Origin of the sequence: Priestia sp. Y58 (assembly GCF_029522095.1) — a bacterium.
GTDB lineage: Bacteria > Bacillota > Bacilli > Bacillales > Bacillaceae_H > Priestia > Priestia megaterium_E.
Genome location: NZ_JAKWFL010000013.1, coordinates 57,672 through 109,796, shown reverse-complemented (window position 1 = coordinate 109,796; position 52,125 = coordinate 57,672). Strand labels below are relative to the sequence as shown.

Genomic DNA, 52,125 nt, shown 5'->3' with positions numbered 1-52,125 from the left:
CTCGTTACCAAGAATGCCGTTTCGGATGGAGATCATCTTTGCGTCTAGATGAGTAGCATTAGCTACACTGTAAGAAAGCGACTTCTTGTCGCACCATAAGTTTGATTATAGGAAGTAGACTTTTCAATCCATCACTAATCGTTCGTAAAACTAAATGTATTTTAAAGAACGTTTGTAAATTGTTTTTTAATTTAAACGAACGTAAAAATCGATAAATTTTTTATACATACTCAAAGTCCGTAAAGGTATACTTTATTGAACCCTTTTTCGATTGATAGCTTTATTCTTTTGTATAATTTACATAATAGCTAAAGGAGTGGTTATTTGAGAAAAAAAACACACGAACAATTTGTTAAAGAAGTTTACGAGAAAATGGGTAGTGATTATCTAGTCAAAGGTAAGTATGTAGATTCAAAGACTAAACTGGAAGTAAAGCATCTTAAATGTGGTCATGAATACATGGTTCAACCTTCAAAAATTGTTAACGTAGGTCGAGGCTGTCCAAAGTGTAATTATGGTGGAAGTGCCAAGATGACACAGGAAGAGTTTGAGGGAAAGGTTTTTAATTTAGTTGGAAATGAATATAAGGTTTTAGGTGAGTATAAAGGTTCTTCTGTGCATATTAGAATGAGACATAATAAATGCGAAAATGAATATGTCGTAGCACCAACCAAATTCCTATGCGGAAAAAGGTGTCCTAAGTGTAAAGGTGGAGTAAGGTCCAATATAGACGAATTTGTTAATAGAGTCTATGGCCTAGTTAAAGATGAATATGAAGTTTTGGGTGAATATATAAATGCACGTACTAAAATTGAGATTAAACATAATGAATGCGGGCAGAATTTCTCTATGACGCCAGAATGCTTCATAAGGGGACAAAGATGTTCAGCTTGTAATATAAATTCCTTGAAAACTAACGAAGAATTTCTAGAAGATGTTTATAATTTGGTTAAAAAAGAATATAGCGTTATGGGAACGTATAAAGGTATTTACACGAAAATTAAAATGAGACATAACAAGTGTGGTCATAATTATCTAGTTTCCCCTAGCGATTTTCAACGGGGAAGAAGATGCCCAAATTGTTTTCAGAACAAAAAAAAGACTAGTGACTTATTTAAGAAGCAAGTTTTTGATTTGGTTGAAAATGAATATGAAGTAATTGAGGAGTATATTTCTACTAATAGTAAAATAAAAATGAAGCATAATAAATGTGGTTTTGAGTATAAAGTTAAACCTGCACATTTCTTATATAGTGGTAGTAGATGCCCAAGGTGTATTTTCTCTAAAGGGGAACGCACCATAGAAAATTGGTTAGAAACCAATAATATTGAATATGAGACCCAGTATAAATTTGATGATTGTAAGCATAAATTGAAATTACCTTTTGATTTTGCGATTTTTAGACATAATGAATTAATAATGCTTGTTGAGTACGATGGTAAACAGCACTACAAGCCCATAAAGCGCTTTGGTGGTGAGGAAGGATTTAAATTGGTACAAGAGAGAGATAATGTGAAAAATAAATACTGCTTACAAAATAACATTCCACTTCTTAGAATACCATATTGGGAATTTGATAATATTAATAAATTATTAAGAAAGGCAATTCAATCTTACTGTTCTATGCAAGCAAATGGGACAAAGTAAAAGGAGCTAATTAGCTCCTTTTACTTTGTCTTAGATTGAATTTAATGCACCATTATTACTTGTTTTGAGTACATTCTCAGTGGGCTGTGGTTTTGGTTACGGCTCTTTATTATGTAATCTAGCTACAGAGTCAAAAATTAATGAAGCTTGATGTATTTTTCTCTATATGATTCCCTTATCGTTTCCCTTGATTAATATATTCCTCTGGAGACATATTCAAAGTTTTACTTCTTATCATACCCCACTACACCCTCTACTTCCCTTTTAAGAAATTATGGGATTCACGATAATTCAACAAAATATCCATAAATATCTAACGTCAATATGTTTTCAATAAGATAATCAAATATAAAAAAACAAAATCAACGCATTATATATAAAGTAGTAAATATATAAACTAACTAATAAAAATAATTGTTTTATCATTTACTCTACATGACGACAAATACGCAGTTTTTCTACAAAGTGTGTAATAGATAAAACAATTTTTAATAAAATACGGTGACTATTACTTTTATTAATAACATTAATTTGATTCTATACAGGAAGTGTTGTGCTTATAAGAAATATAAAAACGACCAATACGATTATTGGTCGTTTTTTATTTTTCATTCTCAACATCATAACATTTTTGTTATATGCATTATAAAAAATACGCATTTTATTTATAAAAAAACCTAATGTACCATAGAAGAGAATTAAGTTTCAAGAAATTAACCGGAGGTAATTAGTATGGTCAATCGTAATAAATTGTTTCTATTTGCACTTATACTAGCTGCATTTAACCTTAGGCCAGGTCTAACTTCAGTTAGCCCGGTCTTGCATGGAATAACGAAGGATCTAGGTATGAGTTCTACTTTAGCTAGTTTGCTCACTTCCATTCCTTTGTTATGTTTTGGTTTTTGTTCGTTATTTTCTGGTCGTTTAGCAAATCGCTATCAACCAGAAAAGATCATTACTTTCGCTATAACTTGCATAGGTATTGCAACGTTTCTAAGGGCCTTTACAAATTCCTCAACTTACCTGTTAATAACAGCTTTATTAATTGGTGCAGGAATTGGTGTTGTAAGCCCCTTGCTTTCTGGTTTCATTAAAAGTCATTTTCCAGACAAGGCAGCATCGATGATAGGCATATACTCTACTTCAATGGTAGTGGGCGCATCTATTTCTATTGGGCTAACGACACCACTTCAACACTGGTTCAATAATTCATGGAAAAATGGATTAGCATTTTGGAGTATTCTTGCTCTACTCGCTATTCCACTTTGGCTTATGGTAATAAAACAATCCCGTATTCCTGTAAGTAATTTTTCACAAAAGACGAAGGCTTCTTTACCATTAAAAAACAAAAAAGCCTGGCTATTAACTTCTTTTGTAGGGATTGTAACTCTTCTATTTTATTGTTTTGCAGCATGGCTACCAGCCATTGTAGAGGAAAAAGGGTGGACACCAGCATTTGGTGGTCTTGTAGGTACAATTGCTATGATTTCACAGCTACCAGCTACTCTTTTATTACCTAGTCTTTTAAAAGTGCTACCGAGCAGAAGGTTTTGGATTACAACCTTTACCTTAAGTATAATAATTGGTTTATCCCTTTTATGTTTTACAAACGTAACACCTATTGTTTCAAGTATATGTTTAGGAGTTGGTGCCGGTGGTCTTGTGTCGCTAACTTTGTTGTTACCATTAGATATGGCATCTTCCCCTCTAGAAGCAAGTACTTGGTCAGCAATGACTCAAGCAATTGGATATATGATTGGTGCAGTCGGCCCATTTATAATTGGATTTCTGCATGATTATCTAGGAAGTTTCGTTCCGACATTATATCTTCTTATAATTATAGGATTCATTGCCATCTTATTAGGGTGGAAAATCACCAAACCAGCTAAAGGTAAAGCAGAGGGCTTACCTGTGAAATAAAAACCACGAAGTAAATCGTGGTTTTTATTTTAGCTTTTAAAAAAGCTAAACAACTTTCAAAGTATAGAATGATATTACTGTGTGCAGGAGAAGGTTTAGCCACATGAATACATTTGGTCAGATAAATAGTAGCGATTATATAGAATCACACATGGGTACCGCCTACTAATAAAGACTTATATTACTCGATTATTAGCTTAAAACATATTTTTCACATTTCTGAGGTGACGTTATGGATTTACATGATTTAACAGGACATCTTATTCATCGAACAGATGTAAGAGCAATGAATTATTTCAAGAAAAAGCTCAAACCTTATGGCATGACTCCAGTACGATGGAGCATCATTAGTGTTCTAGATTCTCAAAAAGGGATCACCCAAACAGAACTAGCAGAAGCAATTGATAAGAAACAAACAACTATTGTAGAAATGATTTATGCGATGGAGGAAAAAGGACTCTTAAAAAGAATATACAGTAAACGAGATCGTCGCTTACACTATCTATTTCTTACAGAAAAGGGGGAAGAGTTAAAGAAAATTCTTTCACCTTTAGTTGAAGACGCTCACCTCTTCATCACGCGTCAATTAAGTAATGAAGAAAATACTCAACTAAAGACATTGTTAAACAAGGTATATAACGGTATACAATAAGCCGTGTTACTGAATATTCCTTATAAAGAGAAACCTTTTTTATAAGCATTCAATAAATACTCTTCCTAGCCACTACCATTCATAAATAGTAGAAATAAAAAAGACGGCCACTTTTTGAATCAAACAGCTGTCTTTTTTATATGCACTAAATAGCAACACATGTTTATTTAAGTACTATTTAAGCATCTTCTTGAGCAAAAAGGGTACGAGCTGTTTGGATAAAAGCATCTGTCGCTTTGGATATATCTTTCATATCTAGCACTGCTATATTGATATCTCTATATGTATCTGGTTTTAACTCACGAACAACAACTTGGTCTGGCAACCACCAAATATTTTGTTTTGTTGTAATGGTAATTCCTAACCCTTCTTGTATCATACTTAATCCTGTCTCTATATAATCCATCTCAAACCGTACTTTAGGAGTCAAGTTATACTCGTTGAATAGAGCATGAATCTGTACCTCATAACCGCATTTTCCAATTAGTATATCTTCATCTTGTAGGTCAGGAATACTTATTGTTTCTTTCTGAGATAAAGGATGGCTTGAGTGCATAAGTACAATCAGTTGATCTTTAATTAAAGGTAAGGTATCAAAATCTTTATCAGGAGGAATGATAATTCCTACATCAATGCATCTGGAACGTAACCACTCTTTTACTTGATCTACACTACCTTCCGAAAGCTTGATTTCTATACCAGGATACTGACTTTCCATTGCACGTATGATCTTAGGAATAAACCTAGTACAAGCAGTTCGGTAAGCGCCAATGTGTACCTTTCCAATTTCTAACCCCTGTTCAGCCACAATTAATTCATCTACTTTTTGTAATTCACTCAGGATTGTTCTAAAAGTAATTAATATTCTCTCTCCTACATCTGTAAAAGATATTCCATTCTTCTTATCTCTTTTAATTAACTTCGTTCCTAATTCCGATTCAATTGTTGCAACGGTACGACTTACCGCAGGTTGTGTCATATGTAGCTCTTCACCGGCTTTTGTAAAACTTCCTGTTTCTGATATCCGGACAATAAGTTCAATTTGTGATTTGTTCATATCAATTTTGTTATCTCCTATATAATTAATATGCATTTCATTTGTATTAGAATCCAATGTATCATGAAAGAGAATTAAACTTCAAGAAATTAACCGAAGATAATTAGGATTAGCGATTGTAATAAATTATTTTCATTTGTGCTTATAGTACTGTTTTGAGGATTTTATTTTTAAAGTGCAGTTGGCTTTAGCAATACTATATAATCATCCATCAGGAAAATGAGATCTCTATAGTATACTTGCAACTATAATTTTAGCTTGTACTCATATGGGGTATCTAATTCATTCAGAAAAAGGGGTACTAACAATGGAGGATAACTCGAAGTTACAGCAGGCGACAAAAATATATAAAGCACTCGGTGAACCGACCCGATTAAAGATTGCTCGTTTGCTTGCTAATGAAGCAAATTTATGTTGTTCGGATATTGGGACAAAACTTGAATCAATTGCTGGATCAACTTTATCCCATCATTTAAAACAATTAACTGATTGCGGACTTCTGAGTACTTATAAAGAAGGCACATATATATACTACAGCCTAGACCGTGAGTTAATTGGAAAGTATGCTCCATATGTAATGGAGTAATTTCTCTTAGTTCTATATTTCTATACTTAAGGAAATATAGAACTAAGAGGTATGATTTTTCTTGTCTGGATTATGGCTAAATTGCTTGATAGGTATCCTCATCTAAATTCTGAGTATATCCATTACTAGTACTTTAGATAAAAAGGCTAAAGCAAATCATCTATCGTTATTATAAGCGCGTTAAATTCATGTTGTGTCACCTTTATAAAACATTTCTGAAGAAATTGTAAAGGTCCCTTTGTCTACGTGCAAAAATCAGCTCTTTACAGCTAATTTTTCAAACGCTCGGTTAATGTATGAACTTAAATCTATATTTCTAGAAATATCAAAATATAAAACAAAAGGAGAATGAATAATGGCAATTAAGCCTGTTGATTTAAAGAAAGCATACCGTTTATTACAAGTAGGTCCAACAACCATGATTTCTGCTAAACACGATGGGATAGAAAATGTAATGGCAGCCGCTTGGGTCGGTCTGGTGGGAAATAATAAAGTGATGGCGTTTATCGGCAAACAAGCTTTCACACGTGAACTCGTTGAAAAGAGTGGTTATTTTGTAGTACATGTTCCAACTGTTAAACAAATGGAAACTGTCTTGTATGTTGGTGAGCACAGCTCTAAAGAAATAGACAATAAACTTGATAAGATCTCACTATTTTACCAAGAAGAGTTTGATTTACCACTAGTTGAAGGTTCCGCTGGCTGGCTAGTATGCAAGGTTCTTCCAAATTCTGAAAATGAACAAGAACATGATCTTTTCATGGGTGAAATTGTTGGTGCTTGGAGTGATGATCGAGTATTCAACAACGGACATTGGATTTTTGATGATGCTCCTGATGAATTGCGTACAATACACTATGTTGCTGGGGGTCAATTCTATGCTATTGGAAAAGGTACTAAATTTAATCACGGACCTGGTACAGACTAAATAAATCGGTAAAGAAAACTCTCACAGTCTCATTTTGGTTAGATGAAATGGCCAAAGAGGAAATGCTTTTGAGGATGGACTGAGTCTTAAGAACAAGTAAAAATCAGCCTTACAAAAAAAGTGGCCTTTCTCTAACGAGAAAGGCCGCCCATATTGTTTACTTATTTTGTTCGAGAGTTACATTTTCAACTACCACAGCTTTTTCAGAACCTGTAACTGAATTGGAACTTGTTCCTGTCTCCATTGTAAAGGCCAGTATAACAACGGCTGTCAAAGCAAGTCCTCCAACAGCATAAGCAGCGTAACGCTTTAAGCTCTTTACAGTTAATTTTTCAAACGCTCGGTTAATTTGCAAGATGTCAGTAGAGTATAAAAAGTCAGCTTCTTAATTCATGGTTAATGCCTGCATCATAGAAAAATTGTTAATACTGCTTTTTGATTAATTTTCTTTTAAATGATACCCTTTGAACTCGTAACCGTACACGCTCGTCAACTCTACAAAGCTCTTATAGGAATAAGTGATAGCAACCGGTGTGCCTACTTGGACTTTATCATAAAGCTTTTCGATGTCTGCATTATGCATTCTTACGCACCCTTGACTCACATATTTTCCAATGCTACTTTCATTGTTATTGCCGTGAATACCGTATGTATCACCATACGTACCGTTTGCATTTAATCCTAACCACCTTTTTCCTATATGTCCTGTATAGTAAGGACGGTTTTTAATTTTGTTTACCACTTTAAAGAAGCCAACAGGTGTTTTATCCCATGTTTTTCCCGTTGCTACTGGATCAAACATTTCAATATAGCCATTGTGAAAATAGGCAAGCTTGTTGTAGTACTTGTTAATAATATCAAATCTTGATTCGTAGGCTTGCTTGCTGCTTCTGTTTTCACCTGATTTACTCCACATAATGCGACCATTAATAAGGTAAGAACGGTCATTGATTTCATAAAAATATTCTTCATAAAAACTCTCCTCTTTTTTATATTTTTATAAGAAACAAAAAAGCACCTTTCAATTAGAAAGATGCTTTCTCGTCACCATCATTTATAAATAAAACCCTAGTTAATCGATTATTTTTTAAGTGAGGCTTTTCTTCTATTATGATTTTTGGTTATTTAAGCTTGAAAATAGTCCGTTTAGTTCTAACGATTGTAGGAGAAAATGTGTTAAAATATTCCGAAAAAAGGAGTGGTGAACCATGGAAAAAGTAGTAAAAGCGATTCAAGACGAGTATCCGGATGATTTTGCATGGTGTTACGGCTGCGGCCGATTAAATCAAGAAGGCTATCATTTTCGGACAGGGTGGTTAGAAGAAAAAACCATTACCCTTTATACACCTAAGCCTGAACATACAGCCATACCAGGATTTGTTTATGGCGGACTTCTTGCATCACTGATTGACTGCCATGGAACAGGCTCTGCATCTCTTGCTCTATATCGTAAAAATGGCTACGAAATAGGAGATTCAGCAGAGCCGCCGCGATTTGTTACCGGTTCTCTCCACGTAGATTTTAAAAAACCAACGCCGCAGGGTGAAGTACTAAAAGCAATAGGAACGGTTGAAGAAATTCACCCGAAGAAATGGAGAGTTAAAACAGAAGTATACGCGAGTGACATCATTGTTGCGACCGGAGAAGTTGTGGCAGTTGTTATGCCAAGTACGTTTAAACGCAAAGAAGACTAAAAAATGCAAAACAGTTACATAAAAAGGGAGGAAAAGGTATGGGTAAATGTAATTTAGACCACTCGGTAGAAGATGTACAGCAGAAGTTTAACTCGCAGTCACAATGGCTGCCAGAAGATATTCGCTCGTTATTTCATGAGTTTCTCGTACGAAATCCTTCGCAAACAACATTAAACGAGATGTTTCACTTGCTGAAGAAATATGATTTGGTTGATGAACAAGAAAGAAAAGAGCGAGATCGAAAAATCAAATGGCTGATATTAAATAAAGAAGATACGAAGGTTTAATTTTTTAAGTGACATAGATTTAGCCAGGTGAAGTTATTTGAAACATGTACAAAAAGAGGATGGAACACGAATGTTTTAGTTAAAGGAAGGTCCGAACAATGTATCATTCGGATCTTTCCATTGTTTTAGTTATGTCTCAATCTCTTTTTATAGATTAGAAATAATCTAGGATAATGATAAAACTACCACCACTTAAACCCGTCGTCTTCTAATAAATGATTTGAAGCTGCTGGTCCCATCGTACCCGCAGGATAAAAATGAAGAGGAAAGCGTTCATCATTAAAAACTTCTAAAATAGGTTGCACCCATTTCCAAGATAATTCAACTTCTTCCCAATGAGCAAAAAATGTGGATTCTCCCTGTAAAGCATCAAATAACAGCAGTTCATAAGCCTCGGGTACTTCTTTTTGATTTGTTGAGAAATTGATAAAAATAGGTTCGATTTTATTATCATTCAAAGGGTTTTTGCTGTTTAATTGCAGTGATATACCTTCATTTGGGCTGATTTCGACAACCAAAAGGTTGGGAATAACTTCTTCGTCTGTATGAACATTTTTTAAAGGATGTTTAAATTCAATGACGATACGCGTGCATTTTTTACTCATTCTTTTTCCTGTGCGAAGATAGAAAGGAACTCCTTTCCAAAGCTCATGATCAATCCATACCCGGACTGCTATAAATGTATCATTAACGGAAGCTGCATTGATGCCGGGCTCATCTTTATATCCTATAACGGAACGATTTTGGATTTTTCCCGCTTCGTATTGACCTCTTATGACGTTCGAATGGATAAACTCTTTTTGTAGAGGGCGAAGGCTTTTCATAATTTTTATCTTTTGTTGGCGAGTTTTTGCAATGTTAAGTGTCTTTGGCAGCTGCATGGCAGTCATCATCAGCATTTGAAGCATATGGTTTTGGAACATATCCCTAATTGCACCGGACTGATCATAGTAATGCGCTCTTTCTTCTACACCAACTGTTTCACTAGCTGTAATTTGAACATTTGCAACGTAGTGATGATTCCATAGTGCTTGTAAAATAGGGTTTGCAGATGCTAGAGCCTCCAAATTTTGAATCATTGGTTTTCCCAGATAGTGGTCGATACGATAAATCTCTTCTTCATTGAACGTTTCAGTAAGCTTTTGATTTAACACTTGAGCAGATTGTAAATCGTGTCCGAAAGGCTTTTCGATGATAAGGCGTTTCCAGCCTTTTGTAGATCCCAATCCGCCGCTATTTATATTTGAAGCAATAACGTCTACAAATGCAGGAGCCACTGATAAATAGAAAAGACGATTTTCAGGAATATTTAATTCTGCTTCGCCTTCTTGAATAGCATGCAGCAACTGGTCATATCCATCACTATTGGTAACATCCATTTTATGATAGCGAACTGTCTTAAGAAATTCTTTTATCTTGGATTCACCTTGTCTAAAGCGCCTTGAAAAAGTCTTTACTGATTCTTCTACATATATTTGAAAGGCATCATCAGACCAGTTGCTTCTATCCGTACCAACAATAGAAAAGGAAGAAGGAAGCTTTTTATCTAAAAATAAATTATATAACGCAGGAAAAATTTTTCTTTTAGCTAAATCTCCTGTTGCTCCAAATAAGATAAAGGTCATGGAATCCACTTCTAACGCTTGTGGTGAATGAGACTTGAGACAATTATCACGTGAACGAGCTACACTGCCCAATTGATCTCCTCCTTTATTTTAACGGTCTATTGCAGTGAATATAGTCTGTTACCACCTTTACAGATTACAGTATAGCAGGTACAATTTTCCTTTATAAGTAGACACTTTATTTTCATATAGTGTCTAAAACTATACTATTACGCATAAAAAGGGAGGAAAAAGGATTGAGCAGACTTTTTAGCAAAACGTTTAACTGTGAAAAGGAATTAACGTTAACGATTATTGGAGGCAAGTGGAAAATGCTGATTATGTGGCACCTAGGAAAAGAAGGGACGAAACGATTTGGGGAGTTAAAGTCCATGATGCCGGGAATTACTCAGCGAATGTTAGTAAGTCAGCTGCGAGAATTGGAAGAAGATCAAATCGTTCACCGAAAAGTCTATCCGGTTGTCCCTCCAAAAGTTGAATATTCCTTGACTGAACATGGGAGAAGCTTAATGCCCATCCTTGAGAGCATGGATGAGTGGGGAAAAAATTATATGGAAACCGTTATAGAGCCTGAAATGAATAATTCCAGCCATATGGGTTAAAATCTTTTGGTAAGAAGGATAAAACCACTCTTATTATTCAGAATTTTCTAAAATAAATACAAATGATACGCTGCATTGAAGCGTCCATAGTATATTTTTAGTGACTATATGTTTTAAAAGTGCCTACTTTTTTTTTGAAAGTAACGGTTTTACAATGAATTCATGCTAGACAACCCCATTTAATGAAGGAGTGAAGTAAGTATGGAACTTCAATTAGCATTGGATCTTGTAAATATTTCAGAGGCAAAAGAAGTAGTGCAGGAGGTTCAAGAGTATATCGATATTGTAGAAATTGGAACTCCAGTTGTAATTAACGAAGGGCTAAAAGCAGTCAAAGAAATCAAGGAAGCCTTTCCGTCTTTAAAGGTATTAGCTGATTTGAAAATTATGGATGCAGGTGCTTACGAAGTAATGAAAGCTTCTGAAGCGGGTGCTAGTATTATTACGATTCTTGGCGCTACTGATGATTCGACTATAAAAGGCGCTGTAGAAGAGGCCAAAAAACAAGGAACACAAATTCTTGTTGATATGATTAATGTAAAAAACCTTGAGCAACGTGCACAAGAAGTCGATGCACTCGGTGTTGACTATATTTGTGTACACACAGGGTATGATCTTCAAGCTGAAGGAGAAACCCCGTTCGAGCAGCTTCAAACGATTAAACGAGTTGTGAAAAATGCAAAAACAGCGGTGGCAGGAGGCATTAAACTGAATACACTTCCTGAAGTCGTGCAGTCACAGCCGGATCTTGTGATTGTAGGCGGGGGGATTACAAGTGAAAAAGACAAAAGAAACGTTGCAGAAGAAATGAAAAAAGTAGTCAAACAAGCAACTTTGGTCTAAAAATAAGCAAAAGTATTTAAGCCTTCAAAATTAATTAATCGGTAAATGGTTTAAAAAGAAGATAGCTAAGTTATTTTAGCTATCTTCTTTCCGTCATTTTTAGTATAACCATTCATTGATAAGTGTCATTTTGACAGATAGATAGTTTCTTTAAAATTCGTTATTCGAAAGAAAAAGACGGCAGTTTTTCTGGTATTTTAAAGTTAAGAAAGCGTTATCCGAACATTAGCGGAAGAAAGTCTAAAAAAATCTATGTCACATCTTTTAACAAAATACTTTGAAAATTATGAATATTAAAAATATAATTAACTATCGACAATATTTAACATCTTCAAACCAAAAAAGGAGGGAGATATAAAGTGATGGAACATAAGAGGATAGTAGTGATAGGAGCTGGAATTGTCGGGTGCAGCATTGCCTACTATTTAAGTAAAATGGGGCAAAGAAACATAACAGTGATTGAGCAAGGCCCTTTGTTCGAAACGGGAGGATCTACTTCTCACGCTCCGGGGCTTGTATTTCAGCTTAGCTTTTCAAAAATCCTGACAACACTAGCTTCTCAAACAGTCGAGACCTTTAAAGAGTTGAGTACAGATGAACAGCGCTCGTTTTATCCTGTTGGCAGTTTAGAAGTTGCCCGTACACCAGAGCGATTAGAAGACCTAAAGAGAAAGGCTGGTGTTGCCAGCTCATGGGGAATCGAAGTTTTTCTTCTTTCACCGCAGGAATGCGCGGAAAAAAATTCGTTGATTTGTCCTGATCGTATTTGCGGAGGTCTCTATGTTCCTTCAGACGGTATTGCCAAACCTTTGCATGCCGTTGATAAAATGACTCGTTTTTCTAAAGAGTGCGGAGTAGAATTTTACGGTCATACAGAAGTGACGAATATCGAAGTGACAAATGGTCAAGTAAAAGCAGTATACACGAGCGCTGGAAAATTTGAAGCAGATGTAATCGTGTGCTGTGCCGGATTTTGGGGACCTCGCATCGGAGAAATGGTCGGTGTAACGATTCCTCTTCAGCCGATGGCTCATCAATATGTGTTTACAAATGATTTACTTGAATTAAACGGAGAAACGGAAGAAGTCGCGACTCCTCTTATTCGAGATCAGGATAACGCAATTTATTTTCGTCAGGTAGACAAAGGGCTTGGGATTGGATCATATCAGCATGAGCCGTTTCCAGTCGAACTCAGTGACATTACAAAATACGGAGAAACAAAAGAAATGCCTTCTGTTAAACCTTTTACACCAAAAGATTTTGAAAAACCGTGGGAAGATGCATTGGAATTAATTCCGGCATTAAAACAGCCAGGAATAAAAAAAGGAATGAACGGCATTTTTTCCTTTACACCTGATGGAATGCCGCTGCTTGGCGAATCACAAGCAGTAGGGGGATTTTGGGTAGCCGAAGCCATATGGGTAACGCACTCTGCAGGTGTCGCTAGGCAAATGGCTGAATGGATGATGAATGGTGCACCGACTGTGGACTTGGAGCTATGCGATATTAATCGTTTCGATACGTATGCATGCAGCCCTGTTTATTACAAACAGCGGTCTATTGAAGAATATGAAGAGGTTTATAGCATTCATCATCCATTTATGCAGCGAAAAGTATCGCGAAACATGCGCGTAAGTCCATTTTATATGCGTCAGCAAGAACTAAAAGCGTATTTTAACGAAAAAGCAGGTTGGGAGCAGCCGCAGTGGTATGAAGCTAACTATCCGCTTATATCCACATATGAAAAGAGGATGGTAATAAGAAAGGGGTGGTCGGCTGAATATTGGTCACCGATTATCGAAGCTGAACAGTTGCATACTCGTCAGTACGCGGCGATTTACGATACAACGGCAACAAAGAAAAGGTTGGAAATTAAAGGGGAAGGAGCTCTCCAGTTTTTACAGAAGCTAACGACAGGAAATATAGACATTACAGTAGGTCAAAGCATACGTACGTGTATGTTGCATGAGCGAGGCGGCATAAAAGATCAAATAACGGTTATTCGCAAAAATATATCCACTTTCTTGATTGTTTGTACGGGAGCTGTAGAAGCAAGCTGGATTCAAAAACACGTGCCTCAAAACGGTCAAGTTGTTTTTCAAGATGTAACGTCAGGGACATGCAGTATAGCATTAATTGGTCCTAAAGCTACAGGAGTAATGAAGTCCGTGGTTCAACGCTCAGAACTTAGCAGCACTTGGATTCAAGGGCAAGCGAAAACCCTGTTTATTGAAAAGAGTTCAGTTCTTGCTCTGCGTGATTCCTACGGGGGAATGGAGAGCTGGGAGTTGATTACAACTTCTGATCAAGGCCTGAATTTATGGGATTTATTAATTGAACAAGGACAGCCTTATCAGCTGATTGCCGCGGGAGACCGAGCTCTTGAAAACCTTCGAATTGAATCTTTTTCGTTAAAAAGCGGGAAAGACTTTTGGAGCCAGCATCATCCATATGAAGTTAACCTTCATGAAATGGTTGATTTAACAAAACCAGTTTTTATTGGAAAAGAGGCATTGCTTGATCGTCAGCGAAAAGATTCTGAAACAGTATTAGCGACGCTCATATTAGATGATCCTTCAGCGATAGTAATGGGATATGAACCGGTCTTTTATGGAGAAACAGCCCTCGGATTTGTGACAAGTGCTGGCTATTCATACAGCTTAGGAAAAGGAATTGTACACACTTTATTATCTCAAGCTGTACATGAAGAAATGGTTTTAGAAGTTGAATACTTTGGTCAGCGTTATAAAGCAACAATGATGACACACTCCCCAGCGGTAGTTTAATTGATCAATCGAAAGACAGGAGGAATGCAGATGTCAACACATTATGATGTCATTATTATCGGATTAGGAGCTATGGGGAGTACGGCTGCTTATCAGCTCGCCAAAAAAGGTCAGCGGGTATTGGGGTTAGAACAGTTCGGTCCCGCTCATGACCTAGGATCGAGTCACGGAGGTTCTAGAATCATTCGACAGTCGTATTTTGAAGACCCTGCTTACGTTCCATTATTGCTTCGCGCCTACGAATTATGGAATGAAATTGAAAGAGAAAGCGGTCAAGAAATTCTTACGGTTACCGGTGGACTTATGATGGGACCTCCTGATAGCTTGACGGTTTCTGGAAGCATCGAAAGCTCTAAACAGTGGAATCTTGCGTATGAGATTCTAGAAGCAAAGGATATTTACAAACGGTTTCCGGCGTTTACACCTTCACTTGCTACGGTTGCTCTATATGAAGAAAGAGCTGGATTCGTTAGGCCGGAAGCGAGCGTATATACTCACCTTCTTCAAGCAGAAAAGTACGGAGCTGAGCTTCATTTTTTTGAGGAAGTGGTGTCGTGGGAAGCTCATCCTTCTGGTGAAGGCGTGCGCGTTGTAACAGCTAATGGAATATATGAAGCTGGAAAAATCATTATTTCTGCAGGCGCTTGGGCACCTGATTTATTACGGGATTTGGGTGTTAGCTTACAAGTAGAGCGTCATGTGCAAATGTTTTTTGAACCAACACAAGGAATAGATATTTTTTCAGTGGGAAAACAGCCGATTTATATTTGGGAAGCAGATGATTATGTACAGTTGTATGGTTTCCCTTCTTTTGGATTAAAGGCTGAAGGAGCAAAAGTGGCGTTTTTTCGAAAAGGAACAGCTTGTACGCCGGAAACGATTGATCGAAATATATATGAAGACGAAGTGAACATGATGCGGCACTATCTAGCTCAAGGTATTCCACAGCTTAACGGTCGATTTTTACAAGGGAAAACGTGCATGTATACCAATACACCAGACGAACATTTTGTCATTTCACTGCATCCTGAATATCCTCAAGTAACGATTGCAGCTGGATTTTCTGGACATGGTTTTAAGTTTGCAAGCGTAGTAGGAGAGATTTTAGCAGATTTAGTGATAGAGGGAAAAACTAATCACCCAATTGATTTGTTTACTCCGCAGCGATTTGCGGCGAATAAAATAGTATAAATCGTCGTCAGCTCTTGCGAATGGTTCTATTTAAATGTTTCTAAAGAAGCGAAGGAGGAATAGTAGATGGTTATGGAACATGGTTTAGTGAATGATAATGGGAGACTTGAGCCCACGTTGAAAGGAGAGCTGTATACATCTTCGGACATTTTTAAGTTAGAAAAAGATCATATATTTTCTAAATCATGGAGTTTAGTTGCATTTGAATACGAAATAGCAGAGCCGGGACAATATATTACGACGAGAGTTGAGGGCGAAAATATTTTAATTACTAGAGGAAAAGATCACGTGCTGCGTGGATTCTTGAACGTATGTCGGCATCGAGGAGCTAAGCTGTGCAGCCAAGCATCCGGTAAAGTAGGTGTTATTCGCTGTCCATATCATTCGTGGAGCTATAGCTTAGATGGTGATTTAGTAGGTGTTCCTAACACAAGCCACTGTCGAGAAGAACTCGTGCATAATGAAAATTACGGACTAACATCCGTTCACATTGAAGTGTGGCACGGTATGGTTTGGGTTAATTTATCTGACAATCCTATGTCTGTTGAATATCAGCTAGACGCACAAATTTTTGATCGTTTTGGAGAACTTTATACGTTTGCTAGATATGAAATTCAAAACTTGAAATCCGCTCATCGTGAAGAATATGAAGTCGAGGCAAACTGGAAGCTTATTGTAGAAAACTTTCAAGAGTGTTATCACTGTTCCTCTATTCATCCTGAACTTACGGCAACGCTGCCTGAATTTCGTTCGGGAGTCGGTACTCAAAGTTCCGTGGGGGGCGGGGCTAAGTTTGGGAATGAATTAGAAGCTTTTTCAATCAGCGGGAAAGGAAGCCGTCCTATGCTAAAAGGATTGCTTCCTGAAGATGACCGCACGTATTTTGGCATTACCGTTCTGCCGCTTGTATTTATCAATTTAACACCGGATCACGTTATTATTCATCGTATTATTCCAATTAGTGCGGAAAAGTCTAAAGTGATTTGTGAATGGTTATTCGACCCGGAAGAAATGGCTAAGCCTGATTTTGACCCAAAAGATGCCGTGGAATTATTTCACCGCGTTAATTTACAAGACTTTGAAGCGTGTGAGTGGTGTCAAGAAAATATGAGCTCAAAATCTTATAAAGAAGGAGGTATTTTAGTACCTATCGAACAGCACGTTTCTCATTTTTACAATTATGTATTGGAAGCAATCGGTATGAAGGTCGAATAGTAAGTAGAAGTGGTCTGATACGTTACCTTAAGGTGTCAGACCACCTCTAACAATCTACTTTAAAATAAGGGGGAAATAAATTGAGTACAAGCTCTAAACTAACAGAACCCATTATCCGCGTTACCGATGTTTCAAAAGTATTTGGTCGCCAAAAAGAACAGGCTCTTAAGCTGAGAGAGTCTGGACAAAGTAAATATGAAGTCGAACAAGCTACGAAGACAACTGTTGCTATTTACAATGCTCATTTCGAAGTAAAAAAGGGAGAAACCTTTGTGTTAATTGGATTATCAGGAAGCGGGAAATCTACTTTACTTCGATGCTTGAACGGACTTGTAGAACCGACAGAAGGGGCGGTATATCTAGAAAACACAGATATTTCTCATATGTCAAAAAGACAGCTTCAAGAAGTCCGGAGAAATAAAATTGGGATGGTCTTTCAAAATGTGGGCCTCCTTCCAAACCGCACCGTGATTGACAACATTACGTTCGGTCTAGAGATACAAGGTGTATCAGCAAGCGAAAGGGAAAAGCGAGGGAAAGAGGCGCTTGAAATGGTGGGATTAAATGGACAAGCTTATAAAAGAATTTATGAATTATCAGGAGGTATGCAGCAGAGGGTTGGATTAGCGAGAGCTCTTGCTTCTGAACAGGAGATTTTGCTAATGGATGAGCCTTTTTCGGCGTTAGACCCTCTTATTCGAAGAGATATGCAAAAGCTATTTCTTGATATTCAAGGAGAAGTACAAAAAACAGTTATCTTTGTAACGCATGATTTAGATGAAGCATTAACTTTAGGGCACCGAGCTGCCGTAATGAAAGACGGAGAGATTGTACAGCTTGGAACCGCTGAAGATATTTTAAGTCAACCGGCAACCGATTATGTAAAACTGCTTGTTCAAGACGTTAATTACGGCAAAATTCGCCTTGCTAAAGACGCGGTGGTTCCGGTAGAAACGGCTGCCTATGAGTATGAATCACCGCAAGTCGTATTAAGAAGAATGAGAACCAATCATTTATCTACTATTTTTGTTCTTGATAGTGCTGACCGCTTGTTGGGCTTAATGAGCATTTATACGGTGATGGAGCTGATAGAAGCTCATAAGCATGATTTAAAAGGAAAAGAAATGACACAGCCGCATTGTGTTAATCCGGATATGTCTTTACAAGAAATGATTCCTTTATTTACAGACAGTCATTCGCCTGTAGTCATTGTTGATAATCATCATCGCCTACAAGGTATGATTTCCCCAAGCACCCTTATTGCAAATCTCACTGAACGTACTGCAGTAACCGAGCAACAAGAAGTTAAGTCATATCAAATGGAGGTCCGATAAATATGATGGTAAATTCCGCGACGATTCCTCGTATCCCTTTAGATAAATGGGCAAATTCATTTGTTGATTACATGATTGATAGTTTTTCAGGTGTATTTACTGGAATCAACCAGGTAATGACCAGCTTAATAAGCAGTCTCGAATGGGTACTGACCGCTTCTCCTCCTCTAGTAACGGTCGTTGTTTTTGTTCTATTAGCGCTATGGTTAACAGATTGGAAGATAGCTGTATTTACGTGTTTTGGTTTACTTCTTATTATTAGCTTGAATTTATGGGAAGCATCGATGCTGACCTTATCTCTCGTTTTAGCTTCTACTATTATCTCACTTTTATTCGGCGTTCCTTTAGGTATATTATCGCACCGCTTTAACAAAGTTGGAGCAGTGATAAAGCCGATTCTTGATATTATGCAAACAATGCCTGCTTTTGTTTATTTAATTCCGTCCGTACTTTTATTTGGATTAGGGAATGTTACAGCTCTTATTGCTACTTTTATTTTCGCAATGCCGCCTGCCGTTCGCCTGACGCTCCTTGGACTTCAGCAAGTTCCTCAAACCACTTTAGAAGCGGCAGAAGCTTTTGGAGCGACGGAATGGCAAAAATTAATTAAAGTCCAGCTGCCGCTCGCTTTGCCTATGATTATGTCGGGTGTAAACCAGGTTATTATGCTATCTCTTTCGATGGTTGTTATTTCTTCAATGGTCGGTGCAGGGGGCTTGGGTGCTGAGGTATTAAGAAGCATCAGTATGTTGGATGTAGGCTTAGGGTTTATCGGTGGGATTGCGGTTGTCATTATTGCCGTTATTTTAGATCGTCTGACGCACCTTTCTACTCAAAAAAGAGAAGGTATTCAATCAAGCAAATAAAATGAATAAAGGTGGGAGTATATGAAACAATCAAAAAAAGTTCTTTTTATTATGCTAACAATCATCATTATGCTGCTTGTCTCCGCATGTGGCAATAGCAATACGGCAAGCAGCACCACGACTAAAAAAGAAATTACAATTGGATACATACCATGGGACGAAGCCGTAGCTGTTACGTTTCTATGGAAGGAATTATTAGAGGAAAAAGGTTATAAAGTTAAAGCAGTTCAAAGCGACGTAGCTCCGCTTTTCTCAGGAGTTGCTCAAGGAAACATTGATTTATTTTTGGATGTATGGATGCCGACCACCCATAGTTCTTATATGAAAAGATTTGGAAAACAAGTTGATGTGCTCGGTACTTGGTATGATCAAGCAGATAGCGGATTGGCCGTTCCCGACTACGTAGACGCGCAGTCACTAGCTGATTTAAAAAATAAGAAAGATAAGTTTAACGGAAAGATTATTAGTATTGAACCAGGATCTGGAATAAACGGTCTTACTAAAGATCATGCGATGCCAAGCTATGGGTTAACAGACTGGAATTTAATAGAAAGCAGCACAGCCGCCATGTTATCGGAATTAGATAAAGCCATTGCTAATAAAGAACCCATTGTTGTTACGTTATGGCGCCCGCACTGGGCTTTTGAAAAGTATAATCTCAGATACTTAAAAGATCCCAAAAATACGATGAATCCAACTGGACCTGAAAAAATACAGTCGATTAGCAAAAAGGCATTTAAAGAAGATTATCCAGAAGCAGCAAAGTGGCTGAAAGATTTTTCTATTAGTGCCGATCAACTAGCATCTTTAGAATCAGAAATTAACAGTGCAAAAGACGAAACAAAAGGTGTAAAAAACTGGATTTCTAAAAATAAAAAAGTGACGGAAAGCTGGGTGAAATAATAGAAGGAAAAGAAAAGGCTGTCTCATAAGTGAAGCTATTGACTTAGAGACGGTTTTTTTGTGGGAGAACTTTTTATCTGCAGCTTTTCTAACGGATTAAGGTCGGTAAAAGCTCAATAAATGAAAGTTTTTTAACCTGATATGTAAATTAAAAAAATATATTTAAATTAAAAAAAGTGGCATTGCTTTCTATTATCCAAGTACAATTTAAATAATGAATGCTTTATGTTTCGCATGTAAGTATTTATTTATACCTATGTTGTCATAATTTATGTGATTCCCTAAAGCATAAATTACTTTTCATTACCTTATTGTGTACAAAAATATTGTAAGATAGGCTCATGCTTTCAACAGCATGGGCCTATTTTTATAGACAGCTTGAAAATAGATATTTGTAAACTGGAAAATTAATCTTTCCCTCTTGTACAATAAATATTCTTCTGTACAAAAATAGAGTGTATAATAGGAATGTTAAATTGATAGGAAAAAGAGAGAAGCCCTATTAAGTAAAGGAAGATGGAGTGGAGAGTGTGTACTGAAAGTAAAATTGTCCAGCGGCAAAAATAAACATGTTTTTCGAATGCTTCTAGAAGAATATCTAGAATGAAAGTAGGAACATTATGGAAAAGAAAATGAGGTTTGGCATCAAATCCAAAATTATTATTGGATATTTAATTGTTATTGTCTGTTTATTTATTGCATTTATTGTTTTAAACAGTCAAATTTCATCTTTGCAAAAAGAACGAAATTTTATCATTGATCATGATATCGAAGTGCATGATCTGACCAATCGAATTGAAAAACACCTGCTCGATATGGAAACCGGACAAAGAGGCTATATTATTACAGGAGAAGCGAGTTACTTAGAACCTTATAACAGCGCAGCATCAAGTTGGGAAAAAGATTATAATGCACTGTATCAGCTTCTAAATAATAATCCAAATCAGCAGGAGAAACTGGAGAAGATTAAAGGAAGCATTCAAGACTGGATTGAAGCTGCTGGTGAACCGACCATTGCATTAAAAAAAGAAAATAATACAAAAGAGCTTCAGCAGTTTTTTGAGAAAGATCCTGGGCGCCAGTATATGGATGATATACGCAGCCAGTTTACTTCTTTTAGAAATGTAGAGAAAAAATCGACTGAAACAAGAGCAGCAGAGTTAGACGGGAAAAATCAAAAAATAAAAATTGGACTTTACGGTTTGCTGTTATTTGTTACGCTTATTTCACTTGCTATCGCTATTGTTTTGTCCAATTCCATTGTGAATACGATTAAAGAAGTTACGCAAACGATCAAACGAATTACGGCTTCAAAAGGCGAGTTAAAAGGAAGAATTAAAGTTCGATCTAATGATGAAATTAAAGATTTAGGGATAGCCACGAACGCGTTGTTAGAAAATATTGAAGAGCGAAACTGGCTTCAAACGAACATTGCTCATGCTGTAACGATGTACCAAGGCATAGCATCCGTAGACAAGCTTGCGGAAAAATTTCTCTTTACGGTTTCAGAAATGACAGGAGCTTCTTTCGGAGCATTTTATGTTCGAGAGGAAAATGATAAAGGAGATCTATTCGTCAAACAAGCTGCTTTTGCAGATAGAAAAGGCGACGCGGGAAGAGAGAGCTTTTTGATAGGCGAAGGGCTCATTGGACAAGCTGCTTTAGAAAAAAGAACCCTTGTCATAAACGATGTACCTGACACGTACCGGCTCATTGCTTCAGGATTAGGAGACGTAAAACCTAAGAGTATTTTTATTGTACCCGTCTTGTTTGAAGATGAAGTAATTGCAGTTATTGAGCTGGCATCGCTGCACGAATTTACAGTTTTAGAGCAAGAACTTATTAGTCAAGTGATTGAAACGTTTGGTCTCACTATCAATGGTGTAATCAGACGTATGGAAATTGCTCGTCTATTAAAAGAATCTCAGGCGATGACAGAAGAGCTCCAGGCTCAGTCTGAAGAACTCCAAACACAATCAGAAGAACTGCAAATGCAGTCTGAAGAGCTGCGTATGATTAATGAACAGCTAGAAGAAAGAACAAAAGATGCAGAAGAAAAATCGTTTGAATTAGAGGCTGCAAAAGAAGATTTAGAAGAAAAAGCGCATCAGCTGGAATTGAATTCTCAATACAAATCCGAATTCCTTGCTAATATGTCGCACGAGCTTCGAACACCGCTTAACAGCATTCTTATTCTGTCTGAAATGCTTGAAGAAAACGCGGCTAAAACGCTATCTGAAGATGAAGAAGAATATGCTCGTATCATTCATTCTTCAGGAAAAGACTTGTTGGCATTAATCAACGACATCTTGGATTTATCAAAAGTAGAGTCTGGAAAATTAGATGTTTTGCTTGCCGAGATGAATATGAGTGAGCTTCCAGATCAAATTGAACGTAATTTCAGCCACGTTGCTGAACAGAAAAAAGTACAATTGAAAATTAATAAAGCACAAGATGTACCGGACATCATTCACACAGATGAAAAGAGATTCCAGCAAATTGTGAAAAACCTTTTATCAAATGCATTTAAATTTACGGAATCGGGATCTGTCACAGTATCCATTCAACGAGTGGCTGACCATCGTCTTACAACACCTATGCGTACAGTGGATACGGATTGCTGGCTAGAAATAGCTGTAGCCGATACAGGGATTGGTATACCAAAAGAAAAGCATCAGCTTATCTTTGAAGCGTTTCAGCAGGCGGATGGAGCTACGGTTCGCAAGTACGGAGGAACCGGACTTGGCTTATCTATTTGCAGTGAGTTTGCAAAACTATTGGGCGGCTGGATTTCCCTAAGCAGTGAAGTAGGAAAAGGAAGTACGTTTACACTCTATCTTCCTAGTCTCTCTAACGGCCTTGTTGACTATGAAAAAGTGAATTTTGCATATGAAGAAGTAGCAGTATCTGTAGAAGAAGCTGAACCTAAAACAGAAATAACTGAAATTGACCATCCTGTACAACCAGTTGAACCTTCATTGCAAGATGATGAAAATGTGTTTCAGGATAAGCGAGTGATCATCGTGGATGATGACCAGCGCAACATTTTTGCCTTAAAAACTGCGCTAGCTAAACAAGGTATGACCATTATGACAGCTCGTAACGGAATAGAGTGTCTTGAAATGATGAAGAATGGTGAACCATTTGATCTCATTTTAATGGATATTATGATGCCGCAAATGGACGGATATGAAGCGATGCAGAAAATTAGAGGAGAGCTAAAGCTTGTTGATTTACCTATTATTGCACTAACTGCTAAAGCGATGAAAAATGATCGTGAAAAATGCTTGGAAGCTGGAGCATCAGATTATATCAGCAAACCTTTAGATTTAAATCAGTTGTTCTCCGTTATGCGTGTATGGCTAGTAAATTAAGCGGGGTATGAAACATAAATGGATATGAAGCACCTAGATTTAAGTGAAGACTTAGTTATGAATAAAAAAACAGATTTGGAGATTGATTTACTGCTGACGGCTATTTATCGATTAACAGGATTTGATTTCAGACAGTACGCTAAATCTTCTATCTGTCGCCGAGTCTATAATCGAATGAAAATTGAACGTATTCCAACCGTGTCTCGATTGTTAGAAAAAGCGATTCACGAAGAAGAGTTTATGAATCAGCTTTTAAATGATTTTTCGATAAATGTAACAGAGATGTTTCGCGATCCAAGCTTTTTTAAAGCATTTCGCACAAAAGTGATTCCGGTATTAAAGGATTATCCGGAAATTCGCATTTGGCACGCTGGCTGTGCAACGGGCGAAGAGGTATTTTCTATGGCGATTCTTTTAGAAGAAGAAGGGTTAATGGATAAAACGGTCATTTACGCAACCGATATGAACGAAGATGTATTAGAAAAAGCAAAACAAGGTGCCTTTTCTTTACGTAAAATGAAGTCATATACAAAAAATTATATTCAAGCCGGTGGAAAGAACGCCTTCTCGGAATATTATCAGACGGATCATCACTATGCATATTTTCATCCGTCGCTGTTAAAAAATATTATCTTTGCTCAGCATAATTTAGTCACGGATCAGTCATTTAATGAATTTCACGTCATCATTTGCCGAAACGTCCTTATTTATTTTACAGCTCAGCTGCAAAATCAAGTGTATAATTTATTTTCAGAAAGCCTGTGTGCAAAAGGATTTCTTGGGCTTGGTGATAAAGAAACGCTTCGCTTTGCTGAAGGAGCAGCTTCTTATATCGAGTTTGCAGGGAACGAGCGCATCTATCAAAAGCAATAAAAAAAGACCTCATTTGTGAGGTCTTTTTTTATTGCGCCTGTGCTTGAATCATAAGCACGCACATGTCATCAGGCTGATTTAACTTTTGTTCTTCTGAAAAAATTTCATTCATAAATACCTGCGGATTTGTCCATTTTTGTTCAGTAAGTTTTTGAAGACGAAGAGCAGATTCATTTTCGCAAGGACCCATTGATTCAAGAGCTCCGTCTGTAAATAGCAAAATTTGCACATCGTTTTCAAAGCTGACAACAGATTTCTGAACGTCCATTTCTTCAAAAAACCCTACAGGACAGCTTCCTCGTTGAAGAGGAACGAGCGTATGTTCATCCACTAACATATAACCTTCTGGATGCCCGGCGTTCACATATTCTACTGTCTTAGCTTCCGTATCAATGACTAAATAAATAGCAGTGAAATAGTAAGGGATTTCATCTTTTTCGCTGTGCAATAATTCCATGTAGCGATTTAACTCTGTAATAACTTTCTCAGGGTCTACGAGGGACTTGATAGCTTCTCTGAGCACAGACGAAATAAACATACAAACAAGGGAGGCAGAGATGCCGTGCCCCATCATATCAAAAAGAATGATTCCGTATCGGTGCTCGTCAATTTTGTGCCAATAGTACATATCACCCGCTAATTTAAAAGAAGGATAATATGAAACTTCCATTTGAATATCTTTCTCTCGTAGAGGGGGACTGAGTAAGTTTTGCTGTACGTGTGTAGCTAAATCTAACTCATTTTGAATTTTCTTTTCATGTTCCGTGTGCCAGTCAATTTCTGCTTTAAGGCGTAAAGCTACCCGCATACGAGCCAGCAGTTCCACTTTATTGATCGGCTTTGTGATGTAATCTGTTCCGCCCGCGTCTAGAGCTTCTACTAATTTGCTGCTGTCTTCTAGAGCTGTGACAAAGATAATTGGAATATGTTTTAAGCGTTCTACCTGTTGAATTCGCCTGCAGGCTTCAATTCCATCAATTTCGGGCATCATAATATCAAGTAAAATCAAATCGACCGAATTCGTTTTTGAGTTCTCATCGTCCAGGTTAAGATAGTCGAAAAGGGCATGGGCAGACGTAAGAGACACACAGTTATCGTAGCCAGCGCCTTTTAAAATTTTTTCAATCACAAATAGATTGACTTGATTGTCATCTACTAGAAGAATGGTCATGCTTTATTTCCCCTTATTATGTTTGAAGACTAATGATTGAGTATGTAGTTTTCAAGCATTTTTATACTTTTTCTGTTTTTCTATTTATCTATTATACAGAAAAGACAGCGTTTAGGGTATTTTTTAAGATTATTCTTTTCTATTAAACAAGTAAATCGCTCCCATAAAAGGAGACAAATTACTTTTTATAGCAATTTGTATAACGCAAATATCCCGAAAGTCAGTACAACCGCTCCCGAAATACGATTTACCCAGATTAAGCTGTTATTCGTAAACTTCGACCGGGCAAGACTAATAGCAAAGCTGAGTGAAAGCCACCAGCAGGCCGATCCTAAAAATACGCCTGCAACCATTGTCAAAGCAGAAGTAGCATCAAATGCTGATTTACTAATGCCTACACCAGAAAATACGCCAATAAAAAATAAGATCGTCATTGGATTCGTAACGGTTAAAAAAAGAACGGATGTATAAGAACGAAGCACCCCCCCTCCTTTAGCAGCAGCAGCGTGCTCTGCAGGTCGAGAACGGAATGTTTGAACACCTAAATAACATAAAAATAATCCCCCAATCAGCTGAAGCCAAATCTTTTGGGTTAGTAAAAAGGTTGTAATGAACGTTAGGCCAAACGCAGCGATGCATCCATAAAGAGCATCTGCTGTAGCTGCTCCCAGCCCGGATACAAATCCGTGTAATCTCCCTTTAGATAACGTGCGATTGATGCATAAAATACCAATGGGACCGACGGGAGCAGCAACGGAAAAACCGATCACTAACCCCTTTAGAAAATAAAATAAGCTCATCTTTTACGTTGCTCCTATGAAGTTTTTCTTTAGTATAGTACAAAAGCAATCGTGAATGAAGCCAAATTTGAGAAAGTTGTTAACACATACTTTTAGTCTGTTCGGGTACATCATAATGGTGTTATAAAAAACATCACTAGTAAATTTATTTTAATCATTAAAAAGTTCAAAAACTAAATTATTTTACACAGAAAATTAAATGTAGTAAAATAATTCACTGTTACATATATAGAAAGATCTACCACTGAAAAGTAGTCATTCGTAATGAGATGAAGAGAGGTTAGTCATCATGAGTAATCTGTTTGCAAAAAAAGATGTTAACAAGCTGTTAGAGGAAAATGCAGCAAAAGAATCAACTAAGACACTAGGGTTATTTGATGTTATCTTGATGGGAGTAGGAGCAACTATTGGGACAGGAGTTCTGGTTATAGCAGGGCTAGTTGCCGCCAGGGATGCAGGGCCCTCGGTCTCCATTTCCTTTGTTATTTCTGCAGTAGCCTGTATTCTTGTTGCGCTGTGTTATGCAGAATTTGGTTCAGCTGTTCCAAGTTCGGGAGGCGCATATACATACATATATGTTTCATTAGGGAAATTTGTAGCGCATTTAATAGGGTGGTCGATCGTAGGATGCTATACGGTATCTTTAGCTTCTGTAGCGGGCGGATGGTCATCTTATGTGAATAATGTGCTTACTGAATTTGGTATTAGACTTCCTGAATCGTTCACGGCCATACCAAGCGATGGAGGTATTATTAATCTTCCTGCAGTATTTATTGTGCTGTGCATGTCGTTTTTATTAACAAGAGGGGTAAAAGAAAGTAAAAAAATAAATAACTTAATGGTTTTAATCAAGATAGGTATTGTTCTTTTATTTGTAGCCGTCGGCGTCTTTTTTATTCATACAAATAACTGGCACCCATTTACCCCTTTTGGTGTGAAAGGAATCTTTGCAGGCGCAGCTTCCGTCTTTTTTGCTTATAACGGATTTGATGCCATTTCTACTTCGGCAGAAGAAGTGAAAAATCCGCAAAGAAACTTGCCGCTAGGCATCTTGATTGCACTAAGTGTTTGTGCAGTCATTTACGTAGTAATTGCATTAGTATTAACAGGAATGGTTTCTTATAGAGAGCTAAACGTAGGCGATGCGTTGTCATATGCGCTCAATAGTGCAGGACAAGAATGGGCAGCGCTCATTGTATCTATAGGAGCGGTTATTGGCATTATGGCCGTCGTATTTGCTTATTTGTTTGTCGTGCCTCGTATACTGATGTCAATGAGCCATGATGGATTATTGCCGTCTCTTTTTGCGAAAGTAAACCGGAAAAACAGTGAACCTGTCATATCCACATGGCTTGTCGGGGCGTTAGGCGCGCTCGTAGCTGGTTTTGTTGATTTAAAACAGCTGGCGGATTTAGCGAATATGCTGGCGATTGTTACGTTTGCTGCCGTTTCATTTTCGATTTTGGCTCTGCGAAAAAGTCAGCCTACTTTAAAACGAGGTTTCAAAGTACCTTTTGTGCCATTTATTCCGATTATTGCTATTCTTTGCTGTATTTTTCTCATGTTCAACTTATCAATAAAAACGTGGATGTATTCAATCGGTTGGATGCTGATTGGCGTCTCTATTTACGTTGGATACGCCAGAAAGAACAAGAGCGTTTAACAAAAAGACTCTAAGCCAACGAGCTAGAGTCTTTTTTGTGTATATATTTCTCTTGAAAGTGAGCTATGAACATAACGTAAAAATTAAAATTTTATTTGAGACATATGTCCTTTTTATTTTAGGAAGTGTTATTGTTTAATAAAAAGAAACCGTTATGATGGAGAGGAAAACATGAGGGAAATTACGAGTGAGAAACAGCTGATGGAGTATATAAATACTTATAAATTAGAGTCGGTTTTCAAGAAAGAGTTACTACCGCATTTGTCATTGTATGATGTCGAGGCAGGGGAACGTCTTTGTTCTCAAGGAGATGCGTCTCACTGTTTGTACATATTGATGAAAGGCAAGGTTAAAGTTTATACCATATCGCCCGAAGGCAAGACGCTTGTTCTTTCTTTTAAACAGCCCCTTGAAGTAATAGGCGATATTGAGTATGTACAAGATGTTGAGATTATGAATACGGTTGAAGCCGTTTCACCTTTAGTTGTTATCGGTATACCATACAAACGATTAAAACAGCATGCGAGCAATGACCCACAGCTGCTGACGTTTTTACTGGAAATGCTCACAAAAAAGTTTTGCGCAAAATCTAACTCGCTAAGCTTTAATTTAATGTACCCAGTGGAAGTGCGACTGGCTAGTTACCTGCTCTCTATTTTTTGTGAAGAATCGCATTTGGTTATGAATCAAAAAACAGAAAGCTTAAAAGATATAGCTAATTTAATCGGAACGACTTACCGGCATTTAAATCGTGTTCTTCAGAAATTTGTAGCGCAAGGAGTTATTGAAAAAAAGAAAGGCTCCATTATTCTCAAAGATAAGGAAAAACTGAGCTGTCTAGCAAACGACAATATATACGAGTAGAAAAAGTAATAGATTAGTTGAAGGGGAGAGAGAAGAATGAAGACATACCGAACGCTACTATTTGACATTGATAATACGCTTTTAGATTTTAATGCAGCCGAAGAGCAGGCTTTACAGCTTCTTTTTGCTAACCACGATATTCCGCTGACTGAGGAAAGCAAAAAACGTTATAGTTTGATCAACCAGGGGTTATGGACAGCTTTTGAAGAAAATAAAATAAGCCGTGAGCAAGTTGTAAATACTCGCTTTTCTACTCTATGTAAAGAATATGGAATAGAAAAAGACGGAAAGCTACTTGAAGCAGAGTACCGAACTTATTTGAACAATGGCCATCAGCTAATTGACGGAGCAATTGAGGTAATTGAAAAACTGAGCAATTACTATGATTTGTACGTTGTTACAAACGGAGTCTCGGCTACACAGTATAAGCGCCTTCAAGACTCAGGCCTATATCCTTATTTTAAAGAAGTATTTGTTTCAGAAGATACAGGTTTTCAAAAACCTATGAAGGAATATTTTGATTATGTTTTTTTACATATAGAAGAGCTGTCCGTACATGAAACATTAATTGTCGGAGATTCTTTGAGTGCAGATATTCAAGGCGGGCAGCTAGCTGGTATTGATACGTGCTGGTTTAATCCTCAGGCAAAAAAGAACGATACAAAGTGGGTGTCAACCTACGAAATAGGAAGACTTCAAGAGCTTTATGACTTGCTGAACGTAAGTAATGAAGCAGCTTCGTTACAAGTCTAAAAGTGTATAAACGTTAGAGAATGCAAAAGTGCTAACCTTTTCTTTAAACAAAAAGGGTTGGCGCTTTTTTATTTTGTGGCGTTCAAAGGCTTAAAATACGCGAGGGATATTGATCTATAAATAGGATGGCTAAAGTAATCAATACAAATTTAAACAGTTTTATCCCAAAAGCAATAGGGTATTTTACCAATATCCCAGATAAAGTAAGTAACTAGGAGGTCGTAAAAGATGATTAATGGAAAAAGTTTATCTCGTTCAGGAAAGAGTTCATATAGAAGAGAAACAGCGGTTGGAAAAACGGGAATGGTAGCCAGTGCTCATCCAATTGCAACAGACGCCGGAGAACAAGTGCTAAGAGCTGGAGGCAACGCAATTGATGCAGCAATTGCCGTTCAGTTTGGGCTCAACGTCGGAGAACCGATGATGACCGGTATTGGAGGCAGCGGCTTTTTTATGGTGTACCACAATGAAAGCAAAACAACTAAAATTTTTGACGGGCATTCTCAGGCTCCTAAAGCAGCTTATCCTGAAATGTTTCTTGATGAAAATAAAGAAGTTATTCCTTTTAGAAAGCGTTCTACTCATGCAACGGCAATTGGAATTCCAGGGATTTTAAAGGCGATGGAAGCAGCTCGTAAAGAGTATGGAACAAAACCCCTTGCTGAATTGATTGAACCGGCTGCCAAAGCAGCAGAAGCAGGTGTGGAAACAAACTGGGTTCTTGGAGATATTTTAAAAACATATGCCTACCGACTAGGAGAACATGCTAAGCAGCTATATTCCCCAAACGGCAAGCCTATGCAAGAAGGAGATATGATTAATAAAAAAGATCTTGCTAAAACATTCCGCATTCTTCAAGAAAAAGGTATCGAGGCTTTTTATGAAGGTGAAATTGCAGAAGCCATTATTTCAACGATCAAAGAGCACGGCGGTTTTATGGAACTGTCGGATTTGAAAGAATACCAGATTAAGATTGATGAGCCCGTGTGGGGAGATTATAAAGGATACCGAATTGCTTCTTCCAACATGCCTAGTGCAGGAGGAACCACCGTGCTGCAAATCTTAAAGCTATTAGAGGACTTTGATGTGTCTCAGTACGACGTGAAATCTTGGGAAAAGTATTATTTGTTTGCAGAGGCTATGCGCATTGCATTTTCAGATAAAATTGCATTTTCTGGAGATCCAGCCTACAGTGACATTCCATTAAAAGGGCTTTTAAACGACGAATATATAAAGGGACGTCAAAAATTAATTAATTGGAAGCATAAAAATGAGAAAGTTGATTTTGGCAACCCGTGGGATTATGAGAAAGGCCAAAAAGTGAACGTTGTGCGTCAGCCTTATGAACCTGAACGTGAGCTTAGTGAAACAACTCACTTCACGGTCGTTGACCGTTGGGGCAATATTGTCGCTTGTACATCAACTGTGGAACATCCTTTTGGTACAGGAATTATGGTTAAAGACCATGGGTTTTTACTCAACAACGAGCTTACTGATTTTGATGCTATTCCTGGAGGATTAAATGAAGCAGATGCAGGAAAGCGTCCGGTTAGCTGTAAAAGTCCAACCATCGTTTTTAAAGACAGCGAACCTGTACTCACTCTAGGATCTCCAGGCGGACCAACGATTGTAGGGTCTGTGTTTCAAACGCTTATGAATGTCTTAGACTATGGAATGGATATAAAAGAAGCGATTGAAGAACCAAGAATTTTTAATAGTACAGGATCACTTATCGGTTGGGAAGCCGGAGTGGATATGAATGCCAAAGGAGAGCTGGAAGCCATGGGATTTAATTTTGGAGATGAGCCATTCCCAATCGGAAATGTTCAGGGAATTCAAATCGATAAAGAAAACGGCCGTTTATTTGGAGCAGCTGATTCCAGCCGTGAAGGAAAAGCAACTGGTTTAGACTCTTAATAGTTAAAAAATGCATTATACGCTCTCTCTTTCGTAAAAAGGGAGAGCGTATAATGCATTAAAAAAGATAAAAATGAGTAGGTAAAAAGAAGGAAAAATTTTTTCTGAAAACATACTTTAGACCTTTATTATTATCAGCTTAATCTTCAGAAAGGAAAAAGAATAGAACGTTTTCATGTCCGGCTAATAAAAAAAGGTACTGAGTTTTCAAGAGATTAATGAAAACAGAATGGTCGGAAAGTATAAAAAACGGAATAGCGTTTTCAATGCTGGAAAGATAAAGTGTTTAATCATGTAGAAAGTATAAAACACAACGTCTGGAAATCGTGGTTTGAAATGTAAAAAAAGCCGTACACTTTTGTTGGAAAAACGGTTACATAAAAAAGGCTCTTACACGTAAACTTTGGTCCTAGTTACAGCTCAATGAAAAAGATGAAAATGAAAAATAGCTACATTTGGCATGTTTGACTTTCGTCATTTATCCAAGTAATCTTTTGGTTGAGCGGAACCGGTTCTGTTTTCGGATTTTTGATAGCTAATTGAATTAATAAATTTATATTCTTTACTAACACAAAAGGAGAAAACATATGAAAATGAAACGAGTTGCTAAGCATACAACTGCTGCTACATTGGCCGCAGCCCTACTAGTAGGCGGGGGATATCAAACATTTGCTAAAGGAAATGACAGCAAAGACTTTAATAATAGCTACGGAATTTCGCATATTACTCGCGATAATATGGTGAAAATTCCACAGCAGCAAAACAGTGATCAGTTTAAAGTTCCTGCTTTTGATGAATCAACTATTAAAAACATTGCTTCTGCTAAAGGAAAAGATGCATCGGGAAATACAATTGACTTAGATGTATGGGACAGCTGGCCATTACAAAATGCTGACGGAACAGTGGCGACTTATCATGGATATCAAATTGTGTTTGCCCTAGCAGGTGATCCAAAAGATTCGAATGACACGTCTGTTTATCTTTTCTATAAAAAAGCTGGAGACAAATCTATTGACAGCTGGAAAAACGCTGGAAGAGTGTTTAAAGACAGCGATAAATTCGTTCCGAATGACCCGCATCTTAAAAATCAAACACAAGAATGGTCTGGTTCTGCCACGTTAACAAAAGATGGTAAAGTTCGTTTATTCTACACGGATTATTCAGGTAAACAATACGGAAAACAAACGTTAACGACAGCTCAAGTAAACATGTCACAGCCCAACGATAATACGTTAAAAGTTGATGGAGTAGAAGATTACAAGTCAATCTTTGACGGTGACGGAAAGATTTATCAAACGGTTCAGCAGTTTATTGATGAAGGCGGTTATGACACAGGGGATAACCATACGCTAAGAGATCCTCATTACATAGAAGACAACGGACATAAGTACCTTGTTTTCGAAGCTAACACTGGAACAGAAGATGGCTATCAAGGCGAAGACTCTCTATATAACAGAGCATACTACGGAGGAAACAATCCTTTCTTCCAATCTGAAAAGAAAAAGCTTCTTGAAGGATCTAATAAAGAAAAAGCTTCTTTAGCAAACGGGGCGTTGGGCATTATTGAGTTAAATGATGACTATACGCTTAAAAAAGTAATGAAGCCGCTTATTACTTCAAACACAGTTACAGACGAAATTGAACGTGCAAACATTTTCAAAAAAGATGGAAAATGGTACTTGTTTACTGATTCTCGCGGATCTAAAATGACGATTGATGGAATCGGACAAGATGATGTGTATATGCTAGGCTATGTTTCAAATACGTTAACAGGAAAATATAAGCCTTTAAATGATACGGGATTAGTTCTTCATATGGATTTAGATCCTAATGATAAAACATTTACGTATTCTCACTTTGCTGTACCTCAAACAAAAGGTAATAATGTCGTTATTACAAGCTACATGACAAATAGAGGCTTTTATGAAGACAACCACTCTACATTTGCACCAAGCTTCTTAGTAAATATTGACGGTTCAAAAACATCGGTTGTAAAAGATAGCGTTCTTGAGCAAGGTCAGTTAACAGTGGATGAAGACTAAGTGCTTTGCAATAGCAACAAAAGAAAATGGTGATTGTAATCACCATTTTCTTTTGTTTTATTCGATGTAGACAAAAAAGAGAAAGGCGGGGTTTGTTTGAAGAAAAAAGGTGCTTATAAATGGATAATGCTTGCCGTTCTTTTAGTTGTAATAGCCGGACTCATTATAGCAGGCGTATCCAAAAAAGAGGATACAAAAGATCAAGGAAAAGAAAAAGGGAATAAAAGTGAATCCACTTATCGCCCGGTGTATCACTTTAGCGCGCCTGATAAATGGAAAAATGATCCTCAAAAGCCTATTTATTTTGACGGGGAGTATCATTACTATTACTTATACAATCATGATTACCCTAAAGGGAACGGGACGGAATGGCGACATGCAACGTCTAAAGATTTGGTTCATTGGAAAGATGAAGGAGTAGCTATTCCAAAGTATACAAATAAAAATGGCGATATATGGTCCGGATCCGTTGTAGAGGATAAAGAGAACACAGCAGGCTTTGGTAAAGACGCAATTGTAGCCATTATGACCCAGCCTTCTGCCGATGGACAAAAGCAAGAACAGTATCTATGGTATAGTACCGATAGAGGAAAAACCTTTAAATCATATAGCAAAAATCCTATCATGCCTAATCCAGGCACCAAAGATTTTAGAGATCCCAAAGTCATATGGGATAATGAACATGACAAGTGGGTTCTCGTCATGTCAGAAGGTGAAAAAATCGGATTTTATGAATCTTCTAATCTAAAGGATTGGACGTATACGGGAGGATTTGTAACTAAAGATATTGGCATTACCGAATGTCCAGATCTTTTTCAAATGAAGGCAGATGATCGGACAGTTAAGTGGGTTCTCGGGACAAGTGCAAATGGAAAAGAAAGCGGAAAGCCAAACACCTATGCTTATTGGACAGGAAATTACGATGGAACAACATTTACTCCCGATATGGACGAGCCGCAATGGCTCGATCATGGTTTCGATTGGTACGGAGCAGTCACGTTTGAAGACGGTGAAAATAAAGGTTCCTTAGAAAAACGGTACGCTTTTGCATGGATGAACAACTGGGATTATCCAGATAAGACGCCAACGATGAAAGAAGGGTTTAACGGCTTCGATTCAGTAACCCGTGAAATTACGCTTTCAAAACAAGACGACGATCAGTACAGCCTGTTATCAAAGCCTGTCGAAGAATTAAATCAGCTAACTGATTCAACAAACTCTGTTGAACAAGTAGAAGTAAACGGAGAGAAAAAGTTAAAGATAAAAGGTGAAGCTTATCAGCTTGATACAGATATTTCATGGTCAGATGCAGAAAATGTAGGCTTACGACTTCGAGAGTCCGCAGATCAAAAGCGGCACATTGATGTGGGCATTTTTGCAAAAGATAACGTCTCATATGTGAACAGAAGCTATAGCAATCAGCCTGATCAAAGCAAAAAGTATGTGGAAAGCCGTGATTACTTTGATGCAGGCATGAAAAATGTTCATTTGAAGATATTGGTAGACAAAACAAGCATTGAAGTCTTTGTTGATGATGGAAAAACCGTGTATTCTAGCGAAGTGTTTCCGCGTCACAACCACCAAGGAATTACGCTTTTCTCTCAAGGAGGAACGTCTCTCTTTAAAAATATAGAAATCAAACATTTTCGCTCTCTTCAGTAATTTCCCTACTTTTAAAAAGAAGGAGTAGAATATCGCCTTATTGTGGTTTAGGACTAGGCAGAAAGGGTACATGTCTACTAACAGCAAATGAAAGGGTGTTTATTCAAATGGAAGAGAAAATGAGACAACTAATAGAGGGACTTAATACCGATTTAGCGGGTGAATATTCGGCGGTTATTCAGTACACTTACTATGCGTCTACAGTAACCGGCCTAGAATATCAAATTTTAAAACCTTTCTTTGAAGGAGAAATTCCTGACGAGCAAGGACACGCCCTTTATTTATCAGAAAAAATCAAAAACCTTGGCGGTGAGCCAACAACAAAGCCGGCTGAGGTGAAGCACGTTTCAAACGTGACGGAAATGCTTAAAGAAGCGAGCAAGGCTGAAAAAGAAACTATCCAGCGCTACGAAGAGCGTAAAAAGCAAGCAGAAGAGTTAGGTTTAACAGAGCTTGTTGTAAAGCTTGAAGATATGATTGCAGATGAAACAAATCATATGGAAGAAATGGAACGTTTATTAAAAGATCCCCGATTAAGTTGATCATACAAAATACGTAAAAGCATCCCGTACCAGGTATTACGGGATGCTTTTTTGCAATTTAAAAAGGAAATAAAACATCATGTAAGCATGTTTCTATCAATGAGAGGAAAGTCATATTTTTGAAATTATCTATCGCTTTGAAAAAATTTATAGTAAAATAATTATTTGGCTGCATATGGCAGCAACTATATGCGGGGCATCACATACATATAAAGGCTAAAAGGGTATCCGTATATTGAAACCGCTTTTATCTTCTATAAAAAAACCATGGTATGCCCGCAGTTGCAAGGAGAGAGAAAGATGAAGAAACGAATCATGACAGCGCTGCTGCTTGTCACTGTTTTAGCTGCAATGGAAGGAACCATTGTCAGTACGGCTGTTCCAAGAATTACAAGTGATTTGTCGGGCATTGAGCTAGTTAGCTGGGTGTATGCCATTTATATGCTGACAACTGCTGTATCTACACCTATATACGGAAAGTTAGCGGATCTATTCGGCCGCAAAAAAGTTATGCTTGTTGGAATCATTATTTTCTTAATCGGATCGATACTTTGCGGACTTAGCTTTTCGATGCAACAATTAATTGTCTATAGAGCTATCCAAGGGCTGGGCGCCGGGGTCGTTATGCCGCTTACAATGATTATTATTGGGGACTTGTATGAAGAAGCAAAAGAAAGAGCCAAAGCGCAAGGGTGGATTAGCGCAGTTTGGGGAGTTGCGGGAGTTCTCGGGCCGCTTCTTGGGGGATTCTTAGTGGATACGCTGTCTTGGCGCTATATTTTCTTTTTAAATATACCGTTTGGACTAATGGCTTTTTTTGTTCTTTTAGTAAACTATAAAGAAGAAGTGGTAAAAGAAAAACGCTATATCGATTATATTGGAGCGGTGACGTTTTCAGTGGGAACAATTGCGTTTTTATATGCGCTTTTAACCGGAAGTCAGCATCAAAACTGGGGAGATCCGACCATTATAGGGTTATTTGTTATAGCTGTTCTAACATTCATTGGCTTTATTTATATAGAAAAGAAATCTCCCGAACCTCTTATCCCGCTTGAACTGTTTTCCATTCGAAGTGTATCTGTTATAAACTTATTAACACTTCTTGTGGGATCAGTAGTTATTAGTATTACGGTCTACCTTCCAATTTGGAGTCAAGGAGTGCTGGGGAAAAGTGCAACCGCTGCAGGTTTTGTGTTAATGCCTATGCCAGTATGCTGGACGATTGGTTCACTGCTTTCAGGGAATTTAGTAGGGCGTCTTAAAACGCACTCCATCCTTACGCTGGGAACGGCAATTGTAAGTATGGCATGTTTTATGCTGTTTTTAGTTTCCACCCACTCACCCGTATTTTTAATTTATGTAGCCGTTGGGGTCCTTGGGTTAGGAATGGGTATTATTACGCCTATTTTTATGCTAGTTATTCAATCAGCGGTCCCGGCTAGCAAAAGAGGAGTAGCGGTGGCTCTCAATACGTTTACAAATACATTTAGTCAAACGCTAGGTTCTGCGGTGTTTGGTACACTCTTTAACTTAGTGACACTTTCACAAGCAAAGAAATTAGGGCAAGAAAATTTAAATGCTTCGTTTGAGACAGGTGGAGTACCAGCAGAAGAACTGTCAAAGCTGCATGAAATTCTTGCATCGGGTGTTCACATTATTTACAGTGGAACGTTTTTAGCTGCATTACTAAGCTTTGCTGTTTCATGCTTATTAGTAAAAAACGAAAATAAAAAAATAAAGACCATATCTATGCAAAAGTAACGGAAGAGGCTGTTACAAAAGTATTTTAGTTGAAGGACCATCCGAACGAGTTTGATTAAGAACCAAACTCGTTCGGATTTTTTTATGGGTATGGTGAATGTAGGTTTTACACATCTAGCTGCTTTTAGCTGTTGATTGGATTGATTTCGTTATATAGGAGTCTCTTCGTTAAAAGAATTATCAAAGAAAGAAAAGAAAAAAGATATTGTCTGATAACGTTCTCGTAAACTCATTCATAATAAGAAGGATTCTTATCAATGCAGAAATTTTTTTATTTTTTGTTTTTTTAGTATGGACATTTACCTAGTTGTTTATTATTATGAATTCTATAAGTATTGAATTTTAAGCGCTTTCAAAAGAAACATTTGTCTTCCTCAGGAATACACTTGATTTTTAACTCATATACTGTAAGTGCTTAGATGAATCTTTTAATGGGGAAAAGAGAAGTTTATAAGACGTGTTGAACAACAATGAGGGGGTATGGAAGATGACAAGCAGACGTTTAAAAGAATTCTTGAATAATAATTTAGAAGATTTAAAAGATAAAGGATTATACAATGTCATTAATCCGGTAGAGGGGCCAAATGGACCTGTGATTCAAATTGAGGGAAAGCAGTTAATTAATTTATCATCCAACAATTATTTGGGGCTTGCTACAGACGAGAGGCTTATTAATGCGTGCAACGAAGCCACTGAAAAATACGGAGTGGGGGCTGGAGCTGTCCGAACGATTAATGGAACTCTAGATATTCATATTAAGCTAGAGGAAAAGCTAGCCGAGTTTAAGCATACAGAAGCAGCTATAGCTTATCAGTCTGGCTTTAACTGTAATATGGCAGCCATCTCCGCGGTTATGGATAAACATGATGCGATTTTATCAGATGAGCTGAATCACGCTTCAATTATTGACGGATGCCGGCTATCAAAAGCAAAAATTATTCCTTTTAAGCATTCAGATATGGAAGATCTTCGTGCAAAAGCAGGCGAAGCACAAAAATCCGGTTTATATAATAAAATAATGGTAATTACCGATGGTGTATTCTCAATGGATGGAGACATTGCTAAGCTTCCGGAAATTGTAGAAATTGCAGAGGAATTTGACTTAATCACATACGTAGATGATGCTCACGGGTCGGGCGTATTAGGGAACGGCATGGGCACAGTCAAACATTTTGGTTTATCTGAAAAAGTAGACTTCCAGATTGGAACGTTGTCAAAAGCGATTGGAGCTGTAGGTGGGTACGTAGCCGGAAAAAAAGACTTAATCGACTGGTTAAAAGTAAGAAGCCGTCCGTTTTTGTTTTCGACTGCTATTACACCAGGCACGGCTGCTGCCTGTATGAAAGCAATTGAAATCCTAAGCACAAGTACAGAACTGCAGCAGCAAATGTGGGAAAACAGCCGGTATTTAAAGCAAGGATTAAAAGAACTAGGCTTTAACATTGGAGAAAGTGAAACACCTATCACTCCGTGCATCATAGGAGATGAAAACCAAACGCAGATTTTTAGTGAGAGATTAATAGAAGAAGGGGTATACGCTAAATCAATTGTTTTCCCAACCGTTCCAAGAGGGACAGGACGCGTTCGCAATATGCCGACGGCTGCTCATACGAAAGAAATGTTAGATGAAGCACTTCGTATCTACAAAAAGGTAGGCAAGGAAATGAAATTAATCTAAACGTTTAATCTAGGCAGTACACGAGGAGGATATTGACATGAAAAAAGTATTAATAACGGGTTCTTTAGGGCAAATCGGTTCTGAGTTAACGACGAAAATGAGAGAGATATATGGTTCAGAAAATATTATTGCCACCGATATTCGCAAAACGACGAGCGATGTCGTGACTTCAGGTCCATTCGAGATTTTAGATGTAACGGATCAGACTGCGTTATTTACGATCGCTAAAAAGCATAAAGTTGATACGATTATTCACTTGGCTGCGCTGTTATCAGCGACAGCCGAGCAAAAACCGCTTCTAGCTTGGAATCTAAATATGGGCGGATTAGTAAACGCGCTCGAAGCAGCACGTGAGCTTCAGTGTCAATTTTTCACTCCAAGTTCAATTGGTGCATTTGGTCCAACGACTCCAAAAGACTGGACGCCGCAGGATACAATTCAACGTCCTACCACGATGTATGGTGTTAATAAAGTAGCGGGTGAATTACTTTGCGATTACTACCACCATAAATTCGGAGTAGATACACGAGGGCTGCGTTTTCCAGGCTTAATTTCATACGTAACGCCTCCAGGTGGAGGGACAACGGACTACGCTGTTGAAATTTATTATGAAGCCGTTAAACATAAGCGCTATACGTCTTATATCGACAAAGGAACATATATGGATATGATGTATATGCCTGATGCACTAAACGCTGTTATCCAACTAATGGAAGCAGACGGTTCTAAGCTGAAGCACCGAAATTCATTTAACGTTTCTGCCATGAGTTTTGATCCAGAACAAATGGCGACTGAAATCAGAAAAACGATTCCGGAATTTGTTCTGAATTACCAAGTAGATCCTGTTCGACAAGCAATTGCTGAAAGCTGGCCTAACCATATAGATTCGAGCTGTGCGATAGAAGAGTGGGGATTTAAAACAGAATACAACCTAGAAAAAATGACGAGAGAGATGCTGGGAAAGTTAAAAGTTGAATCACAGCTTGTCTTAACGTAAGTAGAGAAAAATGATTTCTTCTTTAAAATTAAAGTAAGCGCTTACTGAAAGATAGGTTACTTGTTTATGCAAGTTCTACTTCGTAACAGTGGTGGACAGTACACATAGATCTCCTAACCCTTTAAGTGAGCGCTCGTTCGTTGAATAATCAGCACCCTTTTAGGTACCGTCTGTTAAAATAATAAGGGGATAGAAGGGAGGGAATGACAGTTGAGCAATAAATTTCAACAAGTTAATGATTTTTCAATGGGAAGATTAACATCTTTACTCGTTCTTTTACATAATACGGAACTAGCTGAAGGTATTGAAAAGGAAATCAATGAGAGAGGATACAGCTACACAGTAGGAAAAGTGGGAGCGATGGAGCTGTCTAAAGTCGTGGCGGCAATTGAAACGAGCGCCAAGACAAATAAAATTATTAATGCCCAGTCGTACCGGGAAGTTCACGCTCTTTATCATGCTATACTTGAAGCCATTCAAGGAGTTAGTCGAGGAACGCTGCAGCTGGGTGATATTTTACGGACGGTCGGACTCACATTTTCAATCGTACGAGGAAAAATTGAGTTTTCAGGATCAAGCGACGAATGGATTAGCGTTTGTGTGTATGGAACGATAGGTGCGCCTAAAAAAGGTTTTGAACATGATACATTAGGCTTTGGTTTTAACCATATTTAAAAAATAATGAACGAAATAGTATGAATGTAAAAAGTGAGAGATGTACATAGCTGCTTTAAAGAAGATATTTTTCTTATTGAAAGGTTCTGTGCGGCGTGTTAACATAATGATTAATATAATAACTGCCTTTAAGACGGTCCAGAGAGGCCGAAAAGGACGGATCACTTATCTACTGCTTCTATGCCTATCTGTGCCCTTTTGCCCTCTGCGACAAAAGGGCTTTTATATGTTACTTACCTCTTTTAAACGAAGTCCAGAGAGGCTTCAAAAGAGAATGGAGATATGTTATTTATCCATTCCTTCAAAAAAGAAAGAGCGTTGATACAGAAAGAATACACTGGAGGGTGGAACAACATGAATTATCGTAACAAGACAGTTGTAGCATCAGTAGCAGGTTTGACGTTAGAAGGGATGGACATTATGTTTATCTCGTTTGCTATGTCAATGATTATTGCTGAATTTCACATTGATTTAGCAACAGGTGGACTTATTTCTTCTATTACGAATATAGGAATGCTGATAGGTGGAGTCATCTTCGGAATTTTAGCAGATAAATTTGGAAGAGTGCGGGTTTTTACCTACACGGTTCTTCTATTTGCAGTCGGAACGGCATTGACAGGTTTTGCAGCAAATGTTGAACAAGTGTATGCCTCGCGATTTATTGCCGGAATTGGGGCTGGAGGAGAGTACGGGATCGGTATGGCTCTTGTAGCAGAAGCGTGGCCGAAACATAAGCAAGGACGAGCTTCATCTTATGTTAGTATTGGCGCACAATTTGGAGTGATCCTTGCGGCGCTTTTAAGTTCTCTGATCCTGCCGATTTTCGGATGGAGAGCGCTGTTTTTTGTCGGAATTATCCCCGTCATTTTTGCTTTTATCGTACGAAAAAATTTAAACGAATCTCCTGAGTGGCTACAAGCTCAAAAAGAGAAAACAGCGGTTGTTAAAAATAATGGTAAGCTTCGTCAATTATTCGCTACGCCTAGGACGGCGATGACGACTATTTCGCTGGCAGTGATGGCTACAGTTCAAATTGCAGGCTATAACGGACTCATGATATGGCTTCCGTCTATGCTTCAGCAATCACAAGGCCTCTCTGTTTCAAGTTCAGCTCTTTGGACAATCAGTACAGCCGTTGGAATGATTATAGGCATGCTAACATTTGGTCAATTTATGGATCGTTTTGGTTCGAAACGTACTTTTGGAATCTTTCTTCTCGCTTCAGCTTGTGCGGTATTTTTATACTCGTATGCTGAAGGAAGTGCAGGGCTGCTTATAGGAGGAGCTGTAGTCGGATTTTTCTCAAACGGAATGTTCGCGGGATACGGAGCATTGATCAGCAGCCACTATTCAGTAGAAGTGCGCAGCACTGCAACGAACACTATTTTTAACTTTGGGCGAGCGTTGGGAGGGTTGTCACCCATTCTTGTCGGCTATCTTTTGCAAAGCTATGATATGACAGTAGCGATGACGTACTTGGCGGGGCTGTACTGTATTTCGTTTATTTTTATGGTAAGTCTTAAAAGAACGGGAGAAAAGAAAGTGAAACAAATGAACGCTCAATCTGTTCTTTAAAATAAAAGACAGATTCTATGCTTTTCTGGAAAAACCGCGCTTACTCAAAAGGGCGGTTTTTTTGAGTGTGTAAAAAATAAGTTTAGGTGTTATATGGTTGTTTCTTTCGGGGATGCTTTATTAACAATGACACATTATCTATAAAAATATTTATGGATAAGCAGATATTTTCTAATTTGTATTATAGTAATTCCTCTTTTACAATATAGTGTGTAAGGCGGAAACAGAAAATACTATCTTTATTTACAGGAGGACGTTACTATGTCTAAACATATATTAATGGTCGTAACAACGGCTGACAAAATGAAAGAAAATCATCCAACAGGCCTTTGGCTTTCAGAATTTGGTGAAGCGTACGTAGAGTTCGAAAAAGCTGGATTTACGATTACGGTAGCAAGTCCTCTAGGAGGAAAAGCGCCGGTGGATGCTCGCAGCCTTGAAGGGGAGACTTCTCAAGAAATCTTAAATACAGCTAAGCATCTAGAGAATACCCTAAAACTTGATACCATTACAGACAGTGCTAAATTCGATGCTGTTTTCTTACCAGGCGGTCACGGCACAATGTTTGATCTGCCAGATAATCAAACGCTCCATGCTTTAATTCGTGAACTATACGAAGGAGACAAAGTAGTAGCCGCTGTATGCCACGGACCCGCAGGTTTAGTAGGTGTTACATTATCAGATGAAAAGCCGTTGGTCGAAGGAAAAGATGTCGCTACGTTTACAGATGATGAAGAACGTGAAACAACATTGGACCGCTTCATGCCGTTTCTTTTGGAAACACGTCTGCGTGAACTTGGGGCAAATGTAGTAACTGCTCCAAACTGGACAGATAATGTACAAGCAGATGGCAACCTAATAACAGGTCAAAATCCTCAGTCAACAATCAGTGTAGCAAAAGCAGTCGTGAAACAATTATTGAAATAAGATGTAAAAAAGCCTGTAGGCTATAAGCCTACAGGCTTTTTTATCAACAGCATCAAGAAAGACTGCTGTAGATAACATGGATGTTTTGCTGTCTTGGACTAGAGAAATCAATCATCATACAAAAAATATGATGGTCAGTGTAATAAATACAAAAAGAGGGAAGCTTTTTATGGGAAATATTTTTTAAAGAAATGAGGAAAAACGATGTCAGAAATTATTATTAACGCCATTTTGAAAGCCAAGCCAGGAAAAGAAGAAGAGCTTCGATCAGAGTTAGTAAAAGTTATTGAACCATCAAGAGGAGAAAAAGGATGTATTCAATACACTCTCCACCAGGATACAGAAAAAGCAGGCACATTTGTTTTTTATGAGAAATGGGAAAGCAAAAAAGATATTGAGGCTCACATTGAAACACCTCACTATCAACAATACAGACAGCAAACAGAACCGTTAATTGAAAGCAGAGTGGTACATCGTTTACAAGAAGTACGTTAATACAAAAGAGGGGAAAACAAAAGTGTTTTAGTTAAAGGAAGGTCCGAACGAGTTTGATTCTTGATGAAGAATCAAACTCGTTCGGATTTTTTTGATGTAGGTTTCATTTAGTGAGACCATGCAGGAGCGTAAGCGATGAGGGGGCTCATCGACACCCTTGGAAAGCGAAGGCTTGCACGAAAATCAACAGCGGTATAACAAATAATCCACTACCTTATCCCATTTGTTCATCTTTAAATTGGCTTGATTTCGTTAGGACTCAATCTCTGTTTGTTATAAAAAACTAAAAAGCTGCAGAGGAAAAAAATTCAGCTGCCAAAAGCCGATTGGAAAAGGGATAAGGCAGTGAAAGAAACAAAAAATAATAGAAGCGGCGTTTGAGAAGCAGACAGGCGGGTAGATAAAAACTAGATGACATAGTTCAACAATTAACAAACTAAAAGTAACAAACTAAAAGGAGAGATCAAATCAATGCGTACAAACTTAAAACACTTTATTAACGGAGAATGGGTTGAATCAACAGGAAACGAAACGTCAGATGTGATCAATCCTGCTACTGAAAAATCAATTGGTAAAATTAGCTTAGGTACAAAAGAAGATCTAGATAAAGCCGTGGCAGCAGCTAAAGCAGCTCTTCCCACATTTTCAAAAACAACAAAAGAAGAGCGAATCAAAATGCTTCGCAATATTGCAAAAGGATATGAAAAGCGTAAACAGGAACTTATCGAAGTTATGACTGAAGAGCTTGGCGCTCCTTTAAAGATTTCAGAAGAAGTTCACTATGAAATGGGACTTAGCCACTTTAAAGAAGCAGCTAATGCACTTGAAGATTACACATTTGAAAAAGATCATGGAAGCTACAAGGTCGTGAAAGAGTCTATTGGAGTAAGCGGACTTATTACGCCATGGAACTTCCCAACAAATCAGACGTCTACTAAAATTGCAGGAGCTATCGCAGCAGGAAGCCCAATGGTATTAAAACCATCAGAACTTACACCGTATGCAGCGATGATATTAGCAGAGATCATTGATGAAGCTGGCGTACCAAAAGGTGCCTTTAACCTTGTAAACGGAACGGGAAGCACAATCGGTGACGGTATTAGTTCTCACCCGGACATTGATTTTGTATCATTCACAGGATCAGGTGCTGTAGGCGAGAAAATTATGCAAAACGCGGCTAAAACAATCAAAAAAGTAGCGCTTGAGCTAGGCGGGAAATCACCGCTAGTTGTATTAGAGGATGCGGATGTAGAAGAAGCGGCTAAAATAGCAGTTTCACACATTGCAATGAATACAGGACAAGTATGTACGGCAGCAACGCGCATTATCATTCCTGCCTCTATGAAAGAAAAATTTGAAGAAGCAGTGAAGAAGGTTCTGCCATCATTCCCAGTTGGTGATCCATTAAATAAAGACAACGTAACTGGACCGCTCGTAGCGGAAAAACAGTGGGATCGCGTACAGGATTATATTAAAAAAGGAATGGACGAAGGTGCAAAGCTTCTTACTGGCGGAACGGGCAAACCAGACGGCTTAGAAACAGGATACTTTGTTAAACCGACAGTCTTTACTGATGTTTCAAATGATATGGTGATTGCACAAGAAGAAATCTTTGGGCCTGTAACCACTATTATTACGTATGATGATCTAGAGCAAGCTCTTGAAATTGCAAATGATACAATTTATGGACTTGCAGGCTACGCGGTCGGAAAAGACCAAGAAACACTTGACTATGTTGCTAAAAATATTAGAGCTGGTCAAATCATCGTCAACGATGCTGAGCAAGACAGAGCTGCACCATTCGGCGGATTCAAACAATCTGGTATTGGACGCGAGTGGGGAGCATTTGGTATTGAAGAATATCTAGAGCCAAAAGCGATCATGGGCGTTAAAGTTCCGGCAAAAGTATAATTAATGTAAAAAAAGAAGGGAGTTTTTCTCCTTTCTTTTTTTAGGATAAAGGATTAAAAGCTCTAAGAACGCAGTGTGTTCTTAGAGCTTTTTCAGATTTGTTTATCTGGAAGTGAGAAAACAGTTATGTTTATTACTCTTATTAAAAATTTTGCTGAATAGCTTGCTGTGCTTCGCGTAAATGTCTTAAGTGTTCTTCCATTCGTTTTAATTCTTTATCACCAGACGCCGCTTCTTTTTGTTCATTAATTTGCTGCTGAACCATATTCAACTGCATTTGAGCTTTTTGAAAATTGGCTGCATCCAAATTCATCTGCCCTTGATAAACAGCCTGTTCAGCTAATTGTAATGCTTCTTTAATATGAGTGTATGAATTCATGCTTCTCACCCTTCTGTATAGTATTTACAGTTAACATGCGCTGGTTTTTCGTAGCTATACAAAAGGATTTAGAAATAAAATAAAAATTACGTAGTACAAGCTAAGCAGGCTGCATAGATTTATCATAGTTCAATTTATAAAATCTCAGAAGTGATAGAGGGTGGATGTATGTGGGGGCTTTTTTCAGCTATGTATTATTAGGGCTATCATTAGCTGCGCCAATCGGTCCAATCAACGCAGCTCAGCTTGATAAAGGAATTAAAAGCGGTTTTTTGCATGCTTGGTTCTTAGGGATAGGAGCAACATCGGTTGACGCTCTTTATATGCTTGTAGTTTATTTTGGGTCCGTTCATTTTTTAAGCAGCGATTTTATGAAAACGTTTCTTTTTTCGTTTGGGTGCTTTGTATTAATTTATACAGGTGTTGAGGGGCTAATGGGTGCAGGGAGGATTACACAGCATAGAAAAACAAACGATGATTCTGTATTAAAGTGTTTTTTGTCAGGTTTTTTGCTGTCATTAACGAATCCGCTTACAATTCTCTTTTGGCTTGGGATTTATGGCTCTGTTTTAGCAAAAACAGCTAATACATATGAAACCCAACAGCTTATCTTATATAGCTGCGCTATTTTTACGGGAATTCTGGCCTGGGATATTGCGATGGCAGCTTTAGCAAGCACGTTTCGACGATACTTAGCAGCGACGTTTTTAACTGCCGTGTCCGTTGTATCGGGGTTATCTTTAATAGGGTTTGGCCTATATTTCGGCTGGCAAGCCGCACAGCAATTAGGCTAAAAGAAGCGCTGAATCTAAAGTGTTTTCAGTACGTTGAAAAATAATAGAAAAGGTGCTTCTTTTTACGCATAAATTTTTCAAACTATCACACACTACATCGAAGTGTGAGGAGTGATAGAGTGAAAAAGAAAATAGGCTGCGGAAGTCAAGTTGAAGGGAATTTAAAATGGTGGCATCTGTCTTTAATCGGAGTAGGATGCATAATCGGCACAGGCTATTTTTTAGGATCAAGTATTGCAATAAAAGCAGCTGGCCCCGCTGTATTAATTGCCTTTTTATTAGCAGCAGTATGTACATTTATTGTATTTGACGCTCTTGCTAAAATGAGTGCTCAAGATCCTCAAAAAGGTTCGTTTCGCTCCTATGCTAAAAAAGCTTATGGAAGATGGGCGGGATTTAGCAGCGGATGGGTGTACTGGAGTTCGGAGATGCTGATCATGGGGAGTCAACTCACGGCTTTATCTCTTTTTACACGTTTTTGGTTTGACGATATTCCACTGTGGGTCTTTGCCTCTATTTATGCTGTTTTAGGCATTGCTGTTGTATTAATCGGAACAAAAGGCTTTGAACGGATGGAAAATGTATTTGCTGTCACAAAAGTGGCTGCTATTTTAATGTTCATTGTATTAGCTAGTCTAGCTTTATTTGGATTTCTTGACGAAGGCGCCAAACAAGGAGTGCCTCGAACGATAAACGAATTATTTCCCCGCGGTTTTTTGGGTTTATGGGGTGCTTTGCTTTATGCCTTTTATGCTTTTGGAGGCATCGAAGTTATGGGGATTATGACGGTTCGTTTAGAAAAAAAAGAAGACGCACCGAAAGCGGGAAGAAGTATGCTTATTCTCCTTGGAATTATTTATATCGCTTCATTGAGCTTAGCTATTTTAATTGTGCCATTTCATGATTTTCATGGAAATCAAAGTCCATTTATAACAGCTTTAGAAACATACCATCTTCCATTTTTTCCTCATGTTTTTAATGGAGCAATGATTATCGCTGGTTTTTCAACGATGTCAGCGTCTTTTTTTTCCGTAACGACAATGATTGTCACTCTTTCAGAAGATGGGGATGCTCCGGCATTATTTTCAAAACAAAAAAAGAAAAAGCGGCAATTTCCTTTCCCGGCTTTACTTTTAACAACAGCGGGATTAGTTATTTCTATTGTTTTGTCCTTGCTATTGCCCGGGGAAATTTATGAGTACATTACAACAGCAGCGGGACTGATGCTGATTTATAACTGGTTCTTTATTTTAATTTCTTTTCATCGTTTAATGGAACAAACCGTGTGGGATAAAATAAAACAAGCTATTGGTATCTTGTTAATCTTACTAGCAGTAAGCGGCACGCTGTTAGAATCAGCAAGCAGACCGGGCTTTTTTGCAAGTTTAGGCTTTTTAATTGTTATAAGTCTTGTTATTTTGAAACTGCGCCATAAGTGGAAAGAAGAAGAAGCGGCTAGCTAACATATATTTAATCTTTATGAGGGACACTATGCACGTTATACTATTACAAAGATAAAAGGTGGTTTTAAATATGCCAAAAAACAAGCAGACTCCTTCTTCACAAGTAGATCAAAAACAAGTAGTAGATGACAAAGCAAAAGCGCTACGAGAAAATAATTATGAAGATGGCCATATTCGCAAGATAACTCAAAGCGGGGCAGACGGTCAATAACAAAAAAAGACGCGTTCGCGTCTTTTTTTTGTTGAAGCGTATCCTTACCAACGATGAGCTTTTGCATTACTTCGCAGGATGATGTTCGTTTGAGACATCTCTGTATGTCCATTTACTTGGGACTTTGAACGCTTCGGTCTCGTCCAGTTGTGGCGGAATAGTTCTGAATGCTGATCTACATGATTTTTATCATTCATCATAATCACCTCAAGGATAGGATACTTTCACAAGATATTTGCGGTGAAATATCTCTCTTATAGAATGGGGTAAAAAAGAAGAAATACACCTAACACTTTTAACCATACATATAAAGGGAGGGCCTATTCATAAACTACAGAAGGCAACTTCTAACTTTAGGTTAAGCTTCGGATTTATAAGGAAAAAACTGCCTTAGTGGGGACTAAGGCAGTTTTTTCTGGAGGAATTAAACTTCAATAATGATGGGAAGAATCATAGGTCTTCTTTTCGTTTGGTTATATAAGAACTGTCCAAGGGTGGTCTTAATTTCTTTTTTCATAATGTTCCATTGGTGAACGTGCGCTTTTTGTAATTGGTTTACGATTTTAGTCACTTGTCGATTAACGTCTTTTAATAGCTGCTCTGAGTCTCTTGTATAAACAAAACCTCGCGAAATTGTATCTGGACCAGACACAATTTTTCCTTCCGTTTTATTTAAAGTAATCACAATAACCAGCATGCCATCTTCTGAAAGTTGTTTACGGTCACGTAAAATCGCGTTTCCAACATCCCCAATGCCAAAACCGTCTACATATACATTGCCTGCAGGAATTTTTCTTGTTTGAAAAGCTGCTCCCCCCTTGATGTCAACAATATCACCGTTATTTATAATAAAAATGTTCTCTTTTTCCACCCCGACGGATTCTGCTAATAAACTGTGGTGATGAAGCATTCGAAACTCACCGTGAATCGGGATAAAATACTTCGGCTTCATCAATGTAGCCATTAATTTTAGTTCTTCTTGATAGCCGTGTCCTGATACGTGCATACCCGTTGCGCTTCCTGAACCATAAATCACGTGAGCCCCGAGCGTGAAAAGACTGTCGACAATACGAGAGATGTTACGTTCATTGCCAGGAATAGGCCCGGCTGATAAAATGACCGTGTCTTCAGGAAGAATCTCTACTTGTCGGTGATTTCCGCTGGCTAATCTAGATAAAGCGGCCATCGGCTCGCCTTGGCTTCCAGTGCAAAGGATAGCCACTTGTTCAGGGGCAAGTGAATGTACTTCATGAGGCTCAATCAGCATCCCTTCAGGAATGGTTAAATACCCTTTCTCTAACGCAACTGATACAACGTTAACCATGCTCCTTCCTAGCAGCGCAAGTTTTCTGTTCGTTTTAATCCCTGCGTCTACAATTTGCTGTACGCGGTTAACATTCGAGGCGAAAGTAGAAATAATCACTTTTCTCTTTGCTTTACGAAAAGCTTCTTCTACATGTTTGCCAACTAGCTTTTCTGAAGGCGTAAATCCAGGGCGTTCAGCATTTGTACTTTCGGATATTAAAGCCAGTACACCTTCACTGCCGATTTTCGCCATTTTATGAAGATCTGGATATTGGTCGTTAACAGGAGTTAAATCAAACTTAAAATCCCCGGTATGCACAACAGCTCCTTCAGGCGTATGAAAGACAATGCCAAGACAATCTGGAATGCTGTGATTCGTTTTAAAAAAAGAAAGTGGAATATTGCCTAATGTAATTTCTGACTCTTCGTCGATTTCAATAAGCTCCGTCTCTGCAGATAATTGATGTTCCTGGAGTTTAATGTCAATTAATCCAAGGGTAAGGCTTGTTGCATAAATTGGAAGGTTCAACTGTTTTAAAAGATAAGGAATACCTCCAATATGATCTTCATGACCATGCGTAACAACCAGTGCTCGAACTTTTTCTCGATTCTCTTGCAAGTATGTAATATCAGGTATAATCAAATCAATTCCTAATAAACTTTCGTCAGGGAATTTAGAGCCGCAGTCGATTACAATGATGTCATCATCATATTGAACGGCATACATATTTTTTCCTATTTCATTAATGCCACCTAAAGCAAAAATGGATAGTGTGTTTCTATTTGTACTCACACTTATTTCCTCCTATATTTTCAAAATGAATATGCAGAATTTCTACTCTTAGTATGAACATTTATTTCTGGTGCATTCTGTTAAATATGGAGATTTTATTTTTATTCAATATGAGGATGCAAGTAAAAAGAAAAGAAGGTCATTTTCCTAATACTACCTCTTATTTTCTTTTTATAACTCCATAAAATATAGACGTTACACATGGAGGTGGATGGAATGAGTAAACAAAATAAAAGCACAAACCAAGGAGTCAGCAGCAGTGCAGCTGCTGTCGATAATGTGAATAAAAGTATTTTATCAAACGATATTCATACAGATGAGCTTCAAAAAGCAAAAGTAAGCCGTCATAACAAATAAAAGAATGACAACCAAAAGAGCAGCTTTGAGCTGCTCTGGATAAAATAGAGATAGGGAAGTGAAAAAACGTGTCAGAAAATAAAAATTCTCAATATAAAGAAGAAAATAAGTCAACTCCTAGTCGTCCTCTTGAATATAAAGAACGCACAAACGAATCACAGAGTACACGTCAAATGCTGCGCAGCATTCTCGAATATTCAAGTCGATATCGTTAACAAATTTTACATATAATCATGGGCATATTTAAAAGGGCCCGTCTCGACAAATATAAGGTATAAAGAACCTTTTTTGAAAAAATATATATTATTTACAATAAATTTAAAAAAATCATAAATGAACCTGCTATAATCCTCTTGAAAAGACAAGCTTGGCAAAAATTTGAGAGGAGCATTTTATATGCGAAAAAAATATAATCGCGTAGGTTATGCCGTTTTAACAATGTGTACAGCTTTATCTATTTCACTGCCTTTTACTACTCATTCAGCATCAGCAGAAAGCGCTGCTGACCCTGCACCAGAAATTAAAGCCTCTGTCGTAAATGAAAATAACGGTAAGAAAATCTTGTTTGATAATACCCATGGTCAAACTGCGGGTACAGCAGACTGGGTTATTGACGGAGGTTTTTCTGATTTTGGAAAAGGACTAGCTGGCAGCGGGTTTGATGTGAAAGAGTTGCGAAAATCTACGCCGATTACATACAGTGATCTTAGCGGCTATAGCGTGTTTGTTGTGCCAGAAGCGAATATTCCGTACAAATCTTCTGAACAAGCCGCCCTTTTGCAATATGTTCAAAACGGGGGAAGCGTCTTTTTTATTGCTGATCATTACAATGCAGACCGAAACAAAAACCGGTGGGACTCTTCAGAAGTTTTTAACGGATACCGTCGCGGAGCATGGACAAACCCCGCAAAAGGTATGACAACGGAAGAAGCAAACTCCGATGCAATGCAAAACGTAACAAGCTCTGACTGGTTAGCGAGTAACTTTGGTGTTCGCTTTCGCTATAA

General features: G+C 37.9%; 46 protein-coding genes (1 of these 46 cut by a window edge). 38 read left to right on the top strand and 8 right to left on the bottom strand.

Features of this window, described 5'->3' with window-relative positions:
• Window positions 1-324 precede the first annotated feature (324 nt).
• The 3 genes from MMB68_RS25625 to MMB68_RS25615 all read left to right on the top strand — a co-directional run bounded on the left by MMB68_RS25625 (window position 325) and on the right by MMB68_RS25615 (window position 4,219).
• Window positions 325-1,647, top strand: a complete 1,323-nt coding sequence (locus MMB68_RS25625) for a hypothetical protein (protein ID WP_277549542.1) — start codon at window positions 325-327, stop codon at window positions 1,645-1,647.
• 732 nt (window positions 1,648-2,379) lie between these two features.
• Window positions 2,380-3,567: an MFS transporter gene (locus tag MMB68_RS25620; RefSeq protein WP_277549541.1), complete on the top strand. Its 1,188-nt coding sequence runs from the start codon at window positions 2,380-2,382 to the stop codon at window positions 3,565-3,567.
• Between the two features lie 232 nt (window positions 3,568-3,799).
• The gene (locus MMB68_RS25615) at window positions 3,800-4,219 is read left to right on the top strand and encodes a MarR family winged helix-turn-helix transcriptional regulator (protein ID WP_028408085.1); all 420 of its coding nucleotides are present in this window, start codon (window positions 3,800-3,802) and stop codon (window positions 4,217-4,219) included.
• A 178-nt stretch (window positions 4,220-4,397) separates the two neighbouring features.
• On the opposite strand, the gene MMB68_RS25610 is transcribed toward MMB68_RS25615, so the two are convergent.
• The gene (locus MMB68_RS25610) at window positions 4,398-5,276 is read right to left on the bottom strand and encodes a LysR family transcriptional regulator (RefSeq protein WP_221786037.1); all 879 of its coding nucleotides are present in this window, start codon (window positions 5,274-5,276) and stop codon (window positions 4,398-4,400) included.
• A gap of 307 nt (window positions 5,277-5,583) precedes the next feature.
• On the opposite strand from MMB68_RS25610, the gene MMB68_RS25605 reads away from it, so the two are divergent.
• Together MMB68_RS25605 and MMB68_RS25600 are read left to right on the top strand one after the other, a co-directional pair.
• Window positions 5,584-5,862 (top strand): ArsR/SmtB family transcription factor, encoded by a 279-nt coding sequence (locus MMB68_RS25605; RefSeq protein ID WP_025753557.1) that lies wholly within the window; start codon window positions 5,584-5,586, stop codon window positions 5,860-5,862.
• A gap of 355 nt (window positions 5,863-6,217) precedes the next feature.
• On the top strand, window positions 6,218-6,790 hold the full coding sequence (locus MMB68_RS25600) for a flavin reductase family protein (protein WP_025753556.1): 573 nt from the start codon (window positions 6,218-6,220) through the stop codon (window positions 6,788-6,790).
• Between the two features lie 439 nt (window positions 6,791-7,229).
• On the opposite strand, the gene MMB68_RS25595 is transcribed toward MMB68_RS25600, so the two are convergent.
• Window positions 7,230-7,706 (bottom strand): L,D-transpeptidase, encoded by a 477-nt coding sequence (locus tag MMB68_RS25595; RefSeq protein WP_277549540.1) that lies wholly within the window; start codon window positions 7,704-7,706, stop codon window positions 7,230-7,232.
• 292 nt (window positions 7,707-7,998) lie between these two features.
• On the opposite strand from MMB68_RS25595, the gene MMB68_RS25590 reads away from it, so the two are divergent.
• Together MMB68_RS25590 and MMB68_RS25585 are read left to right on the top strand one after the other, a co-directional pair.
• Complete coding sequence (locus MMB68_RS25590) at window positions 7,999-8,484, top strand: PaaI family thioesterase (protein WP_057241907.1); 486 nt, start codon at window positions 7,999-8,001, stop codon at window positions 8,482-8,484.
• A 38-nt stretch (window positions 8,485-8,522) separates the two neighbouring features.
• Window positions 8,523-8,771, top strand: coding sequence for a group-specific protein (locus tag MMB68_RS25585; RefSeq protein ID WP_221786035.1), 249 nt, complete (start codon window positions 8,523-8,525; stop codon window positions 8,769-8,771).
• Between the two features lie 182 nt (window positions 8,772-8,953).
• Here the strand turns inward: MMB68_RS25585 and zwf are convergent, their stop codons facing one another.
• Window positions 8,954-10,468, bottom strand: coding sequence for a glucose-6-phosphate dehydrogenase (gene zwf, locus MMB68_RS25580; RefSeq protein WP_277549539.1), 1,515 nt, complete (start codon window positions 10,466-10,468; stop codon window positions 8,954-8,956).
• 164 nt (window positions 10,469-10,632) lie between these two features.
• Here zwf and hxlR point away from each other — a divergent pair, with 164 nt between their 5' ends.
• The 10 genes from hxlR to MMB68_RS25530 all read left to right on the top strand — a co-directional run bounded on the left by hxlR (window position 10,633) and on the right by MMB68_RS25530 (window position 24,383).
• On the top strand, window positions 10,633-10,998 hold the full coding sequence (gene hxlR / locus MMB68_RS25575) for a transcriptional activator HxlR (RefSeq protein WP_013056244.1): 366 nt from the start codon (window positions 10,633-10,635) through the stop codon (window positions 10,996-10,998).
• Between the two features lie 201 nt (window positions 10,999-11,199).
• Window positions 11,200-11,841, top strand: coding sequence for a 3-hexulose-6-phosphate synthase (hxlA, locus tag MMB68_RS25570; protein ID WP_269871054.1), 642 nt, complete (start codon window positions 11,200-11,202; stop codon window positions 11,839-11,841).
• 362 nt (window positions 11,842-12,203) lie between these two features.
• Window positions 12,204-14,627 (top strand): GcvT family protein, encoded by a 2,424-nt coding sequence (locus MMB68_RS25565; RefSeq protein WP_269871072.1) that lies wholly within the window; start codon window positions 12,204-12,206, stop codon window positions 14,625-14,627.
• 30 nt (window positions 14,628-14,657) lie between these two features.
• Window positions 14,658-15,818, top strand: coding sequence for an N-methyl-L-tryptophan oxidase (gene solA, locus MMB68_RS25560; protein ID WP_269871053.1), 1,161 nt, complete (start codon window positions 14,658-14,660; stop codon window positions 15,816-15,818).
• 66 nt (window positions 15,819-15,884) lie between these two features.
• The gene (locus MMB68_RS25555; RefSeq protein ID WP_269871052.1) at window positions 15,885-17,033 is read left to right on the top strand and encodes an aromatic ring-hydroxylating oxygenase subunit alpha; all 1,149 of its coding nucleotides are present in this window, start codon (window positions 15,885-15,887) and stop codon (window positions 17,031-17,033) included.
• An 80-nt stretch (window positions 17,034-17,113) separates the two neighbouring features.
• Window positions 17,114-18,367 carry a quaternary amine ABC transporter ATP-binding protein gene (locus tag MMB68_RS25550; protein ID WP_221786030.1) on the top strand — a complete coding sequence of 418 codons (1,254 nt, stop codon included), beginning with the start codon at window positions 17,114-17,116 and terminating at the stop codon, window positions 18,365-18,367.
• 2 nt (window positions 18,368-18,369) lie between these two features.
• Complete coding sequence (locus tag MMB68_RS25545; RefSeq protein ID WP_221786029.1) at window positions 18,370-19,233, top strand: ABC transporter permease; 864 nt, start codon at window positions 18,370-18,372, stop codon at window positions 19,231-19,233.
• A gap of 21 nt (window positions 19,234-19,254) precedes the next feature.
• On the top strand, window positions 19,255-20,136 hold the full coding sequence (locus MMB68_RS25540; RefSeq protein WP_269871051.1) for a glycine betaine ABC transporter substrate-binding protein: 882 nt from the start codon (window positions 19,255-19,257) through the stop codon (window positions 20,134-20,136).
• Window positions 20,137-20,756: 620 nt separating this feature from the next.
• A complete protein-coding gene (locus tag MMB68_RS25535; protein WP_221786027.1) occupies window positions 20,757-23,510 on the top strand; it encodes a CHASE3 domain-containing protein in 2,754 nt (917 codons plus the stop codon).
• Between the two features lie 18 nt (window positions 23,511-23,528).
• Window positions 23,529-24,383, top strand: coding sequence for a CheR family methyltransferase (locus tag MMB68_RS25530; protein ID WP_013056253.1), 855 nt, complete (start codon window positions 23,529-23,531; stop codon window positions 24,381-24,383).
• Window positions 24,384-24,411: 28 nt separating this feature from the next.
• Here the strand turns inward: MMB68_RS25530 and MMB68_RS25525 are convergent, their stop codons facing one another.
• Both MMB68_RS25525 and MMB68_RS25520 read right to left on the bottom strand, forming a co-directional pair.
• Window positions 24,412-25,554, bottom strand: coding sequence for a SpoIIE family protein phosphatase (locus MMB68_RS25525; RefSeq protein ID WP_221786026.1), 1,143 nt, complete (start codon window positions 25,552-25,554; stop codon window positions 24,412-24,414).
• A 185-nt stretch (window positions 25,555-25,739) separates the two neighbouring features.
• Window positions 25,740-26,354, bottom strand: a complete 615-nt coding sequence (locus MMB68_RS25520; RefSeq protein WP_277549538.1) for a LysE family translocator — start codon at window positions 26,352-26,354, stop codon at window positions 25,740-25,742.
• Window positions 26,355-26,643: 289 nt separating this feature from the next.
• Here MMB68_RS25520 and MMB68_RS25515 point away from each other — a divergent pair, with 289 nt between their 5' ends.
• The 15 genes from MMB68_RS25515 to MMB68_RS25445 all read left to right on the top strand — a co-directional run bounded on the left by MMB68_RS25515 (window position 26,644) and on the right by MMB68_RS25445 (window position 45,816).
• The gene (locus MMB68_RS25515; protein WP_221786024.1) at window positions 26,644-28,017 is read left to right on the top strand and encodes an amino acid permease; all 1,374 of its coding nucleotides are present in this window, start codon (window positions 26,644-26,646) and stop codon (window positions 28,015-28,017) included.
• Between the two features lie 171 nt (window positions 28,018-28,188).
• Window positions 28,189-28,881 carry a Crp/Fnr family transcriptional regulator gene (locus tag MMB68_RS25510; RefSeq protein ID WP_028408102.1) on the top strand — a complete coding sequence of 231 codons (693 nt, stop codon included), beginning with the start codon at window positions 28,189-28,191 and terminating at the stop codon, window positions 28,879-28,881.
• A gap of 36 nt (window positions 28,882-28,917) precedes the next feature.
• Window positions 28,918-29,634 carry a YjjG family noncanonical pyrimidine nucleotidase gene (locus MMB68_RS25505; protein ID WP_221786023.1) on the top strand — a complete coding sequence of 239 codons (717 nt, stop codon included), beginning with the start codon at window positions 28,918-28,920 and terminating at the stop codon, window positions 29,632-29,634.
• Window positions 29,635-29,862: 228 nt separating this feature from the next.
• On the top strand, window positions 29,863-31,551 hold the full coding sequence (gene ggt, locus MMB68_RS25500; protein WP_221786022.1) for a gamma-glutamyltransferase: 1,689 nt from the start codon (window positions 29,863-29,865) through the stop codon (window positions 31,549-31,551).
• A 587-nt stretch (window positions 31,552-32,138) separates the two neighbouring features.
• The gene (locus tag MMB68_RS25495; RefSeq protein WP_028413955.1) at window positions 32,139-33,593 is read left to right on the top strand and encodes a glycoside hydrolase family 68 protein; all 1,455 of its coding nucleotides are present in this window, start codon (window positions 32,139-32,141) and stop codon (window positions 33,591-33,593) included.
• Between the two features lie 96 nt (window positions 33,594-33,689).
• Window positions 33,690-35,255 (top strand): glycoside hydrolase family 32 protein, encoded by a 1,566-nt coding sequence (locus MMB68_RS25490; protein WP_481861951.1) that lies wholly within the window; start codon window positions 33,690-33,692, stop codon window positions 35,253-35,255.
• Between the two features lie 107 nt (window positions 35,256-35,362).
• A complete protein-coding gene (locus tag MMB68_RS25485; RefSeq protein WP_013056263.1) occupies window positions 35,363-35,797 on the top strand; it encodes a ferritin-like domain-containing protein in 435 nt (144 codons plus the stop codon).
• Between the two features lie 300 nt (window positions 35,798-36,097).
• Window positions 36,098-37,558 (top strand): MDR family MFS transporter, encoded by a 1,461-nt coding sequence (locus MMB68_RS25480; RefSeq protein WP_277549537.1) that lies wholly within the window; start codon window positions 36,098-36,100, stop codon window positions 37,556-37,558.
• 487 nt (window positions 37,559-38,045) lie between these two features.
• Window positions 38,046-39,236, top strand: a complete 1,191-nt coding sequence (locus tag MMB68_RS25475; protein WP_013056265.1) for a glycine C-acetyltransferase — start codon at window positions 38,046-38,048, stop codon at window positions 39,234-39,236.
• A gap of 37 nt (window positions 39,237-39,273) precedes the next feature.
• Window positions 39,274-40,233 (top strand): L-threonine 3-dehydrogenase, encoded by a 960-nt coding sequence (locus tag MMB68_RS25470; protein WP_269871046.1) that lies wholly within the window; start codon window positions 39,274-39,276, stop codon window positions 40,231-40,233.
• Between the two features lie 210 nt (window positions 40,234-40,443).
• Window positions 40,444-40,908 (top strand): hut operon transcriptional regulator HutP, encoded by a 465-nt coding sequence (hutP, locus tag MMB68_RS25465; RefSeq protein WP_013056267.1) that lies wholly within the window; start codon window positions 40,444-40,446, stop codon window positions 40,906-40,908.
• Between the two features lie 354 nt (window positions 40,909-41,262).
• A complete protein-coding gene (locus MMB68_RS25460) occupies window positions 41,263-42,483 on the top strand; it encodes an MFS transporter (RefSeq protein WP_013056268.1) in 1,221 nt (406 codons plus the stop codon).
• Between the two features lie 261 nt (window positions 42,484-42,744).
• Complete coding sequence (locus MMB68_RS25455; protein WP_269871045.1) at window positions 42,745-43,410, top strand: type 1 glutamine amidotransferase domain-containing protein; 666 nt, start codon at window positions 42,745-42,747, stop codon at window positions 43,408-43,410.
• A 204-nt stretch (window positions 43,411-43,614) separates the two neighbouring features.
• Window positions 43,615-43,905, top strand: a complete 291-nt coding sequence (locus MMB68_RS25450) for a putative quinol monooxygenase (protein ID WP_013056270.1) — start codon at window positions 43,615-43,617, stop codon at window positions 43,903-43,905.
• Window positions 43,906-44,376: 471 nt separating this feature from the next.
• Window positions 44,377-45,816: an aldehyde dehydrogenase family protein gene (locus tag MMB68_RS25445; RefSeq protein WP_050689120.1), complete on the top strand. Its 1,440-nt coding sequence runs from the start codon at window positions 44,377-44,379 to the stop codon at window positions 45,814-45,816.
• Window positions 45,817-45,958: 142 nt separating this feature from the next.
• Here the strand turns inward: MMB68_RS25445 and MMB68_RS25440 are convergent, their stop codons facing one another.
• Entirely contained in the window at window positions 45,959-46,195 is a 237-nt protein-coding gene (locus MMB68_RS25440; RefSeq protein ID WP_034266658.1) for a hypothetical protein, read from the bottom strand.
• Between the two features lie 170 nt (window positions 46,196-46,365).
• Here MMB68_RS25440 and MMB68_RS25435 point away from each other — a divergent pair, with 170 nt between their 5' ends.
• From MMB68_RS25435 to MMB68_RS25425, 3 genes are all read left to right on the top strand, one after another.
• Window positions 46,366-46,989, top strand: coding sequence for a LysE family transporter (locus MMB68_RS25435; RefSeq protein WP_269871042.1), 624 nt, complete (start codon window positions 46,366-46,368; stop codon window positions 46,987-46,989).
• 119 nt (window positions 46,990-47,108) lie between these two features.
• Window positions 47,109-48,452: an amino acid permease gene (locus MMB68_RS25430; protein ID WP_269871041.1), complete on the top strand. Its 1,344-nt coding sequence runs from the start codon at window positions 47,109-47,111 to the stop codon at window positions 48,450-48,452.
• A 70-nt stretch (window positions 48,453-48,522) separates the two neighbouring features.
• On the top strand, window positions 48,523-48,663 hold the full coding sequence (locus tag MMB68_RS25425; RefSeq protein ID WP_013082476.1) for a hypothetical protein: 141 nt from the start codon (window positions 48,523-48,525) through the stop codon (window positions 48,661-48,663).
• Between the two features lie 44 nt (window positions 48,664-48,707).
• Here MMB68_RS25425 and MMB68_RS25420 read toward each other — a convergent pair whose 3' ends face one another.
• The gene (locus MMB68_RS25420; protein WP_014460817.1) at window positions 48,708-48,860 is read right to left on the bottom strand and encodes a YpzG family protein; all 153 of its coding nucleotides are present in this window, start codon (window positions 48,858-48,860) and stop codon (window positions 48,708-48,710) included.
• 227 nt (window positions 48,861-49,087) lie between these two features.
• Window positions 49,088-50,761 (bottom strand): ribonuclease J, encoded by a 1,674-nt coding sequence (locus tag MMB68_RS25415; protein ID WP_277549536.1) that lies wholly within the window; start codon window positions 50,759-50,761, stop codon window positions 49,088-49,090.
• 216 nt (window positions 50,762-50,977) lie between these two features.
• Here MMB68_RS25415 and MMB68_RS25410 point away from each other — a divergent pair, with 216 nt between their 5' ends.
• From MMB68_RS25410 to MMB68_RS25400, 3 genes are all read left to right on the top strand, one after another.
• Complete coding sequence (locus tag MMB68_RS25410; protein WP_013056280.1) at window positions 50,978-51,118, top strand: hypothetical protein; 141 nt, start codon at window positions 50,978-50,980, stop codon at window positions 51,116-51,118.
• Between the two features lie 68 nt (window positions 51,119-51,186).
• Complete coding sequence (locus MMB68_RS25405; protein ID WP_195780663.1) at window positions 51,187-51,333, top strand: hypothetical protein; 147 nt, start codon at window positions 51,187-51,189, stop codon at window positions 51,331-51,333.
• 181 nt (window positions 51,334-51,514) lie between these two features.
• On the top strand, window positions 51,515-52,125 hold the start of the coding sequence (locus tag MMB68_RS25400; RefSeq protein WP_277549535.1) for a type 1 glutamine amidotransferase family protein. Its footprint extends 976 nt past the window's final position; only the first 611 of its 1,587 coding nucleotides appear in the window; it begins with the start codon at window positions 51,515-51,517; the stop codon falls past the right edge of the window.

What these genes read in the sequence shown, in the direction of transcription:
- MMB68_RS25480 (WP_277549537.1), top strand. Translation starts at nt 36,098, where the DNA reads ATGAAGAAACGAATCATGACAGCGCTGCTGCTTGTCACTGTTTTAGCT.
- MMB68_RS25460 (WP_013056268.1), top strand. Translation starts at nt 41,263, where the DNA reads ATGAATTATCGTAACAAGACAGTTGTAGCATCAGTAGCAGGTTTGACG.
- MMB68_RS25475 (WP_013056265.1), top strand. Translation starts at nt 38,046, where the DNA reads ATGACAAGCAGACGTTTAAAAGAATTCTTGAATAATAATTTAGAAGAT.
- MMB68_RS25585 (WP_221786035.1), top strand. Translation starts at nt 8,523, where the DNA reads ATGGGTAAATGTAATTTAGACCACTCGGTAGAAGATGTACAGCAGAAG.
- MMB68_RS25610 (WP_221786037.1), bottom strand. Translation starts at nt 5,276, where the DNA reads ATGAACAAATCACAAATTGAACTTATTGTCCGGATATCAGAAACAGGA.
- MMB68_RS25600 (WP_025753556.1), top strand. Translation starts at nt 6,218, where the DNA reads ATGGCAATTAAGCCTGTTGATTTAAAGAAAGCATACCGTTTATTACAA.
- MMB68_RS25620 (WP_277549541.1), top strand. Translation starts at nt 2,380, where the DNA reads ATGGTCAATCGTAATAAATTGTTTCTATTTGCACTTATACTAGCTGCA.
- MMB68_RS25520 (WP_277549538.1), bottom strand. Translation starts at nt 26,354, where the DNA reads ATGAGCTTATTTTATTTTCTAAAGGGGTTAGTGATCGGTTTTTCCGTT.
- MMB68_RS25440 (WP_034266658.1), bottom strand. Translation starts at nt 46,195, where the DNA reads ATGAATTCATACACTCATATTAAAGAAGCATTACAATTAGCTGAACAG.
- MMB68_RS25510 (WP_028408102.1), top strand. Translation starts at nt 28,189, where the DNA reads ATGAGGGAAATTACGAGTGAGAAACAGCTGATGGAGTATATAAATACT.
- hxlA (WP_269871054.1), top strand. Translation starts at nt 11,200, where the DNA reads ATGGAACTTCAATTAGCATTGGATCTTGTAAATATTTCAGAGGCAAAA.
- MMB68_RS25525 (WP_221786026.1), bottom strand. Translation starts at nt 25,554, where the DNA reads ATGACCATTCTTCTAGTAGATGACAATCAAGTCAATCTATTTGTGATT.
- MMB68_RS25535 (WP_221786027.1), top strand. Translation starts at nt 20,757, where the DNA reads ATGGAAAAGAAAATGAGGTTTGGCATCAAATCCAAAATTATTATTGGA.
- MMB68_RS25540 (WP_269871051.1), top strand. Translation starts at nt 19,255, where the DNA reads ATGAAACAATCAAAAAAAGTTCTTTTTATTATGCTAACAATCATCATT.
- MMB68_RS25470 (WP_269871046.1), top strand. Translation starts at nt 39,274, where the DNA reads ATGAAAAAAGTATTAATAACGGGTTCTTTAGGGCAAATCGGTTCTGAG.
- MMB68_RS25545 (WP_221786029.1), top strand. Translation starts at nt 18,370, where the DNA reads ATGATGGTAAATTCCGCGACGATTCCTCGTATCCCTTTAGATAAATGG.
- MMB68_RS25555 (WP_269871052.1), top strand. Translation starts at nt 15,885, where the DNA reads ATGGTTATGGAACATGGTTTAGTGAATGATAATGGGAGACTTGAGCCC.
- MMB68_RS25455 (WP_269871045.1), top strand. Translation starts at nt 42,745, where the DNA reads ATGTCTAAACATATATTAATGGTCGTAACAACGGCTGACAAAATGAAA.
- MMB68_RS25595 (WP_277549540.1), bottom strand. Translation starts at nt 7,706, where the DNA reads ATGTGGAGTAAATCAGGTGAAAACAGAAGCAGCAAGCAAGCCTACGAA.
- MMB68_RS25530 (WP_013056253.1), top strand. Translation starts at nt 23,529, where the DNA reads ATGGATATGAAGCACCTAGATTTAAGTGAAGACTTAGTTATGAATAAA.
- MMB68_RS25605 (WP_025753557.1), top strand. Translation starts at nt 5,584, where the DNA reads ATGGAGGATAACTCGAAGTTACAGCAGGCGACAAAAATATATAAAGCA.
- MMB68_RS25450 (WP_013056270.1), top strand. Translation starts at nt 43,615, where the DNA reads ATGTCAGAAATTATTATTAACGCCATTTTGAAAGCCAAGCCAGGAAAA.
- MMB68_RS25505 (WP_221786023.1), top strand. Translation starts at nt 28,918, where the DNA reads ATGAAGACATACCGAACGCTACTATTTGACATTGATAATACGCTTTTA.
- MMB68_RS25420 (WP_014460817.1), bottom strand. Translation starts at nt 48,860, where the DNA reads ATGAATGATAAAAATCATGTAGATCAGCATTCAGAACTATTCCGCCAC.
- MMB68_RS25425 (WP_013082476.1), top strand. Translation starts at nt 48,523, where the DNA reads ATGCCAAAAAACAAGCAGACTCCTTCTTCACAAGTAGATCAAAAACAA.
- MMB68_RS25590 (WP_057241907.1), top strand. Translation starts at nt 7,999, where the DNA reads ATGGAAAAAGTAGTAAAAGCGATTCAAGACGAGTATCCGGATGATTTT.
- MMB68_RS25410 (WP_013056280.1), top strand. Translation starts at nt 50,978, where the DNA reads ATGAGTAAACAAAATAAAAGCACAAACCAAGGAGTCAGCAGCAGTGCA.
- MMB68_RS25485 (WP_013056263.1), top strand. Translation starts at nt 35,363, where the DNA reads ATGGAAGAGAAAATGAGACAACTAATAGAGGGACTTAATACCGATTTA.
- MMB68_RS25615 (WP_028408085.1), top strand. Translation starts at nt 3,800, where the DNA reads ATGGATTTACATGATTTAACAGGACATCTTATTCATCGAACAGATGTA.
- MMB68_RS25495 (WP_028413955.1), top strand. Translation starts at nt 32,139, where the DNA reads ATGAAAATGAAACGAGTTGCTAAGCATACAACTGCTGCTACATTGGCC.
- MMB68_RS25445 (WP_050689120.1), top strand. Translation starts at nt 44,377, where the DNA reads ATGCGTACAAACTTAAAACACTTTATTAACGGAGAATGGGTTGAATCA.
- solA (WP_269871053.1), top strand. Translation starts at nt 14,658, where the DNA reads ATGTCAACACATTATGATGTCATTATTATCGGATTAGGAGCTATGGGG.
- MMB68_RS25515 (WP_221786024.1), top strand. Translation starts at nt 26,644, where the DNA reads ATGAGTAATCTGTTTGCAAAAAAAGATGTTAACAAGCTGTTAGAGGAA.
- ggt (WP_221786022.1), top strand. Translation starts at nt 29,863, where the DNA reads ATGATTAATGGAAAAAGTTTATCTCGTTCAGGAAAGAGTTCATATAGA.
- MMB68_RS25565 (WP_269871072.1), top strand. Translation starts at nt 12,204, where the DNA reads ATGGAACATAAGAGGATAGTAGTGATAGGAGCTGGAATTGTCGGGTGC.